47 protein-coding genes and 1 pseudogene are annotated in these 57,088 nt (G+C 74.4%); 26 read left to right on the forward strand and 22 right to left on the reverse strand.

Going from position 1 to position 57,088, the window contains the following annotated elements; all coding sequences use genetic code 11:
* The 3 genes from ACIP64_RS38425 to ACIP64_RS38435 all read right to left on the reverse strand — a co-directional run.
* Window positions 1-850, reverse strand: an 850-nt coding sequence (locus ACIP64_RS38425) for an IclR family transcriptional regulator (RefSeq protein WP_401596660.1), incomplete at its 3' end; no start/stop codon positions are given.
* Between the two features lie 56 nt (window positions 851-906).
* Window positions 907-1,851, reverse strand: a complete 945-nt coding sequence (locus ACIP64_RS38430) for a hydroxymethylglutaryl-CoA lyase (protein ID WP_401596663.1) — start codon at window positions 1,849-1,851, stop codon at window positions 907-909.
* Entirely contained in the window at window positions 1,852-3,081 is a 1,230-nt protein-coding gene (locus ACIP64_RS38435; RefSeq protein WP_401596666.1) for a CaiB/BaiF CoA transferase family protein, read from the reverse strand. It lies immediately after the preceding gene.
* Window positions 3,082-3,371: 290 nt separating this feature from the next.
* On the opposite strand from ACIP64_RS38435, the gene ACIP64_RS38440 reads away from it, so the two are divergent.
* The 9 genes and pseudogenes from ACIP64_RS38440 to ACIP64_RS38480 all read left to right on the forward strand — a co-directional run.
* A complete protein-coding gene (locus ACIP64_RS38440) occupies window positions 3,372-4,907 on the forward strand; it encodes a GntP family permease (protein WP_401596669.1) in 1,536 nt (511 codons plus the stop codon).
* A 177-nt stretch (window positions 4,908-5,084) separates the two neighbouring features.
* Window positions 5,085-7,469 carry an MFS transporter gene (locus ACIP64_RS38445; protein WP_401596671.1) on the forward strand — a complete coding sequence of 795 codons (2,385 nt, stop codon included), beginning with the start codon at window positions 5,085-5,087 and terminating at the stop codon, window positions 7,467-7,469.
* Between the two features lie 190 nt (window positions 7,470-7,659).
* Window positions 7,660-10,179 (forward strand): SpoIIE family protein phosphatase, encoded by a 2,520-nt coding sequence (locus tag ACIP64_RS38450; protein WP_401596674.1) that lies wholly within the window; start codon window positions 7,660-7,662, stop codon window positions 10,177-10,179.
* Between the two features lie 170 nt (window positions 10,180-10,349).
* Entirely contained in the window at window positions 10,350-11,183 is an 834-nt protein-coding gene (locus tag ACIP64_RS38455; RefSeq protein ID WP_401596677.1) for a M55 family metallopeptidase, read from the forward strand.
* Window positions 11,176-12,510, forward strand: a complete 1,335-nt coding sequence (locus ACIP64_RS38460; protein ID WP_401596680.1) for a M20/M25/M40 family metallo-hydrolase — start codon at window positions 11,176-11,178, stop codon at window positions 12,508-12,510. The genes ACIP64_RS38455 and ACIP64_RS38460 overlap by 8 nt, the downstream gene beginning before the upstream one ends.
* Window positions 12,507-14,501 (forward strand): prolyl oligopeptidase family serine peptidase, encoded by a 1,995-nt coding sequence (locus tag ACIP64_RS38465; RefSeq protein WP_401596683.1) that lies wholly within the window; start codon window positions 12,507-12,509, stop codon window positions 14,499-14,501. The genes ACIP64_RS38460 and ACIP64_RS38465 overlap by 4 nt, the downstream gene beginning before the upstream one ends.
* On the forward strand, window positions 14,498-15,454 hold the full coding sequence (locus tag ACIP64_RS38470; RefSeq protein ID WP_401596686.1) for an LD-carboxypeptidase: 957 nt from the start codon (window positions 14,498-14,500) through the stop codon (window positions 15,452-15,454). Before ACIP64_RS38465 ends, ACIP64_RS38470 begins: the two co-directional genes overlap by 4 nt.
* Window positions 15,455-15,583: 129 nt before the next feature.
* The gene (locus tag ACIP64_RS38475) at window positions 15,584-16,618 is read left to right on the forward strand and encodes an NAD-dependent epimerase/dehydratase family protein (RefSeq protein WP_401596689.1); all 1,035 of its coding nucleotides are present in this window, start codon (window positions 15,584-15,586) and stop codon (window positions 16,616-16,618) included.
* A 110-nt stretch (window positions 16,619-16,728) separates the two neighbouring features.
* Window positions 16,729-16,869, forward strand: a pseudogene (locus ACIP64_RS38480) (NAD-dependent dehydratase); the annotation flags it as partial.
* A gap of 31 nt (window positions 16,870-16,900) precedes the next feature.
* Here the strand turns inward: ACIP64_RS38480 and ACIP64_RS38485 are convergent.
* Together ACIP64_RS38485 and ACIP64_RS38490 are read right to left on the reverse strand one after the other, a co-directional pair.
* Complete coding sequence (locus tag ACIP64_RS38485) at window positions 16,901-18,019, reverse strand: sensor histidine kinase (protein WP_401596691.1); 1,119 nt, start codon at window positions 18,017-18,019, stop codon at window positions 16,901-16,903.
* Window positions 18,012-18,770 (reverse strand): response regulator transcription factor, encoded by a 759-nt coding sequence (locus ACIP64_RS38490; RefSeq protein ID WP_401596694.1) that lies wholly within the window; start codon window positions 18,768-18,770, stop codon window positions 18,012-18,014. Before ACIP64_RS38490 ends, ACIP64_RS38485 begins: the two co-directional genes overlap by 8 nt.
* A gap of 124 nt (window positions 18,771-18,894) precedes the next feature.
* Here ACIP64_RS38490 and ACIP64_RS38495 point away from each other — a divergent pair, with 124 nt between their 5' ends.
* The 3 genes from ACIP64_RS38495 to ACIP64_RS38505 are packed head-to-tail and all read left to right on the forward strand — an operon-like array spanning window position 18,895 to window position 21,013.
* On the forward strand, window positions 18,895-19,653 hold the full coding sequence (locus ACIP64_RS38495; RefSeq protein WP_401596697.1) for a glycosyltransferase family 2 protein: 759 nt from the start codon (window positions 18,895-18,897) through the stop codon (window positions 19,651-19,653).
* A complete protein-coding gene (locus tag ACIP64_RS38500; protein WP_401596698.1) occupies window positions 19,650-20,327 on the forward strand; it encodes a DUF2064 domain-containing protein in 678 nt (225 codons plus the stop codon). The genes ACIP64_RS38495 and ACIP64_RS38500 overlap by 4 nt, the downstream gene beginning before the upstream one ends.
* Window positions 20,324-21,013, forward strand: coding sequence for a class I SAM-dependent DNA methyltransferase (locus ACIP64_RS38505; protein ID WP_401596701.1), 690 nt, complete (start codon window positions 20,324-20,326; stop codon window positions 21,011-21,013). Before ACIP64_RS38500 ends, ACIP64_RS38505 begins: the two co-directional genes overlap by 4 nt.
* A gap of 33 nt (window positions 21,014-21,046) precedes the next feature.
* Here ACIP64_RS38505 and ACIP64_RS38510 read toward each other — a convergent pair whose 3' ends face one another.
* The 3 genes from ACIP64_RS38510 to ACIP64_RS38520 all read right to left on the reverse strand — a co-directional run bounded on the left by ACIP64_RS38510 (window position 21,047) and on the right by ACIP64_RS38520 (window position 23,464).
* Complete coding sequence (locus tag ACIP64_RS38510) at window positions 21,047-21,727, reverse strand: DUF4232 domain-containing protein (RefSeq protein WP_401596703.1); 681 nt, start codon at window positions 21,725-21,727, stop codon at window positions 21,047-21,049.
* Between the two features lie 121 nt (window positions 21,728-21,848).
* A complete protein-coding gene (locus ACIP64_RS38515; protein WP_401596705.1) occupies window positions 21,849-22,289 on the reverse strand; it encodes a hypothetical protein in 441 nt (146 codons plus the stop codon).
* The gene (locus tag ACIP64_RS38520) at window positions 22,286-23,464 is read right to left on the reverse strand and encodes a molybdopterin-dependent oxidoreductase (protein ID WP_401596707.1); all 1,179 of its coding nucleotides are present in this window, start codon (window positions 23,462-23,464) and stop codon (window positions 22,286-22,288) included. Before ACIP64_RS38520 ends, ACIP64_RS38515 begins: the two co-directional genes overlap by 4 nt.
* Window positions 23,465-23,578: 114 nt before the next feature.
* Here ACIP64_RS38520 and ACIP64_RS38525 point away from each other — a divergent pair, with 114 nt between their 5' ends.
* The gene (locus ACIP64_RS38525; RefSeq protein ID WP_401596709.1) at window positions 23,579-25,048 is read left to right on the forward strand and encodes a glycosyltransferase 87 family protein; all 1,470 of its coding nucleotides are present in this window, start codon (window positions 23,579-23,581) and stop codon (window positions 25,046-25,048) included.
* A complete protein-coding gene (locus ACIP64_RS38530; protein ID WP_401596711.1) occupies window positions 24,960-26,135 on the forward strand; it encodes an Ig-like domain-containing protein in 1,176 nt (391 codons plus the stop codon). The genes ACIP64_RS38525 and ACIP64_RS38530 overlap by 89 nt, the downstream gene beginning before the upstream one ends.
* A gap of 362 nt (window positions 26,136-26,497) precedes the next feature.
* Here ACIP64_RS38530 and ACIP64_RS38535 read toward each other — a convergent pair whose 3' ends face one another.
* Window positions 26,498-27,025, reverse strand: coding sequence for a GNAT family N-acetyltransferase (locus tag ACIP64_RS38535; RefSeq protein ID WP_401596714.1), 528 nt, complete (start codon window positions 27,023-27,025; stop codon window positions 26,498-26,500).
* A gap of 80 nt (window positions 27,026-27,105) precedes the next feature.
* Window positions 27,106-28,542 carry an enterochelin esterase gene (gene fes, locus ACIP64_RS38540; protein ID WP_401596717.1) on the reverse strand — a complete coding sequence of 479 codons (1,437 nt, stop codon included), beginning with the start codon at window positions 28,540-28,542 and terminating at the stop codon, window positions 27,106-27,108.
* A gap of 131 nt (window positions 28,543-28,673) precedes the next feature.
* On the opposite strand from fes, the gene ACIP64_RS38545 reads away from it, so the two are divergent.
* The 3 genes from ACIP64_RS38545 to ACIP64_RS38555 all read left to right on the forward strand — a co-directional run bounded on the left by ACIP64_RS38545 (window position 28,674) and on the right by ACIP64_RS38555 (window position 32,276).
* Window positions 28,674-30,632, forward strand: coding sequence for a DUF5107 domain-containing protein (locus tag ACIP64_RS38545; RefSeq protein WP_401596719.1), 1,959 nt, complete (start codon window positions 28,674-28,676; stop codon window positions 30,630-30,632).
* A 73-nt stretch (window positions 30,633-30,705) separates the two neighbouring features.
* Window positions 30,706-31,776, forward strand: a complete 1,071-nt coding sequence (locus ACIP64_RS38550; protein WP_401596722.1) for an RNA ligase (ATP) — start codon at window positions 30,706-30,708, stop codon at window positions 31,774-31,776.
* An 83-nt stretch (window positions 31,777-31,859) separates the two neighbouring features.
* Window positions 31,860-32,276 carry an SseB family protein gene (locus tag ACIP64_RS38555; RefSeq protein WP_401596725.1) on the forward strand — a complete coding sequence of 139 codons (417 nt, stop codon included), beginning with the start codon at window positions 31,860-31,862 and terminating at the stop codon, window positions 32,274-32,276.
* An 81-nt stretch (window positions 32,277-32,357) separates the two neighbouring features.
* On the opposite strand, the gene ACIP64_RS38560 is transcribed toward ACIP64_RS38555, so the two are convergent.
* Together ACIP64_RS38560 and ACIP64_RS38565 are read right to left on the reverse strand one after the other, a co-directional pair.
* Entirely contained in the window at window positions 32,358-33,821 is a 1,464-nt protein-coding gene (locus ACIP64_RS38560) for a bifunctional phosphatase PAP2/diacylglycerol kinase family protein (protein ID WP_401596728.1), read from the reverse strand.
* 45 nt (window positions 33,822-33,866) lie between these two features.
* Window positions 33,867-34,247: a DUF2795 domain-containing protein gene (locus ACIP64_RS38565; RefSeq protein WP_401596731.1), complete on the reverse strand. Its 381-nt coding sequence runs from the start codon at window positions 34,245-34,247 to the stop codon at window positions 33,867-33,869.
* Window positions 34,248-34,398: 151 nt separating this feature from the next.
* Between ACIP64_RS38565 and ACIP64_RS38570 the strand changes: the two genes are divergently transcribed.
* Window positions 34,399-34,665, forward strand: coding sequence for a DUF6158 family protein (locus ACIP64_RS38570; RefSeq protein WP_401596734.1), 267 nt, complete (start codon window positions 34,399-34,401; stop codon window positions 34,663-34,665).
* A 71-nt stretch (window positions 34,666-34,736) separates the two neighbouring features.
* On the opposite strand, the gene ACIP64_RS38575 is transcribed toward ACIP64_RS38570, so the two are convergent.
* Entirely contained in the window at window positions 34,737-34,898 is a 162-nt protein-coding gene (locus ACIP64_RS38575; protein ID WP_360916690.1) for a hydrophobic protein, read from the reverse strand.
* A gap of 132 nt (window positions 34,899-35,030) precedes the next feature.
* Here ACIP64_RS38575 and ACIP64_RS38580 point away from each other — a divergent pair, with 132 nt between their 5' ends.
* Window positions 35,031-36,269 (forward strand): aminotransferase class I/II-fold pyridoxal phosphate-dependent enzyme, encoded by a 1,239-nt coding sequence (locus ACIP64_RS38580; protein ID WP_401596737.1) that lies wholly within the window; start codon window positions 35,031-35,033, stop codon window positions 36,267-36,269.
* 394 nt (window positions 36,270-36,663) lie between these two features.
* On the opposite strand, the gene ACIP64_RS38585 is transcribed toward ACIP64_RS38580, so the two are convergent.
* Entirely contained in the window at window positions 36,664-37,317 is a 654-nt protein-coding gene (locus ACIP64_RS38585) for a DedA family protein (protein WP_401596797.1), read from the reverse strand.
* A gap of 5 nt (window positions 37,318-37,322) precedes the next feature.
* Complete coding sequence (locus ACIP64_RS38590; RefSeq protein ID WP_401596739.1) at window positions 37,323-38,105, reverse strand: MBL fold metallo-hydrolase; 783 nt, start codon at window positions 38,103-38,105, stop codon at window positions 37,323-37,325.
* A 157-nt stretch (window positions 38,106-38,262) separates the two neighbouring features.
* Here ACIP64_RS38590 and ACIP64_RS38595 point away from each other — a divergent pair, with 157 nt between their 5' ends.
* Both ACIP64_RS38595 and ACIP64_RS38600 read left to right on the forward strand, forming a co-directional pair.
* Window positions 38,263-40,515, forward strand: coding sequence for a phage holin family protein (locus ACIP64_RS38595; protein WP_401596742.1), 2,253 nt, complete (start codon window positions 38,263-38,265; stop codon window positions 40,513-40,515).
* A gap of 227 nt (window positions 40,516-40,742) precedes the next feature.
* Window positions 40,743-41,180 carry a hypothetical protein gene (locus ACIP64_RS38600; protein WP_401596744.1) on the forward strand — a complete coding sequence of 146 codons (438 nt, stop codon included), beginning with the start codon at window positions 40,743-40,745 and terminating at the stop codon, window positions 41,178-41,180.
* Window positions 41,181-41,195: 15 nt separating this feature from the next.
* Here ACIP64_RS38600 and ACIP64_RS38605 read toward each other — a convergent pair whose 3' ends face one another.
* Both ACIP64_RS38605 and ACIP64_RS38610 read right to left on the reverse strand, forming a co-directional pair.
* Window positions 41,196-42,296, reverse strand: a complete 1,101-nt coding sequence (locus tag ACIP64_RS38605; protein WP_401596747.1) for a calcium:proton antiporter — start codon at window positions 42,294-42,296, stop codon at window positions 41,196-41,198.
* Between the two features lie 67 nt (window positions 42,297-42,363).
* On the reverse strand, window positions 42,364-44,730 hold the full coding sequence (locus ACIP64_RS38610; protein ID WP_401596750.1) for a SpoIIE family protein phosphatase: 2,367 nt from the start codon (window positions 44,728-44,730) through the stop codon (window positions 42,364-42,366).
* 129 nt (window positions 44,731-44,859) lie between these two features.
* On the opposite strand from ACIP64_RS38610, the gene ACIP64_RS38615 reads away from it, so the two are divergent.
* On the forward strand, window positions 44,860-45,834 hold the full coding sequence (locus ACIP64_RS38615; protein ID WP_401596752.1) for a helix-turn-helix transcriptional regulator: 975 nt from the start codon (window positions 44,860-44,862) through the stop codon (window positions 45,832-45,834).
* Window positions 45,835-46,063: 229 nt separating this feature from the next.
* Here ACIP64_RS38615 and ACIP64_RS38620 read toward each other — a convergent pair whose 3' ends face one another.
* Both ACIP64_RS38620 and ACIP64_RS38625 read right to left on the reverse strand, forming a co-directional pair.
* On the reverse strand, window positions 46,064-46,219 hold the full coding sequence (locus ACIP64_RS38620) for a hypothetical protein (RefSeq protein WP_401596755.1): 156 nt from the start codon (window positions 46,217-46,219) through the stop codon (window positions 46,064-46,066).
* A 228-nt stretch (window positions 46,220-46,447) separates the two neighbouring features.
* Entirely contained in the window at window positions 46,448-47,686 is a 1,239-nt protein-coding gene (locus tag ACIP64_RS38625; protein WP_401596758.1) for an MFS transporter, read from the reverse strand.
* Window positions 47,687-47,755: 69 nt separating this feature from the next.
* Here ACIP64_RS38625 and ACIP64_RS38630 point away from each other — a divergent pair, with 69 nt between their 5' ends.
* Window positions 47,756-48,172, forward strand: coding sequence for a hypothetical protein (locus tag ACIP64_RS38630; protein ID WP_401596761.1), 417 nt, complete (start codon window positions 47,756-47,758; stop codon window positions 48,170-48,172).
* Between the two features lie 7 nt (window positions 48,173-48,179).
* Here ACIP64_RS38630 and ACIP64_RS38635 read toward each other — a convergent pair whose 3' ends face one another.
* The 3 genes from ACIP64_RS38635 to rhaI all read right to left on the reverse strand — a co-directional run bounded on the left by ACIP64_RS38635 (window position 48,180) and on the right by rhaI (window position 53,068).
* Complete coding sequence (locus ACIP64_RS38635; RefSeq protein WP_401596764.1) at window positions 48,180-49,685, reverse strand: rhamnulokinase family protein; 1,506 nt, start codon at window positions 49,683-49,685, stop codon at window positions 48,180-48,182.
* A gap of 117 nt (window positions 49,686-49,802) precedes the next feature.
* Window positions 49,803-51,848: a bifunctional aldolase/short-chain dehydrogenase gene (locus ACIP64_RS38640; RefSeq protein WP_401596767.1), complete on the reverse strand. Its 2,046-nt coding sequence runs from the start codon at window positions 51,846-51,848 to the stop codon at window positions 49,803-49,805.
* Window positions 51,849-51,901: 53 nt separating this feature from the next.
* Complete coding sequence (gene rhaI, locus ACIP64_RS38645) at window positions 51,902-53,068, reverse strand: L-rhamnose isomerase (RefSeq protein WP_401596770.1); 1,167 nt, start codon at window positions 53,066-53,068, stop codon at window positions 51,902-51,904.
* Between the two features lie 291 nt (window positions 53,069-53,359).
* Between rhaI and ACIP64_RS38650 the strand changes: the two genes are divergently transcribed.
* Genes ACIP64_RS38650 through ACIP64_RS38660 form a run of 3 tightly spaced genes read left to right on the forward strand, consistent with a single transcriptional unit; the run spans window position 53,360 to window position 56,992 of the window.
* Window positions 53,360-54,880 (forward strand): sugar ABC transporter ATP-binding protein, encoded by a 1,521-nt coding sequence (locus ACIP64_RS38650; RefSeq protein ID WP_360916734.1) that lies wholly within the window; start codon window positions 53,360-53,362, stop codon window positions 54,878-54,880.
* The gene (locus tag ACIP64_RS38655; RefSeq protein WP_401596772.1) at window positions 54,877-55,932 is read left to right on the forward strand and encodes an ABC transporter permease; all 1,056 of its coding nucleotides are present in this window, start codon (window positions 54,877-54,879) and stop codon (window positions 55,930-55,932) included. The genes ACIP64_RS38650 and ACIP64_RS38655 overlap by 4 nt, the downstream gene beginning before the upstream one ends.
* Window positions 55,925-56,992: an ABC transporter permease gene (locus tag ACIP64_RS38660; protein ID WP_401596775.1), complete on the forward strand. Its 1,068-nt coding sequence runs from the start codon at window positions 55,925-55,927 to the stop codon at window positions 56,990-56,992. The genes ACIP64_RS38655 and ACIP64_RS38660 overlap by 8 nt, the downstream gene beginning before the upstream one ends.
* Window positions 56,993-57,088 lie beyond the last annotated feature (96 nt).

The following is a 57,088-nucleotide window of genomic DNA, read 5'->3' on the forward strand; positions in this document are numbered from 1 at the left end:
CAAGGGGCTCAACCGCATCCAGGACGCGGTGCTCGCCCGCCTGGCCGCCGAGACCGAGAAGTAGCCGGCGGGAGCGAACCGCTGTGCCGGGCCGGTAGCCCAGGCAGCGGGAGGCTTCCTCGGCGGCCTCGACGACACCAGGGGCGAGCCGTCCCACATCTGCCGGGGTGAGCCGCTGGGTCGGCGCGCCGATACCGAGGGCGGCCACCACCTCGCCGGTGCTGCCGAAGACCGGCGCGCTGATCGAGGCCGCGCCGATGTCGCGCTCCTCGAAGGTGGCGGAGAAGCCCGTTCTGCGGATCTCCTCCAACTGGTCGTCCAGCAGGTCGATGTCCACCACGGTGCGCGGTGTGTGGCGGGTGAGGCCGTGGCCGACCGCGTCGCGGCGGGCCGTGGGGTCGAAGGCCATGAAGACCTTCCCCGCAGAGCCCGCGTGCAGGGACATCACCATGCCCACCGCGAACATCCGCATCACCACATGGTGCGTCTCGGCGAGCGAGACGACGGTGCGGTGCGCGCCGTCCCGCACATAGAGGCAGGCCGTCTCCCCGCTCCGGTCGCGGAGTTGCTGCAGCGCGGGCCGGGTGAGCCGCACCAGGTCGAGGCCGAAGGTGCCCGGCGCCGCCCACTGCACGAAGTGCAGCCCGATGCGGTAGACGTCCCCGTCGCGGTCGAGGAACCCCTCCCGCAGCAGGTTGTGCACCAGGCGCTGGCAGGTGCTGCCCGGCAGGCCGGTGGCCCGGGTGATCTCCTGCAGATTGAGTTCGGGCCGCTCGATGGTGAAGCACTCCAGGATCTGGCGGATCTTCTGCAGGACCAGCAGTGGCGCGGTCCCCGCCTTCTCGCTCATGGGTATCACCGCGTCTTCCGGGCCGGACGTCCGTCGCGTACGACGGCTACCGTATGTCAGCCGGCCGTCCCCGCCGTCGCGGCGCCCAGGCACAGAGGCACCGGTGCGGAGGACACGGCGGCGAGCGCGGAGTCGAGCCGGTGGCCGAGGAGGATCCGCAGTTGCTCGCGCACCGCGGTGAGGCGGCCGACGTCGATGCCGGTGGCGATGCCCGCGTGATGACAGAGATGGACCAGGTCGTCGGTCCCCAGGTTGCCGGCGGCGCCCGGGGCGAAGGGGCAGCCGCCGATGCCGCCGAGCGCCGCGTCGAAGCGCCGCACGCCCAGCCGGAGCGCCTCCCACACGTTCGCCGGCGCCATGCCGTACGTGTTGTGCAGGTGGAGCCCGAAGGGGAGTTCGGGCAGCGCCTCCCGCACGGCGGTGACGGTGCGGCGGATGTGCAGGGGACCGGCCGCCCCTATGGTGTCGGCGAGATGGAGCACGCGGATGCCGAACCCGGCCAGCCGGCGGGCCGCTGCGACCACCGTGGCCGGGTCCGTCTCACCGTCGTACGGGCAGACGAACGCGGTCGCGATCGTGGCCTCCAGGCGCACACCCGAGTCCGTCAGGATCTCGACGGCCGGAGCCAGCCGGTCCAGGGCCGCGTCCCGGGGCACACCGGCGTTGGCGAGGCTGTGGCCGTCGCTCGCGGAGACCGTGAGCCGGACGTCGCGCGCCCCGGCCTCGACCGCCCGCCGCGCGCCCCGTTCGTTGAACACCAGGGTGTGCAGGGCGACCGACTCGCCGGGCCGCACCCGGGCGAGCAGGAGGCTGGTGTCGGCCATTTGCGGCACCTTGTCGGGGCGGACGAACGATCCGGCCTCCAGTGAGGTCACCCCGGCGTCCAGCAGGCCGTACGCCAGGCGCAGTTTGTCCGCGGTGGGAATCACGACGGGCTCGTTCTGGAGGCCGTCACGGAGCAGGACGTCCGTGATCAGCACATGGTCGGGGGTGCCGGGCATTCACACCACCCCCAGGTCGCGCAGTTCCTGCCGGCGGCCCGCCCCTATGCCGAGTTCGGCCAGGACGGCGTCGGTGTGCTCGCCCAGGTCGGGCCCGAGCCAGCGGGTGCGGCCGGGCGCCTCGGCGAGTTTGGGGACCACGCCGGGGAAGGCCACGTCCTGGTGCCATCCGGGGGCTATGGCGACCCGATGGCGTTCGAGCATGCCGCGTGCCGCGAAGTGCGGGTCCTTGGCGATCTCGGCCGCGGTGAGGATCGGGCCGCAGGGGACGTCTCCGGCGTCCAGCCGCATCAGGACCTGCTCGTGCGGCAGTCCGGCGGTCCAGGCCGCGATGGCCGCGTCGAGCTCGGCGACGTGCCGCACCCGGCCCGCGTTGTCCGCCAGGCGCGGGTCGTCCGCCAGGCCGGGCCGGCCGATGACGGTCATCAGCCGCCGGAAGACGGCGTCACCGTTGCCGCTGATCACCACGTAACGCCCGTCCTGGCACGCGTAGGTGTTGGAGGGCGCGATGCCCGGGAGCGCGCCACCGGTGCGCTCCCGCTCGATCCCGAAGGCGTCGTAGTCGGGCGTCAGGGACTCGGTCAGGGAGTACACGGCCTCGTACAGGGCGACGTCCACGACGTCCCCGCGCCCGGTGGCGGCGCGGCGGTGGAGCGCGGCCAGGGTGCCGACGACGGCGTACAGGCCGGCCACGGAGTCGGCGAGGCTGATGCCGAGCCGGGTGGGGGGCCGGTCGGGATACCCCGTGAGCTGGCGCAGCCCGCCCACCGCCTCCGCGACCCCGCCGAAGCCGGGACGGTCGCGGTACGGCCCGGTCTGCCCGTAGCCGGAGATCCGGGCCAGCACCAGACCGGGGTTGGCGCCGCGCATCCGCTCCTCGCCCAGGCCCCAGCGCTCCAGGGTGCCGGGGCGGAAGTTCTCCAGCACCACGTCGCAGCGGCGGACCAGCGCGAGGGCGATGTCGCGGCCTTCCGGGCGCCCCAGGTCGAGCGTGAGCGACCTCTTGTTGCGGTTCATCGCGCGGAACAGCAGGGAGGTGTCGCCCTCGTGGAGCCGCCACCGGCGCAGTTCGTCGCCGCCGCGCGGCCGTTCGACCTTGACGACGTCGGCCCCGAGATCCGCCATCAAGCGGCCGGCCGAGGGGGCGGCGATGAAGTTGCCCATCTCCAGGACGCGCAGCCCCGCGAGGGGGCCGGGCGCCTCTCCATGACGCGCAGACGATTCGGGCATCTGCGATCACCTCGCAACCCATATCGTGATGTCAACTTCCAGCATGTGGGTCACGAGGCTTCCCGTCAAGAAATCCGTTATATCGCTTCAAATGGGTGCTTACTGAGCTGACAGGACGGGGTATACGGGGTGCCGGCCCATGCATGCGCAATGGATCGCGCAGCGGAGTACCCTCATGATGAGATGCCGTCTCACAGAGAGCCGGTTGTGGACGAGCCCGCCTCCGCACCACGACGGGGCGCCTGGCCGTACTCGCCTTCCCCGGCACCGCGTGTGCAAGGAGCGAGCGGATGTCGCAGATCCCCGTACTGGTCAACACCGGCGTCGCGATCGTCGCCATTGTGGTGCTGATCGTCCGCTTCCGCGTGAACCCCGTGATCTCCCTCGTGGTGGGTTCGCTCTACCTGGGGCTCGCGACCGGGCTCGGGCCCGACAAGACCGTCAGGACCATCACCACCGGCTTCGGCAACATCATGGCCGAGGTGGGCCTGCTGATCGCCTTCGGTGTGCTCATGGGCTCGCTCCTGAAGGAGATGGGTGCCATCGAGCGGCTGGTCGAGCACCTGCTGAGACTCTTCGGCCCCCGGCGGCTGCCGCACTCCATGGCGCTGACCATCGCCACCCTCCTGCAGGCGATCTACCTCGACGTGCTCCTGGTGATCTGCGCGCCGCTGGCCCGCACCGCCTCCCGGCGGATCGGGCCCTGGGGGCCCGCGCGCATGGCCGCCGCCCTGGCGATCGGCCTGGAGAGCGGAATCGTGCTCACGGTGCCGGGTGTCGGGGCGCTCGCCCTGGCCGCCCTGCTGCACGTACCGCTGGGAACGATGCTGCTGTGGGGCCTGGTCCTGGTCGTCCCGACCGTCCTCATTTCCGTGTCGATCATGACGTTCTTCTTCCGGCGGGGCTTCTGGAACAGCGCCACCGACGAGAACACCGCCATGGAGCCCGTTGCGCCCGAACCCCCGAGGACGGCGGAGAGCGAAGCCAAGGAGGACACCAAGGACACCAAGCGGACGGCATGGCCGGTGAGGGTGCGGTCCTTGCCGACGGTCGCCCTCGTGGGCGCCGTCCACGGACCCGGCCGTCCGAGGACGGCGGGGCCGGTCCGGCCCCCGGTGAGCCGGTCAGGCACTTGTCCGGCCGCCGACGCCGAGGGGGCTTCGGTCCCGGTGTTCGCTGACGGTCCGGGCCTGTTCGTCCGCTTCGCCCCGCTCCTGGCCGCCCTGCTGATGATCGCCATCGGCGCGGTCTTCGACGCGCTCGGCGTCAGGAACGCCGTCCTGTCCTTCATTGCCAACCCCGTGGTGGCTCTGCTCACCGGACTCGTCGGTACGGTCCTCGTCGGCAGGGCCGCCGTGGGCAGCGAAGGCGTGGAGCGCGCCGTGGTGCGCGGGTTCAAGGACAGCGGCCAGATCCTCATCCTCACGGCCGTCGGCGGTTCGCTGGCCGCGGTGGTGGCCGCGAGCGGTCTGGGCCACATCCTGCGCGGCTACTTCACCACCGGTGACGTGGCGCCCCTGCTGCTGGTCTGGGCCGTCGCCGCCGTGCTGCACATGGCCATCGGCTCGGTCACCATCTCCGCCATCACGGCCGCCGGCATCCTCGCCCCGATCTCGCCCGCCCTCGGGCTCGACCCGGTTCTGGTCGCGCTCGCCGTGGGCGCCGGCTCGCTCTTCGCCGTGCACGTCACCAGCAACACCTTCTGGCTCCTGCAGTCGCTGATGGGGCAGACCACCCGGGGCACGCTCAAGACGTGCACGGTCGGCGTCTCGGTCGCCTCCGTCGTGGCCGTCCTGCTGCTCCTCCCGCTGAGCCTGCTCCTGTGACGGCGGTCCGCCGACAACCGTGCGCCGACCATCGTCCGCGTCCGGCGACCGCCGCCCCATGGGCACGGGCCTGCGAGTTGGTCACTTGAACGGGTGGTTCTGCACGTCCACGGCGCATTCCCGGGCCTTTTGGTCGTTGTCGAAAGGTCAGGCGCGACGAGGGGAGTGGACACGGCGATGGGCGGCACGATGGCGACGACTCTGACCGATCGGAGCGAACCCCTCGCCGACGAGCCCGGCGCCGGAGCGGGCGCGGGCGCGGACGACGGCGCGTCCTCGGGCCACGGGATTCCCGCCGCCGACCTCACGCCCCGCAGGGTGCGGCTGGTCTTCCTGGGGCTCATGCTGACCCTGCTGCTCGCGGCGCTCGACCAGATGATCGTGGCGACCGCGCTCCCCAAGATCGTCGGGGAACTGCACGGGCTGGACCGGATGTCGTGGGCCGTGACGGCCTATCTGCTCGCCTCGACCATCGGGCTGCCGCTGTACGGCAAGCTGGGCGACCTCTTCGGACGCAAGATCGTTTTCCAGTTCGCCATCGTCGTCTTCGTCATCGGCTCCGCGCTGGCCGGCTGGTCGCGCACCATGAACGAGCTCATCGCCTTCCGCACCGTGCAGGGCATCGGCGGCGGCGGCCTGATGATCGGCGTGCAGGCGATCATCGCGGACATCGTCCCGCCCCGGCAGCGCGGCCGCTACATGGGCCTGATCGGCGCCGCGTTCGGTCTGGCGTCAGTGGCGGGACCGCTGCTCGGCGGCTTCTTCACCGACCACGCCTCGTGGCGCTGGTGCTTCTACATCAACGTGCCCTTCGGACTGCTGACCCTCGCCATGATCGCCGTCGTGCTGCGGCTGCCCCGGCCCGCGGTGCGGCCGAGGCTGGACGTGCTCGGGGCGCTGCTACTGGCCGTGGGCTCCACCTGCGCGGTCCTGCTGACGAGTTGGGGCGGCAGCACCTACGCGTGGGACTCGGACGTCGTGATCGGACTGGGCGCCGGAGCGGCGCTCTGCGCGGTGCTCTTCGTGGTGGTGGAACGGTTCGCTGTGGAACCGGTCATCCCCCTGCGGCTGTTCCGCGACGGGATCTTCACGGTGTCGGCCCTCATCGGCGCCGTCACCGGCGTCGGGCTCTTCGGCGCGGCCAGCTACCTGCCCACCTTCCTGCAGATGGTGAACGGGGTCAGCGCCACCGAGTCCGGGCTGCTGATGCTCCCCATGATGCTGGGCGTCGTCCTGGCCTCGGTCGTCTCCGGACAGCTCATCAGCCGTACCGGCCGCTACAAGGTCTTCCCCCTGCTCGGCGGAGCGCTGTCGGTGCTCGGCATGTGGCTGCTCTCGCGGCTGGACATCGACACCCCGCGTGCCGAGTACAGCGTCTACATGGCGGTCCTGGGACTCGGCATCGGCCTGGTGCTGCCCGTGCTGATCCTGGCCGTGCAGAACTCGGTGCGCCCTGCTGACCTTGGCGCTGCCACCAGCGCCAACAACTACTTCCGGCAGATCGGCGGTTCGGTCGGCGCCGCCGTCTTCGGCACCCTGTTCGCCAACCGCCTCGCGGACCGGCTGGCCGAGGGTCTGCCGCGCGGCTCCGCACTGCCCGACGCGCAGTCGATCACACCGCAGATGGTGCACGCGATGCCGGCCGCGTTGCGCGACGCCTATGTGCAGGCGTACGCCACCGCGATGCCGCGCATCTTCCTCTACCTGGTGCCCGTCCTGGCGACCGGATTCCTGCTCGCCTTCCTCCTGAAAGAGAAACCCCTGGTGACCCAGCACGTCCCCACCGCCCGCAAGGCCGACCTCGCAGGTGTCCCGGTGTGCGGAACGGTCCAGCACGCCGACGGCAGCACCGTGGGGCGGGCCGCGCTCACCCTCATCGATGTGACCGGGCGTCAGGTCGGTCGCGGCGCCACAGGGGACGACGGCCGGTACGCGCTGAGCACACCGGGCGGCGGCAGTTATGTGCTGATCGCGGCGGCCGGGGGACACCAGCCGCAGGCCGTGAGCGTCACCGTCGGCGAGCGTGCGGTGGAACTGGACGTCGTGCTCGGCGGCGCCGGGCGGCTCGCCGGGATCGTGCACACCGCCGACGGCACCCCGGTGCGCGAGGCGACGGTGACCCTCACGGACGCCGGGGGCGACGTCGTGGCCAGCACGCGGACCGGCCGCGACGGCGACTACACCCTCACCGAGCTGATCGCCGGCGAGTACACGCTCGCGGCCAACGCCCCCGCGTACCGGCCCGCGGCGCTCCCGGTCTCCGTCCAGGCCGCCCGGGAGACCCGGCAGGACGTCGAACTCGCGGGTGGCGCGATGCTGCGCGGCACCGTGCGCGCCCCCGGCGGGCGGCCGGTGGAGGACGCACGGGTCACGCTCCTGGACGCGGCGGGCAATGTCCTGGACACCGTCACAACCGGGGCGGACGGCACCTTCCGCTTCGTGGACCTGGCCGCGGGGGAGTACACGGTGATCGCCTCCGGCTACCCGCCGGTGGCCACCGTCCTCCGCCTCGCGGGCGGCGGACGCGCCGAGCGCGACGTGCTCCTCGGCTACGAGGACTGACGCGCGGGTTCCTTCGTCAGTGACGTTCTGTCAATTTCACATTGGAGTACGCAAGTTTGCCGCAATGACGCGCGCGGCACCCGGTGGCGGTCGTACCGTGGTGGCGGAGCCGCAGATCATGCGCGGGGCGCCGACCACGCCCGGCCGCGATCGGTGTCCGGCACCACAGGGGAAGGAGCCGAAGCGCGTCATGGAACGTCGCACCCCGCTCGGGGAGGGCAGCCGTCCGGCGCTGCCGCCGCAGCGTACGGGCCTTTCGGGACGCATTCCGCTCGCCGTGGTCGTCGTGGACCGCGACGGGCTGGTCTCCCACTGGAGCACAGGTGCCCGCAAACTCTTCGGCAGCACACGCGAGCAGGCGATCGGCCGCTCCGCCATCGACCTGCTGCCGGTCTCCGGTGCCCTCGGCGACGGCGCGGGCGGTCCCTACGGCACGGACACCGTCAGCGGCGCCGCCTACGGGCCCGGTTCCCTCGGCCCCTACGAGGGTCCCGACCTCGACGCCTCACTGAGCGGTGAGACCTCCTACCCCACCGCGGGGCGCGCACGTCTCAACCGCAGCCATGACACCGTTGTCGACGACGCCCCGGTGGACGTGCTCTGGTGGTCCTACCCCCTGGTCGGGCCGGGGCCCGAGACGCTCCTCGTACTCGCCGCCGACGCAGCCCAATTGCATGTCGAGGCCGGTCAGGAGGCAGAAGCCGGCGGCGAGTTCGAGCGGATCGCCCCCGGCTTCGCCCTGCACACCGAATTCCCCGGCGCCGAGGGACTCGCCAAGCGGCTGCCGGAGATCCTGCCCAGCATGGGCGTCGCCGAGAGCGGCCGGATCGTCTCCCAGGTCCTGGAACTCGGCTACCCCGTCCTGGAGATCAGCCGGCACGACCGCGTCCCGGTCACCCCCGACTGGGGCGTGCCCCGCAGGGCCGAGCGCCGCGCCGACGGGCTGCGCGCCGCCCGCGAGGCCGCCGCCGACCCGCGGGCCGCCGCGGCCGAGGACGTGGAACCGGACATCGAGTACGCAGCCGTCCGCGAACGCCTGGAGTTCCTCAACGAGGTCAGCGGCCGCATCGGCAGCTCCCTGGACCTGTCCCGCACGATCCAGGAGGTCAGCGCCGCCGTGGTGCCGCGCTTCACGGACGTGGCGGCCACCTATCTGCGCGCACAGGTGCCGGCGGGCGAGGGCTTCCCCGACGGGCCGCCGGACGTCACGACCGTGTGGTACCAGGTCGCCGTGGAGCACACCGACGAACCCGGCCGCTGGGACGACGTCGTGCCGGTCGGCGAGTCGACCACCTTCCCCGAGCACACCCCCTTCTTCCAGTGCATGACGAGCGGCCAGCCGGTCCTCGTGCCCAGGATCACCGAGCCCATGGGCGAGGAGATCGCCGCGCAGTTCGAGAAGCGCGACATCCGGCCGCTCATCACCGGCCGGTCGATGCTGGTGGTGCCGCTCAAGGCGCGTGACGTGGTGCTCGGCTTCGTGATCCTGCTGCGCCACCGCGAGCGGCCGCCGTTCAACGACATGGACCGTGTGACCGGCGCCGAACTGGCCGCCCGGGCCGGTCTCGTGCTCGACAACGCCCGCATGTACACGTATCAGGAGAACATCGCCGACACCCTCCAGGCCGGCATGCTGCCGCAGATCACGGCACGCATGCCCGGCTGCGACGTGGTGACCCGCAGCCGGCCGGGCAACGGGCGGGGACGCGCCGGCGGCGACTGGTTCGACGCCATCAAGCTCCCCGGCTCCCGGGTGGCGCTGGTCGTCGGCGACGTCATGGCGCACGGACTCCACGCGACCGCCATGATGGGGCAGTTGCGCACCGCCGTGCAGACCATGGCCGCGCTGGACCTGCCGCCCGCGCAACTGCTGCGCAGCCTCGACGACCTCGCCCAGCGGCTCGGCGAGAACTACCTGGCCACCTGCTCGTACGTGGTGTACGACCCGGTCCACGGCGAACTGTCGATCGGCAACGCCGGACACACCCCGCCCGTGCTGGTGCGTGCCGGGGACGGCCGCGCCGAGCTGCTGGACGTGCCCACGGGCGCGCCGATCGGCATCGGCGGCGTGGCCTTCGAGACGGTCCGGGTGCCGGTCGCGCCGGGGGACCGGCTGCTGCTGTGCACCGACGGACTGGTGGAGGCGCGCGACCAGGACACGGGCACGGGACTGGCGGCGCTGTGCGAGAGCGCCACACGCGAGGCCTCCTCGATGGACGACGCGTGCGACACGGTCATCCGCGCGCTGGGCCGGCCCGGCGGCCGCACGGACGACACCGCCCTGCTGATGGCCCGCCTCGGCGGCATCGCACGGGAGGACGTCGTCACCTGGCAGCTCGCCCTCGACACGCGCGAGGTGCGACGGGCCCGTGCGCTCACGCGCGACACCCTGGAGCGCTGGGGCGCGCCGGAGGCCGCCGAGACCGCCGCGCTGCTGGTCGGCGAGGTCGTCACCAACGCCGTACGGCACGCGCACACGCGCCACGTCGAACTGCGGCTGGTGCGCGCGGACGCGTTGCTGTGCGAGGTCACCGACGACGACCACGCCCTGCCCGTTCTGCTCGGCTCGGGCCCGGAGGAGGAGCGGGGCCGCGGGCTGCGCATCGTCAGCCGGCTGGCGCGGGAATGGGGCGCGAGCCGCACGGCGCAGGGCAAGACGGTCTGGTTCGAGCAGCAGCTGCCGTGCCGGAGCGCCGCCGCGCGGACGTGACCGACGTGACGGATGTCGGGGCACGACACGCTCGCCAGGCTCGGTTCCTCCCGCGGCCGGGACGGGCCGGCGATGCCGGCCGGGGCCGATCGGGGGTTGCCGCGGGAAGTTTTCCACAGGCCGGGTGGGGGCCTGGTGTGCGCCGATGACCTTGCGTAACGTTCCGTGGCATGAAGATCCTGATCAGCGCGGACATGGAAGGCGCCACCGGGGTGACCTGGCCCGGTGACGTCGTGCCCGGCAGCGGGCAGTGGGAACGCTGCCGGCACCTGTTCACCTCGGACGTGAACGCGGCGGTCGCCGGCTTCTTCGACGGCGGGGCCGACGAGGTCGTGATCAACGAGGCGCACTGGAGCATGCGCAATCTGCTGCTGGAGCAACTGGACGAGCGGGCCCAGTTGCTCACCGGCCGCCACAAGGACCTGTCCATGGTGGAGGGCGTCCAGCACGGTGACGTGGACGGGGTGGCCTTCGTCGGCTACCACACGGGCGCGGGAACGGAAGGCGTGCTCGCCCACACCTACCTCCCCAACTCCATCACCGGTGTGTGGGTCAACGGCGACCGGGCGAGCGAGGGGTGGCTGAACTCCCTGGTCGTCGAGGAGTACGGGGTGCCGGTCGTCCTGGTCACCGGCGACGACCGCACCGCGCTGGACGCCCACCGCTACGCGCCGTCGGCGCGGACGGTGGCCGTCAAGGACTACGTGTCGCGCTACGCGGCGGTGTGCCGGCCGCCGGCCCGTACCGCGGCGGACATCCGGGCGGCGGCCAAGGACGCGGTCGGCGTCGCGGTACGGCACGAACCGGCCCAGGCCGGGCCGTTCGCGATCGAGCTCGAACTGGACGCGGAGCACCTGGCGGGCGCGGCGGCCATCGTGCCCGGCGTCGAGCGCACGGGTGAGCGCCGCGTCGCGTACACCTCACCGACCATGTACGAGGGGATCCGCTGCTTCAAGGCCGTGACCACCCTCGTCTCGTCAGCAGTGGAGGAGCAGTATGGCTGACACCCAGGCACTCGACGAGGCGGTCCGCTTCACCTCGGAACTGATCCGGATCGACACCACCAACCACGGCGGCGGGCAGGGCAACGAGCGTCCGGCGGCGGAGTACGCGGCCGGGCTGCTCGCCGAGGCCGGCGTCGAGGCGGCCGTCCTGGAGTCCGCTCCCGGGCGGGCGAACGTGGTGGCGCGCATCGAGGGCACCGGGGCGGGCGCCGACGGCGCCCTGCTGGTCCACGGGCATCTCGACGTCGTGCCCGCGCAGGCCGAGGACTGGAGCGTGCACCCCTTCTCCGGGGAGGTGCGCGACGGGGTGGTCTGGGGCCGCGGCGCCATCGACATGAAGAGCACCGTCGCCATGGTGCTGGCCACGGTGCGCTCGTGGTCACGCGAGGGCGTGCGCCCCGCACGGGACATCGTGCTGGCGCTGACCGCCGACGAGGAGGACAGCGCGGCCTACGGATCGGGCTTCCTCGCCGACCGGCACCCCGGGCTCTTCCACGACTGCACGGAAGGCATCAGCGAGTCGGGCGGCTTCACCTTCCATGCCGGACCCGGCAAGCGCATCTACCCCGTCGCGGCCGGGGAGCGCGGCACGGCCTGGCTGAAGCTGACCGCGGACGGCAGGGCCGGCCACGGCTCCAAGGTGAACCGGACCAACGCCGTGACGCGTCTCGCCTCGGCCGTCGGCCGCATCGGTGAGCACCACTGGCCGGTGCGGATCACCCCCACCGTCCGGGCCGCCCTGACCGAACTGGCCGCGCTCTACGGCGTCGAGCCCGACTTCGCGGACGTGGACGGCCTGCTCACCAAGCTCGGCACCGCGGCCGCGCTGGTCGAGCCGGTTATCCGCAACAGCGCCAACCCGACGATGCTGGAGGCCGGGTACAAGATCAACGTCATTCCCGGCCATGCGACCGCCCACGTCGACGGACGCGTGCTGCCGGGCGGCGAGGAGGAGTTCGCGGCCACCATGGACGAACTCACCGGCCCGGACGTGCGGTGGGAGTACCACCACCGGGAGATCCCCCTGGAAGCTCCCGTCGACAGCCCGGTCTTCGCGGCGATGCGCGAGGCCCTGGTGCACTTCGACCCCGGGGCACACGTCGTGCCCTTCGTGATGGGCGGCGGGACCGACGCCAAGCAGTTCTCCCGCCTGGGCATCACCGGGTACGGCTTCTCCCCGCTCCGGTTGCCCGAGGGCTTCGACTACGCGGGCATGTACCACGGCGTCGACGAGCGCGTTCCCGTCGACGGCCTGCACTTCGGCGTCCAGGTCCTGGACCGGTTCCTGCTCGGCGCGCACACCCCGGCCACCGGAGGAGAACGATGAACCCGACACCGCGCACCGCACCGTACGGTGCCTGGGAGTCGCCGGTCGACGCCCGCACCGCCGCCGCCCACGACGGCCGCCCGGAGTTCCCCGGCTTCGTCGGCGAGGAGGTGTGGTGGACCGAGCCCCGCCCCGCGGAGGGCGGCCGGCGCGCACTGGTGCGCCGGCTCGCCGACGGCCGCACGGAGTCACCGCTGCCCGCGCCGTGGAACGTCCGCACCCGCGTCATCGAGTACGGGGGCCGGGCCTGGGCGGGCACGACGGTCGCGTCCGGTCCGCTGATCGTCTTCGCCCACTTCGCCGACCAGCGGCTCTACGCCTACGAGCCCGGGTCGGCCGACGCGGTGCCCCGGCCGCTGACCCCCCTCTCCCCGGTGGGCGACGGCCTGCGCTGGGCCGACCCCCAGATCCACCTCGACCGCGGTGAGGTCTGGTGCGTACTGGAGGAGTTCACCGGTGACGGCCCCGTCGACGTGCGGCGAGTGCTCGCGGCCGTGCCGCTGGACGGCTCCGCCGCGGAGTCCCGGGACGCCGTGCGCGAACTGTCCGACGACACACACCGCTTCGTGACCGCGCCCCGGCTCTCCCCGGACGGACGGCAGGCCGTCTGGATCGCCTGGGACCACCCGCGCATGCCCTGGGACGGCACCGAGCTCATGCTCGCGGAGGTCGCGGCCGACGGCACCTTCGGCGCCGCGCGCTCGGTCATCGGCGGACCCGCCGAATCGGTCGCGCAGGCCGAGTGGGCTGCGGACGGGACGCTGCTGGCCGCCACCGACCGCACGGGCTGGTGGAATCTGCACCGGGTCGACCCCGCCACCGGCACGGCCGTCAACCTCTGCCCCCGGGAGGAGGAGTTCGCCGGGCCCGCCTGGCAGATGGGGGCACGCTGGTTCGCGCCGCTGGACAGCGGCACGGTCGCCGTGCTCCACGGGCGCGGGGCGCAGCGGCTCGGGATACTCGAGCCGGCCACCGGTGAACTCGCCGACGTGCCGGGCCCGTGGAGCGAGTGGACCAGTCCCCTCGCGTCGTCCGGGACGCGGGTCATCGGTGTGGCGGCCTCGGCGCGCACTTCCTTCGAGGTCGTCGAACTCGACACGTGCACGGGCCACAGCCGCGTCGTCGGCGCCGCCCACGAGGACGTCGTGGACCCGGCGTTCGTGCCCGAACCCGTCGAGCGGGTCTTCACCGGGCCCGGCGGGCGGGAGATCCACGCCCAGGTGTACCCGCCGCGCAACCCCGGTTTCGCGGCGCCCGAGGGCGAACTGCCGCCCTACGTGGTGTGGGTGCACGGCGGGCCCACCAGCCGCACCCCGCTCGTGCTCGACCTGGAGATCGCCTACTTCACCTCCCGCGGCATCGGCGTCGTCGAGGTCAACCACGGCGGCTCCACCGGCTACGGGCGTGCCTACCGGGAAAGGCTGCGGGGGCAATGGGGCCTTGTCGACGTGGCGGACTGCGCCGCCGTCGCCGAGGCGCTGGCCGCCGAGGGCATCGCGGACCGGGCCCGGCTCGCCATTCGCGGCGGCAGCGCCGGCGGCTGGACCAGTGCGGCGTCGCTGACGACCACCGACGTCTACGCGTGCGGTGTCATCCGGTACCCCCTGCTCGACCTCACCGGCTGGGCCGCGGGCGGTGAGACCCATGACTTCGAGTCGCAGTACCTGGACTCGCTCGTCGGCGCGTGGGCCGAGGTCCCGGACCGCTACCGCGAGCGGTCGCCGATCACCCACGCCGACCGGCTCACGGCGCCCTTCCTCCTCCTGCAGGGCACAGACGACGTGATCTGCCGGCCCGTGCAGTGCGAGCGCTTCCTCGACCGCGTCGCCGGGCGCGGAATCCCGCACGCCTACCTGCTGTTCGAGGGCGAGGGTCACGGCTTCCGGCGCGAGGACACGCTCATCACCTCACTGGAGGCCGAACTCGCCCTCTACGGGCAGGTCCTCGGCTTCACCCCGCCCGGTGTACCCCCTCTGGAGCTCGGCAAGTGACATCTCCCCGTCCCCCGCGTCCCCTCGCCCCCCTGGTCCGTCCGCGCCGGCTCGTACCGGGCGACCGCGTCGCCGTCGTCGCCCCCAGCGGGCCGGTGCCCGCGGAACGGCTGGAGGCGGGCCTGGCCGTCCTCCGTGACTGGGGGCTCGACCCGGTGGTGGCACCGCACGTGCTGGACCGCCGGCCCGGATTCCCCTACCTCGCGGGGGAGGACGCCGCCCGGGCCGAGGACCTCCAGCAGGCGTGGTGCGACCCCGGCGTGGCCGCCGTCCTGTGCGCACGCGGCGGCTACGGGGTCCAGCGGATGACCGACCTGCTGGACTGGGACGCCCTGCGGGCGGCCGGCCCGAAGGTGCTGCTCGGCTTCAGCGACATCACCGCGCTGCACGAGGCCTTCGCCCTCCGGCTGGGCCTGGCCACCCTGCACGGCACGATGGTCGCGGCCCAGGCGTTCATCAAGGACGAGCCGACCCGCGACCACCTCCGGGCGACGCTTTTCGCGCCGGAGACCGTGCGGGTGCTCGGGTCCGCCGACGCGTGCACGCTCGTCCCCGGTACGGCACGCGGGATCACGGTCGGCGGCTGCCTCTCCCTGCTGGCCGCGGGGATCGGCACCCCCGACGGCCGCTCCGAACTGACCGGCGGCATCCTGCTGCTGGAGGACATCGGTGAGGAGCCGTACCGCATCGACCGCATGCTGACGCAGCTGCTCCGCTCCGGCCTCCTGGACGGCCTCGCCGGCATCGCCCTCGGCTCCTGGCAGGACTGCGGCCCCTACGAGCGGGTCCGCGAGGTGCTGCGCGACCGGCTGGGCGGGCTGGGCGTACCGGTCGTGGAGGAACTCGGGTTCGGCCACGGCGACAGGAGCCTCACCGTGCCGCTGGGCGTGCCCGCCGTGCTCGACGCGGACGCCGGCACGCTGACCCTGGAGGTGCCCGCCCTCGACCGGTGACGGCTGCGCCGGGGCCGCGCGGCGGGGGCCGGTGCGGCGCCGCTCCCAGATGCCCCGGAAGCTTACGAACCCCTGACGGCCGCGCGCGTCCGGGCGGGGCCGGGCCTGCCAGGACCTACGGTCGACAGCATGCTGGTACTTGTCACGGGCGGCGCGGGCTTCATCGGCTCCCACATCGTCACCGCCCTCCTCGAAGACGGCCACGGAGTCAGGATCCTGGACCGCGCGGACGGCCCCGCGCCCGAAGGGACCGAGCTGCTGCGCGGCGACGTCCGCGACCCCGCGGCCGTGGCCGAAGCGCTGCGCGGCGTCGACGCCGTGTGCCACCAGGCCGCCATGGTCGGCCTCGGCAAGGACTTCGCCGACGCTCCGGACTACGTGGCCTGCAACGACCTCGGCACCGCGGTGCTGCTGGCGGCCATGGCCGGGGCCGGCGTGCGCGAACTGGTGCTCGCGGGCTCGATGGTGGTCTACGGGGAGGGCCGCTACACCTGTGAGCGGCACGGCCTCGTCCGCCCCGGTCCGCGGCGGCCGGAGGACCTCGCCGCGGGGCGCTTCGAGCCCCCGTGCCCGCAGTGCGGCGAGCCGTTGCGCCCCGGTCTCGTCGAGGAGGACGCCCCCGCGGACCCGCGCAACGTCTACGCGACCACCAAGCTCACCCAGGAGCACCTGGCCGCCTGCTGGGCACGCGCCGTGGGGGGCCGGGCGGTCTCCCTGCGCTACCACAACGTCTACGGCCCGGGCATGCCCCGCGACACCCCCTACGCCGGAGTCGCCGCGCTTTTCCGCTCCGCCCTGGCGCGCGGCGAGGCCCCCCGCGTCTTCGAGGACGGTGGCCAGCGGCGGGACTTCGTGCACGTCCGCGACGTCGCGGCGGCGAACGCGACCGCTCTTGCGACTGTTCGCGCCGCCGGGGACTCCGGTGGCGCCGTCGGTACGCTGCGTGCCTACAACGTGGGCAGTGGCGAGCCCCGCACTGTCGGCGATCTGGCCCGTGCGCTGTCTGCGGCGTGCGGTGGGCCGGAGCCGGTGACCACCGGTGAGTACCGGCTCGGCGACGTTCGGCACATCACGGCTTCGTCGGCCCGGTTGCGCGACGAGCTCGGGTGGACGCCGGGTGTCCGGTTCGCCGAAGGGATGGCGGAGTTCGCCGCGGGGGCGTGAGCCGCATGGTGCCGGCTGCCACGTCCGCGATGCCGCGGCGGCGAGCGCCACCGCTCTCGCGGTGTCCGCGCACTGTCGGCGATCTGGCCCGTGCGCTGTCGGTGGCGTGTGGCGGGCCGGGACCGGTGACCACCGGTGAGTACCGGCTCGGCGACGTCCGGCACATCACCGCTTCGTCGGCCCGGTTGCGTGACGAGTTCGGGTGGACACCGGGTGTCCGGTTCGCCGACGGGATGGCGGAGTTCGCCGCGGGGGCGTGAGCCGCACGGTGCCGCCGGACCTTCACCCCGCCAGCGGGAGCACCACCTCGAAGCGGCAGCCGCCGGGGACGTTGCGCACCGCCGCCCGCCCGTCGTGGGCCTCGACGATGCCGCGCACGATGGCGAGCCCGAGACCGGCTCCCGCGGGCGGTGTGCGCGCGTCGGTGCCGCGCCAGCCGGTGTCGAAGACGCGCGGCAGGTCCTCGGCCGGGATGCCGCCGCAGCCGTCCGTCACCGACAGCACGACAACGTCCTCCGCGCGGTGCGCCGCGACCGCGACGGTCCCGTCGGCCGGGGTGCGGTGGATGGCGTTGACCAGCAGATTCGCCAGGACGCGGGTCATCTCCCGGCCGTCGACCTCCACCGGCACCGGGTCGCGGACGCCGTCATGGCCCCCGACGAGCAGCACCCCGTGCTCGCGGGCGAGGGCGTCCGCTCCGGCGAGGGCGTCGTCCACGAGGTCGTGGACGGACATGCGGGTCGGCGCGAGGGCGAGCACGCCCGCCTGGATGCGGGAGAGTTCGAAGAGGTCGCCGACCATGCCGGAGAGCCGTTCGACCTCGCCGCGGATCCGGCGGTGGTAGCGGGCCGGGTCGTCCACGACCCCGTCCTCGAGGGCCTCGGCCATGGCCCGCAGACCGGCGAGCGGGGTGCGCAGGTCGTGCGAGATCCAGGCGACGAGCTCGCGCCGGGAGGACTCCAGGGCGCGTTCGCGCTCGCGGGAGGCGGTGAGTTTGGCGCTTGTGGCGGCCAGTTCGCGCCCGAGGGCCGCGAGTTCGGCGGTGGGTGCCGCGGCGGGCGCCGAGAAGCCGCCGCCGTCCCCGAGGACGCGGGTGGCCTCGGTCAGGGCACGGCTGCCCGCGACGACCCACCGCCCCAGGAGCAGCGCGACGGTCAGGGAGACGGCCGCCGCGATGGCGCAGACGGTCGTGACCACGCCCAGGTCGTGCGAGGACAGGAACATCGCCCAGGCGACCGACAGCGTCCCGGCGAGCATCGCGCCCACCGCCACGGAGGCCACCACCGCGAGGGACAGGGCCAGCGAACGGCGCCGCAGCAGACGCAGGGCGAAGGCACCGAGCAGTCCGGCGGCGGCCGCGCCGAGGGCGGCGTATGCGGCGATGAGCAGCAGGTCATGCATCGGCGGGCTCCGTGGCGGACGCGGTGGGCGGGTCGAAGCGGTAGCCGACGCCCCAGACGGTACTGATCAGCCGGGGCCGGGCCGGGTCGTCCTCGATCTTCTCGCGCAGCCGGCGCACATGGACGGTGACGGTCGACAGGTCGCCGAACTCCCACCCCCACACGCGGTGCATGAGCTCCTCGCGGCCCACGACCCGGCCGGGGTGCTGGAGGAAGAACGCCATCAGTTCGAACTCCCTCATGGTGAGGGCGAGTTCGACGCCGTCGCGGGTCGCGCGGCGGGCGGCCGGGTCGAGGGTGAGCCGCCCGGACCGCAGCAGCGCGCCGGCGCCGGGGCCGCCCCCCGCACCGGCCGCGGCCTCGCGGCGGGTGCCCGCGCGGCGCAGCACCGATTCGACGCGCAGCACCAGTTCGCGCGGGCTGAACGGCTTGGTGACGTAGTCGTCCGCGCCGACCTCCAGACCGAGGATGCGGTCGTCCTCGTCGCCGCGCGCCGTGAGCATGACGACCGGCACCTCGCCGTGGTCGGCGCGGATGCGGCGGCACACCTCCAGCCCGTCCAGGCCGGGCAGCATCAGGTCGAGGACGACGAGGTCGGGCCGGGCGGCCGCGGCGCCGGCGAGCGCCGCGTGGCCGTCCGCGGCGCGGTCGACGACGAAGCCCGCGCGGACGAGGTAGCCGGTCACGACCTCGGCCACGGTGGGGTCGTCGTCCACCACGAGGACACGGGCGGGGGATGCGTCGCTGGTCACGCCCCGAGTGTCGCACCGGGCAGGTGCCGGACGGGTGGGCCGGTGGCCCCCACAGGGGGGACGTCCGTGTTTCGTAAGGACTGCATGTCCGAAATGCCCGGTCCGTGTTCGTAGGGTGAGGGAGGTGACCGACACCTTCCCCTCGCACCCCTCGCAGGTCGATGTGATCCTGCCCTGCCTCGACGAGGCCGCCGCGCTCCCGTGGGTGCTGGAGCGTGTTCCGGCCGGCTGGCGGGCCGTCGTCGTCGACAACGGCTCCACCGACGGATCGGCCGCCCTCGCCGAGCGCCTCGGTGCCACCGTCGTGCACGAGCCGCGCCGCGGTTTCGGCGCCGCCTGCCATGCGGGGCTGCTCGCCGCGACCGCCGACGTCGTCTGCTTCTGCGACTGCGACGGCTCCCTCGACCCCGCCCTGCTGCCTTCCGTCGCCGGCCCCGTCCGCGACGGCGAAGCGGACCTCGTGCTGGCCCGCCGCCGCCCCACCCGGGCGGGCGCCTGGCCGCTGCACGCCCGGCTCGCCAACCTGGAGCTCGCCCGGCTGATCCGCCGCCGCACAGGCCTGCGTCTGCACGACCTGGGGCCCATGCGCGCCGCCCGCCGGGAGGCACTGCTCGGGCTCGGCCTCACCGACCGGCGTTCCGGCTACCCGCTCCAGATGCTGGTCCGGGCGGCGGACGCGGGCTGGCGGGTGCGGGAGACCGAGGTGCCGTACCTGCCGCGCACGGGACGCTCCAAGGTCACCGGCACGTGGCGCGGCACCTGGCATGCGGTGCGCGACATGCGCGCCGTGCTGGCGGAACCGCCGGGTCCGCCGTCGCCCCCGTCCGTGCCCGGGCACCCGGAGGCACCCCTCGCCGGCTCCCCGGCGGGGGAGCGGCGATGACGGCGCGTCCGCACGGGGACGGGCCTCCATCCCCACCGGCCCACGTCCGCCCTGCCACCGGACCCACCACCCTGCTCGTCATCGCCAAGGAACCGCTGCCCGGCCGGGTCAAGACCCGGCTCACCCCGCCCTTCACGCCGGAGCGGGCCGCCGCCCTGGCCGCCGCCGCGCTCGCCGACACCCTGCACGCCGTGCTCCGGGCCCCCGCGCGACGCCGCGTGCTGGTCCTGGAGGGCGGCCCCGGACCGTGGCTGCCGCCGGGGATCGAGGTGGTCCCGCAAGTGCCGGGCGGTCTGGACGAACGCCTCGCGGCGGCGTTCGCCGGCTGCGACGGGCCCGCGCTGCTGGTCGGCATGGACACCCCGCAGATCTGCCCGGAGCTCCTCGCGCCCGCGCTGGCCGCCGACGCCTGGGCGGACTGCGACGCCTTCCTCGGCCCGGCGGCCGACGGCGGCTTCTGGGCGCTCGGCCTGGCAGTGCCCGACCCCCGCCTGCTGCGAGGGGTGCCGATGTCCACGCCGCGCACGGGCGCGTTCCAGCGGCAGCGGCTGCTGGACGCGGGCCTGAGGGTGCGTCACCTGCCGGTCCTGCGGGACGTGGACACCGCCGCCGACGCGCTCGCGGTGGCGGCCGCCGCGCCCGGCACCCGGTTCGCGGCGGAGCTGGGCCGGTGACGGCGCCGTCGATCGCGCCCGTACCGCGCGCCGGTTGTTCCGCCGGCACGGGCGCGACGGCCTGGGTCGACGACCCGTACGCCCAGGCCCTGCGCACCGGGCGCGGCCCGCTCTTTCTGCGGCGTTCCGACGGCTGGCTGCTGCCGCTGGAGGTCGAACGGTGGTGCGCCGAGCCGGACGCGGCCGACTCCGCCCTGCTCGGCCGCTGTCGCGGGCCTGTCCTCGACATCGGCTGCGGCCCGGGCCGTCTCGTCGCGGCACTCGGCGGGCGCGGCCTGCCCGCCCTCGGCGTCGACGTCTCCCCGGCGGCGGTCGCCCGGACCCGTGGCGCGGGCGGAACGGTACTGCGCCGTTCCGTCTTCGACCGCCTGCCCGCCGAGGGCCGCTGGCGCACGGCCCTGCTGGCGGACGGCAACATCGGCATCGGCGGCGACCCCGCCGCCCTGCTCGCCCGGGTCCGCGAACTCCTCGCCCCGGGCGGCTCCCTGCTGGCCGAGGCGGCCCCGTACGACGTCGACGAGCGCCTCACCGTCCGGGTGGAGGACGCCGGCGGCCGCCACGGCGGCGACTTCCCCTGGGCCCGGCTCGGCACGGCGGCGCTGCGCCGGACGGCGGAGGCCGCCGGCTGGACCACGGCGGGGGAGTGGGCGGTGGGCGGGCGATTCTTCATGGAGCTGACGCGCTGAGCCCCGGGGCCCGCGCGCGGGCGGGACGTCGCGTCAGGAGGGCTGCGCCGCCGACAGCGCGGTGACCGTGACGACACCGTCGCACTCGGCGAACACGCCGTCGTCCAGGGCGACCTGGTGGCGGCCCGCAGCGCCCGGGAGGCCCAGCACCATCGTCGGGTACTGCACGGGAGCCTCGCCCGACGCGCAGTAGCCGTCCCCCTCGCCCTGGACCTGGTGGAAGGTCAGTTTCACCCACACCCGGCCGCCGGGCGCGACCGTGACCGGCGCGGAGGTGCCGCTGTTCTCGACCGTCAGCGGCACGTTGAGCTCCGGTGAGCCGTTGGCCGCTCCGGCGACCGTGGGGAATCCCTGGACCGTGCAGGCGGATCCGGAGGTGTTCGTGAAGCCCACGATCGCCGCCCCCGTGCCCGTTCCCTGCGGGCGCTGAGCCGCCTGGCGTGCCGGGCCCGCCTCCAAGGCCGTGTCCCCGCACGGGGATTCCGCCGGCGCGGCGGAGGTCGGGGAGGCCGGGGAGGCCGCGGATGCCGACGGGGTCGGGGATGCCGAGGGCACGGGTGAGGCCGAGGACACCGGCGACGCCGCCGATGCCGAGCTCGTCGGAGCGGGCGGAGCCACCGTGCCGTCGTCCCCCCGGCAACCGGTCAGCAGTACCGCCGCCGCGCAGGCCAGCACCGCGGCCACCGCCGTGCCGCGCGTCTTCGTGTGCTCCATGACGTCCCCCTGTGGTTCGGCCGCCCGGCTCGCCGCCCGGCGTTCGGCTCGGAACACGCGGCCGGCGGCGGGGGCGGTTTCGGGCCGTACGCGGCTGATACGTGATGGTGACGTACCGCGGTCATGTCGTCACATTCCGGGATCTGCGGCCGGCCCGCTCACGGCGGCGGCGCAGCCGCCCCAGCAGCAACCGGCCCGCCGTCACGACCGCCACCCCGCCCATCGCCAGGCCCCAGTTGCGCACGTAGTCCAGCGGCAGCACCGACGGGTTCGCCCCCTGCCCCTGCCTCAGCATCACCGGGAGCGCCACCGCCGTGAGGCAGCCGGCGGTGATCAGCGCGGCCCGCAACGGCCTGCGCGCACGCGGCGGGAGGAGCGCGCCGACGGCGAGGACGAAGGGGACGAGCACACCGTCGTGCAGGAGGACCGCGGCCGCCAGCCAGCTCAGCACGCCCGCCGGGGAACCGACCTGGCGATCCGTCAGCAGCAGTACGGCGCCGAGCGCCATCGCCGCCACGCCGGCGGCGCCCAGCGCACCGCGCAGCAGTCGTGACGGGGTCACGGCAGCAACACCTCCAGCCGGGCGACCCACTTGGTCTGCAGCACGCCGGGCCGGTTCGGGGCGATGATCCGAGCCGGATGGCCGTGGTCGGGGGACAGGGGGGCGCCGTTGAGGGCGACCGCCAGCAGCGTCAGGGGGTCGCGGGCGTAGGAGGCGCCCATCTCGGTCACCGCGTAGGCGCCGTCGCGCTCCAGGGAGACGACGCGCAGGCGCGCGTCCGGCGGGGCGCCGGCGCGGTCCAGCAGGTCGCGTACCCGGGCGCCGGTCCAGTGCGCGTTCCGGCTCCAGCCCTCGACGCATGCGATCGGGAGAACGGCCGAGTGCCGTGCCAGCGCCCGCAGTTCGGCGAGGCTCAGCTCGTACGGCCGCGGGCCCGCCACCTGGAGCCGCCAGCCGGCCGTCAGCTCCCGGGTGATGCCGGCCGCCGCCGCGGTGCGGTTCACCGGCAGTCCCTGCGGGCCGTGTCCGGGGCTGCGCGGGGCGAAGAGGGCGGCGCGGCCGAGCGGGGTCAGGGACTGGCCGACGGTCGTCAGGGTCACCGCGCCCGTGGCGACCGCCACGGCCGTGACGAAGGACCGCCGGTCGGGGCCGTCGTCCGCGGGCAGTTCCCGCGTGCCGGACGACCGCCGCGTCCAGTGCGCGGCGACGACCGGTGCCTTCACCGCCAGGTGCAGCAGCAGCGCGCCGACGGCGACCCAGGCCAGGGCCCAGTGCGCGGGGCGGAAGTTCCACGGCCAGGGGTACCACTGCACGGTGTTGAGCAGCCCCGTCACCAGTTGCAGCAGCACGCTGCCGACCAGCACGCCGACCGACAGCCGTTCCAGCGCGTGCGCGAACGAGCGCACCGCGGGCCGGGCGAACAGCCGCGGGTAGACCGTCCACAGCTTGGCGAGGAGCAGCGGAAGGGCGGCGATCCCGCTCGCCACGTGCAGTCCCTGGGTCAGCCGGTAGCCCCACACGGGACGGCTGGGCAGGGCGTCGGCCGCCCACGACGGCGGTTGCTGGAGCCAGTGGCTCACCAGCCCGGTGACGAAGCAGACGGTGATCGCCGCCCCCAGGGCGCGGCCGACCACCGTCGCCGTCCGCGGGTCGTGCAGCCGCCCCGTGAACACCGGGGACGGCGGGGTCTTGGGCAGGGGGAGCCCCGGGGGAAGGCGAAGGCGAAGGCGTCTCATGCGTCCCATCACACCGCCCGGGACCCCCGCGGAAGGGCCTTCGACTCCTTACGGAATACGGACGGACGGCCGCGCGTGATCGCCCGCACCGCCGTGACCTGCGACGGTGGGTCCGTGGGTACCCGCGCTGCCACCGCTGTCACTGCCGCCACCGCCGTCCTGCTCGCCGCCCTCACGGCGGCCGTCGCCACGGCCGTCCAGCACGACACGCCCGGCCGCACGCTGCTGCGCCAGGCCGTCGCCTGGGCGCTGTTCGCCGCGGCGGCCGTGGCCGTGCGCAAGGTGCCGGTGCGCCGCGCCGTGGTGCTGGTCGCCGCGGGCGGCGCGGCGCTCGCGCTGGCGGGGCTCGCCGGGCCGCCGGGCACCAGCGACGACATGTACCGCTACGTCTGGGACGGCCGTGTGCAGGCGGCGGGCATCTCCCCGTACGCGTACGCCCCTTCGGCGCCCGAACTCGGCGCGCTGCGCGACCCGTGGCTCTTCCCCGAGGACGGCGCCTGCCGTGCCTGGGACGAGCACCCGCTCCCGGGCGGTGGCTGCACGCTGATCAACCGCCCCGCCGTGCACACTATCTACCCGCCGGTCGCCGAGGGCTGGTTCCTCGCCGTGCACGCCCTCTCCCCGGACGGCGCGCGCCACAAGGCCGTGCAGACCGGCGGCGCGCTCCTGGCCACGGGCACCACCCTCGCCCTGCTCCTCGTGCTGCGCAGACGAGGCGGCGACCCGCGGCATGCCGCGCTGTGGGCCTGGTGCCCGCTCGTGCCGGTCGAGGCCGTCAACAACGCCCATGTGGACACCCTCGGCGTGCTGCTGCTCGTCCTCGCCCTCGGTGCCGGCGGAGCCAGGCGCGGCGCACTCCTGGGCGCCGCCGTCGCCGTCAAACTGCTGCCCGTCCTCGCCCTGCCGGGTGCGCTGTCGGGGGTGCTCTCCCGGGGCCGCGGGCCGCGCGAGGCGGCCCGGCTGCTGCTGCCCGCCGTGCTCGTCGTCGCCCTCGCCTACCTCCCGTACGTCCTGGCCTCCGGTGCCGGCGTCCTCGGCTACCTGCCCGGCTACCTCCAGGAGGAGGGCTACGACTCGGCGCACGTACGGCGTTTCGCGCTGCTGCGCCTCGTCCTGCCCGACACCGCCGCGGGGCTCGCCGCCGCGGCCGTGGTCGGGCTCGCGGCCCTGTACGTGCTGCGCCGCGGCGACCCCCGGCGCCCCTGGAGCGGAGCGCTGCTGGTGACGGGCACCGCGCTGCTCGTCACCTCGCCCTCCTACTCCTGGTACGCGCTGCTGGTGGTCGCCCTGGTGGCCCTCGACGGCCGGTGGGAATGGCTGTCGGTCGCCGCCGCGGGTGCCGTGCTCTATCTCGCCGGGGGCCCCGCGCAGCAGGCGGTCTGCTACGGGACCGCGGCCCTGGCCGTCGTCGCGGGTGCGTTCGTACGACGGGCGATGGAACGGCGCCCTCCCGGGCAGAAGGAGGAATACGACTCGACCGGGGAGGATCCGACCCATGCATTCCGACCGGATACCGCGCGCGTCCGCCGCGGTCCTCGCACTGTCCGTCGCCGTGTCGCTCTCCGCGTGCAGCGGCTCCGGTGACGCCGGGGGCAGCAAGGGCGCGGCCGCCCGTCCGGCGATCACCGTCACGCCCGCTTCCGGCGGGCAACCCGTTCCCGTCGACCGCAAGGTGACCGTCCGCGTCACCTCGGGCCGGCTGGACTCCGTCCGCGTCACCGCCCCCGGCCCCGGGGCGCTGTCCGGCGCCCTCGCCTCCGGCAAGGACGGCTGGACGTCCACGGGGCACCTCGCGCCGGGCGTCACCTATGACGTCGTCGCCCGCGCCACCGGTGACGACGGCAAGGCGCTCACCCAGCACGTGCGCTTCACCACCGCCGAGGCCGACCGCACTTTCGTGGGGGAGTACCACCCCGACAAGGGCACCACCGTGGGCGTCGGCATGCCCGTCTCCATCGTCTTCAACCGGCCCATCCGCGACCGCGCGGCCGTCGAGCGGAAGCTCGCCGTCACCGCGTCGCCCGCCGTCGACGGCTCGTGGAGCTGGATGAAGGACTGGAGCGGACGCGACCGCGTCGACTGGCGGCCCCGCGCCTTCTGGAAGGCCGGCACCGAGGTGACCCTGCGGATGAACCTCGACGGCGTCGACGCGGGCGGCGGGGTCTACGGCACCCAGAACCGCGTGGTGCACTTCCGGATCGGGCACGCCGTCACCACCACCGTCGACACCTCCCGCAAGACCCTCACCCTCAGCCGCGACGGCAAGGTCGTGCGGACGCTGCCGGTCTCGGCCGGCAAGCCCGGTTACGAGACCTGGAACGGCACGATGGTCGTCCTGGAGAAGACCCCCGGCATCACCATGAACTCCCGTACCGTCCGCATCTTCGGCCCCGAGGCCTACAACCTCAAGGACGTCAAGTGGGACGTCCGCCTGACCACCTCGGGCACCTTCACGCACGCCGCCCCCTGGAACGACGGCAAGTTCGGGAAGGTCAACGGCAGCCACGGCTGCGTCGGCATGAGCACCGCCGACGCCAAGTGGTTCTACGAGCAGGTCGGTATCGGGGACCCGGTCACCGTCGTGCACTCCACGGACACCGTGCAGCTGAACAACGGCTACGGCGCCTGGAACGCCGACTGGGACGACTGGCGAGCCGGCAGCGCCCTGTGACGGAAGGGCGGCGGACCGGCGGACTGCCGGGGCCCGGACCCGCCCGGACACGGCGGAGCCCGCGCGGCGTGCGCGGGCTTCGTCGACGACCTACGAGGTGGGACTCCCTTCGCCGGCATGGTCCGGATCAGGTGCTAGGGGTCGCTCTCCGGTCCTTGCCTCTTCCCTGACCTTCAAGCCTCTCAGCCCGGCCGTTGAACCCGGTCGCGGGGGAAGTGGGACCTTCCCTGTCCGCCGCCGGTGCTACCGAACTCCCTCGCTCGCCCCGTAGGCCTTCTCCAGGTTAGTACCGTTCGCCGTGGAGCACTAGCGGCAAATGCCCCGATTTCATGATTTTCAGGCGTCAATACGTACGTACCTGCTCAGACGCGGTCGAACGGCTCCGCGTAGCGGAACGCCCCGCTGACCGACGGTGTGTACGCGGCCAGCGGCCGCACCTGGAAGTAGGGGCCCCAGGCCGGAACCGGCGGCAGGATCCGGTAGTCCGTGCTGGCCCGGAAGCCGAAGCGGCCGTAGTACGCGGGGCTGCCCAGCAGGGCCACCAGCGGCTCCCCGAGCGCGTCCGCCGCGCCCAGCACGCTGTGGACCAGGGCGAGCCCGACCCCGCGCCGCTGGTGCCCCGGCGCCACGCTCAGCGGGCCGAGCGCCGCCACGGGAACCTCGTCCACATGACCGCGCGTGCACAGGACATGCCCGACGACGCCGCCCTCGTCGTCCGTCGCCACCAGCGACAACGGGGGCAGCCACGCCCCCGACTCCCGCAACTCGGCCACCAGCGTGGCCTCCACCGGCACCTCCGTGCCCGGTTCCGCCCCCTGTTTCGCGAAGGCGGCCGCCGTGACGGCGTGCACGGCGGCCAGGTCGTCTGAGGTCTCCCGTCGGATCAGCACCCGGGCAGTCTCCGGTCCGCGCGCCCGCCGGGCAACCCGTTTTCCCCGCCGGACGCGGCGCGCGGACGGTGTGCGAGCCCTCAGCCGCCGCCGACGACCAGCCCGCGCGGCCCGCCGCCGGGGACCGCGCCGGGGAAGGGGCCGCGCAGCAGGCCGACGAGCCCCTGGGCGAGGTCGTCGCGCCAGCAGAGGTAGTCGTGGCCGCCGTTGTACTCGTGGTGGGCGACCTCGTAGCCCTTGGCGCTCAGGGCGTCGCGCAGCCGGTGCCCGGCGGCCGGGACGCCCCACTCCTGGAGGCCGGCCGACAGGTGGAAGCGGACGGGCCTGCGGGCCAGCGCCCGGACGCGCCCGGTGAGCCATTCCTCCGGGCACGCCCCCTCGCGGCGGGCCGCCGGCCACCAGAACGCGCCCGACTGGGCCAGGACGTTGCCGAAGCGCTCCGGCCGCCGCAGCGCGGCATAGGCCGCGGCCAGACCGCCGAGCCCCTGGCCCGCGACGACGGTCCTGGACGGGTCGCCGGAGACGGGCCAGCGACGGGCCGCCCAGGGCAGCAGTTCATGCGTCAGGAAGGCCACGAAGCGCTCGTCGCAGGCGAGTTCGCGGCGCCGGGTGTCGCTGTCGAGCGCGTCCGGCAGGAGGGCGATCAGCGGCGGCAGCCGGCCCGCGTGGACGAGTCCGTCGAGCAGCTGGGAGATGCCCAGTTGCTGCCACACGTCGCCGTCGAGCAGGACCACGACCGGCAGCCCGGTCAGGTCCTCGTGGCCGGCGGGCGCGTACGCCCACACCCGCCGCCAGTTGTGCAGGTGCCCGCTGCGCAGCGTGTGCACGGACAGCTCGCCCGCCCTGGCAGCGGGGTGGGCCCGGTCGCCGCCGAGCGGGACGGGGGCCGCGGGGAGCGCCACGACGGAGAGCGGTTCGGCGCCCCAACGGCTCGGGAAGACCGTGCGGTTGAGGGGATCGCGCCGGGGATGCCGGCGCAGCCTGCGCAGGTACGCCTGTCTCGCCCCGGGCGCGGAGCAGCCCTCCGGGCCGTCCCCGGTGCCCTCGTCGCCCTCAGCGCTCCCGCCGCTGCCGTCGGAGTCGGCGTCGTCAACGCACAGCGCGTACGTGGCCCGCCAGTCGGCCCGCATCCGTATCGTCCAGTGCCACACGTCCGTTCCCGGGACGCGGGACATGAGGTTGCCCGCCAGGTCCTCCGGGTCCGCCACCTGGTTGGGCAGCACGAGCACCGTGCGTGTCGCGGCGGTGCCCCGCCACAGGAAGGTGACGGCGGCATGCCCCGGGTCACCGGCGACGGCCTCCACCAGCGGCGTTCCCTCCGCCTCCACGGCCCGCCAGAAGTCCCGCTCCCGCTCCGGACGTTCGGCCAGTGCCGCGATCCGCGCGCTGCGGGCGCGCTCCACCGGTGCGGGCCGGGGGAAGCGCGGCGCGCGCAGCGACGCGCCGGACGGCGGGCTCCACAACGCGGACAGCATGACCGGCAAACCCTCCTGGACGTCTCCGACGGCAAAGGTCATTTAAAGTCACGCTCCCCTCAACCTGAAGTCGCCGTGAGGCCTGTCGCACCGGGACCAAACCCCTGTCGGCGCGGCCCGATCCGGGGTTCCATGTCCTCACCTGCCCCTTGGCGCCGAAGAGAGGGAGCCTCTTGGCCACCACCGTGCGACGCAGCACCCTCACCCTCCCCGCAGCCCCGCTCGGCCCGGAGAACCCGCTGCCCGCCCTGCTCGCCCCGCGCGAACTGCACGCGCCGGAAGCGTTCGACGAGGCCGAGAGCACCGCGCTCCCGCCCGCGATGGCCCGCCGTCTCGCCTACGGGCACCTGCGCACGCTGCTGCCCGTACCGCGGCTGGACGGCTACACCCGCGAGCGCACACCCACCGCCCTGGACACCCTCGTCATCGAGAACGACCGCCTGCGCGCCACCGTCCTGCCCGGGTTCGGCGGCCGCCTGTACTCGCTGCACCACAAGCCGACCGGCAGGGAACTGCTGCACGCCAACCCCGTCCTGCAGTTCGCCGACTTCGGGCTCGCCGGGGCCTGGTTCTCCGGCGGCGTCGAATGGAACCCGGGTGCCACCGGCCACACCACGATGACCTGCGCCCCGATGCACGCCGCCCGCGTGACCGCGCCCGACGGCGGCGAGATGCTGCGCCTTTGGGAGTGGGAACGGCTGCGCGACCTGCCGTACCAGGTCGACCTGTGGCTTCCCGACGGCTCCGACTTCCTCTATGCCGGCGTCCGTGTCCGCAATCCTCACCACCGGACCGTTCCCCTCTACTGGTGGTCCAACACCGCCGTGCCCGAGACACCCGGCACGCGTGTCCTCGCCCCCGCCGGCCACGCCTGGCACTTCGGTTCCAACCGGACACTGCACCGGGTACCCGTTCCCGACGAGCCCATCGCCTCCGAGCACCCGGCCGACTGGTTCTACGACCTGGCCGACGGCGCCCGGCCCTGGATCGCCGCGCTCGGCGCCGACGGACGCGGCCTGATCCAGACCTCCACCGACACCTTGTGCGGCCGCAAGCTCTTCGTCTGGGGCCGCGGCCGCGGCGGGCGCCGCTGGCAGCGCTGGCTCGCCGGGGACACCGGGGAAGCCAGGGCCGACGGCTACCTGGAGATCCAGGCGGGCCTCGCCCCCACCCAACTGGAGCACCTGCCGCTCATCGCGGGCGGCGCCGTCTCCTGGCTGGAGGCCTACGGACCCCTCGACACCGCGCCCGACGCCGGAACGGACACCGTCGAGGCCCATCTGGAGGCGGTCCTCCCGCGCGAGCGGGTGCACGCCGCGTACGAGGCGTGGCTCCCGGCCGCCGACGCCGCCCCCGATCCCGGAGCCCCGGAGGACATCCTCGCCACCGGCTCCGGCTGGGGCGCCCTGGAGGTCCTGCGCGGCCGGTACGACCTGCCCGGCACGCCCTTCGACCCGGGCACCATGGGCGAGCAGCAGAAGCCGTGGCTGGAACTGCTCCTCGCGGGCGTCTTCCCCAAGGCCCCCGGCGACGACGCGCTCCCGGGCCCCGCGCTCGTCTCGCCGGAATGGCGCGAACTCCTGGAGACCGCGGGCACGTACGACGGCAACGAGTGGTACCTGGACCACCATCTCGGCCTGGCCCAGTGGGACGCCGGCGATCGCGCCCAGGCCGTCCGCAGCTGGGAGCGCTCCGCCGCCCGCACCGGCTCGTGGCTGCCGCTGCACTGCCTCGCCGCCGCCGACCGGGCCGACGGCAACCAGGCGCGCGCCGCGGAGCGTTACCTCGCCGCCGTCCGCGCCCAGGCCGCGGGCACCTGCCCGGAGGGTGTCCGCGCCGCCCTCGCCCGCGAGGCGGTCCCCGCGCTCCTCGAGGCCGGACGTCCCGGCGACGCGGCCGCCGTCCTCGGCGCCCTCCCCGACGACGTCCTCGCCCGCGGCCGGTTCCGCCTCCTGCACGCCCAAGTCCTGGCCGCCCAGGGTGACATCGCGGGCGCCCGCGCCGTCTTCGACGCCGGCTTCACCGTGGACGACCTGCGGGAGGGCGAGGACTCCCTGCACCTGACCTGGCAGTCCCTCACCGGCGGCGCCGAACCGCTGCCCGAGAGTTACGACTTCCGCATGGCCCCCTGAAAACCGTTGGCCTGCGGCGCACGGCACGTCCCACAGTGGTGACTCCCGATCACCACCACGGAGGGGGAAGAACGTGTCGACACTGCGGGTCACCGCCGAACGGCTCACGGTCCACGACCACCCGAACGCGGACGCCCTGGAGCTCGCCCAGGTCGGCCTCTACCGGGCGGTCGTGGCCAAGGGCGTGTACCGGACAGGGGACTTCGCGCTCTACATCCCCGAGCAGTCCGTGCTGCCGGACGCCCTGATCGCCGAACTCGGCCTGACGGGAAGGCTCGCCGGCGCCGCCGCCAACCGTGTCAAGGCGGTCCGGCTGCGTGGCGAACTCTCCCAGGGCATCGTGTGCCGCCCGGCCGCGCTCGACGGCACGGACCTGGCCCGCGCCGCCTCGGACGACGCCGACTTCGCCAGGGTGCTCGGCATCACCAAATGGGTCCCGCCGATCCCGGTGTCGATGAGTGGCGACGTGGAGTCGGCACCGGACCTGCTGCCGTGGGTCGACATCGAGAACCTCAAGCGCTACCCCGGCGTCTTCGCCCCCGGCGAGCCGGTCGTGATCACGGAGAAGCTGCACGGCACCGCCTGCGCCCTGACGTTCCTGGCGGCGACCGGGCAGGTGCTGGTCACCTCCAAAGGTCTCGGCGCCCAGCGGCTGGCCCTCAAGGAGTCCCCGCACAACCTGTACTGGCGCGCCGCGCACGGCCACGGCCTGCCCGCCGCCGCAGCGGCGCTGGCCGCCCGGCTGGGGGCCACGCGGGTCGGGCTCTTCGGCGAGGTCTACGGCTCCGGCGTCCAGGATCTCGGCTACGGCGCCGACGGGCGGCGCGCCGTCCCCGGCTACGCCGCCTTCGACGTCGCCGCCGAGATCGACGGCACCGTGCGCTGGCTGGACCCGGCCGACCTGCTGCCCGACGGCACGCTGCCCCTGGTGCCCCGGCTCCATGCGGGCCCCTTCGAGCTCGGCCTCGCGCTGGAGCTGGCGCGGGGCACGGAGACCGTGTCCGGACGCGGCCTCCACCTGCGGGAAGGCGTCGTCGTGCGTGCGGCCCCTGACCGTCACAGCCCCGTGCTCGGCGGCCGTGCCATCGCCAAGGTCGTGAGCGACGCCTACCTCACCCGCAAGGGCGGCACCGAATTCGAGTGAGCGGCACGCATGTCCGCCCCGTCGCTGGGCAGGCGCAGCCCCCGAGTCACTTCACACAGCGCACGCATGAGAAGGGAACGGCCATGACCGACTTCAGCGCCCCCAACGGCGCCCAGCCGCCGGCACAGCGCGCCCTGCACGAGATCGCCACGGGCGGTGACAACGCCTCCGCGCTCAGCACCCTCGCGGCCAGTGACGTGCTGCTCCCGGTCCCCGGGCCGCCGGAGGAGGCCGCGGGCGGCGGCGACGCGGAGCAGCAGACGATCAGCCTGCCCGTGTTCGAGCAGGAGGACGGTACGAAGCTCGTGCCGGTCTTCACCTCGGAGGTGCGTCTCGCCCACGCCCTGCCCGACGCCAGGGGCTACCGGATACTGCCTTTGTCCGCGCTGAGCAGCGGCTGGCCCTCGGACGAACTCACGCTCTCCATCGACGCGGGCTCTCCGGACACCCTCACCATCAAGGGCGAAGGCGTCAGGGCCCTGGCGGGTCTGTCGGGTTGAGGCGTTCGGCGCGGCCCCGAGGCATGGCGTCGCCCCCGTCCGGCCGTGGCCGGGCGGGGGCGACACCGCGTCGAGGCTCCGTCACATCGGGCGGTAGACCGTCAACGCCTCATTGACCTTGTCGACGACCAGTCCGCCCGGGGCGGGGGCCACTTCGCCGTCCGCGGCGAACCGGGTCCCCGGGCCGATGCCGCCCAGGCGCACCCGCCGCAGCAGGGCCGTGGTCGAGCCGGTGACGGCGGCGGCGAGCAGCCGGGTCCTGGCGTAGGGGCTGCCGGGCACGATGCGGACGTCGAGCTGCCCGTCGGCCAGGTTGCGGCGGCGGACGGGGGCCGGCCCGAGACTGCGGTACGCGCCGTTGCCGGCGAAGAGCATCCACACCGAGTGGCGGCGGCCGTTGATGTCGACGTCGAGCGGGCTGGAGGTGCGCAGCACGTGGATCGCGGCGAGTATGCCGGCCGGCCAGCTCCCGACACGGCGGGACCAGCGCTCGCGGTAGCGGACGAGGTCGGGGTAGACCCCGATGCTGAACGTGTTGAGGAACAGCGACGGCCGGTCGGCGCCGCCGCCGCTGTCGCCGTCCAGCGGCGTGATGCGGGCGACGTCGGCGGAGATGGCGGTGCCCGCCTCGACCGCGCGGGCCGCGTCGTCGATCGACTCGATGGCCAGGTCCATCGCGAAGTGGTTGTACGTGCCGCCGGGGGAGACCATCAGCGGCACCCTGTGCCGCAGGGCGATCTCCGCCGCGAGGCGGACGCTGCCGTCGCCGCCGTGCACGCCGAGCGCGCCGCCGGCCTCGGCGGCCTGGCGGGCGGCCTTCTCCAGCATCTCCGCGAGGTCGTCGTCCTCGGAGCACTCCTCGACCACGGCCTCCGGCAGCGCGGCCCGCAGCCGGTCCGCGGGCATCCCGAGCAGCGGCGGCGGTCCGGAGACCTCGTTGACCACCGCGTACAGTCCGCGCCCGCCCGGGAGGGCGGGCGCATCGGCCTGCGGCGTGGGCGGTACGGCGAGGTCCCGGCCGGTCGGCACCAGACCGCGCACGGCCAGCGCCGCGCCGGCGCCGAGCGTCATACCGGCGAGCACGTCGCTGGGGTAGTGGACGCCCGTGTAGACCCGGGAGAACGCCACCGACCAGGCGAGCGGTGCCACGACCGCCCCCCAGCGGGGCGACTCGACGGCCACCCCCGCCGCGAAGGCGACCGCGGACGCCGCGTGACCGGAGGGGAAGGACGTGCTGCCCGGCTGCCGGGACAGGCGCCGGATCACCGGGACGGAGTCCAGCACCGGGCGGGCGCGGCGCACCGCGCCCTTGCCGACGGTGTTGACCACCGCCGAGGCGAGGGCGAGCGACCCCACGCCGCGCAGCGCGGCCCGCCGTCCCGGGCGGCCGCCCACCGCCGCGATGCCGGCGGCCACGCCGAACCACAGCGCGCCGTGGTTGGCGGCGCGGCTCAGCCGGGGCAGCACGCGCTCGGCGGCCGGCCACTCCCGTGTCGCGACGCGCAGGAACAGCTCCCTGTCCCATGCGCTCAGCTTCGGGCGCACATCGACTCCCTCCTGATCGGTTCCACTGCCGGGGTGTGTCCGGGGTCAGGCCTGCGGGCCCATCCCCAGCGTCCTTACGACGTCCTGGACGTTGGAGTACCGCCGGTTGTCGCCCGGCAGGCCGTCCACCAGGTCGGTGAGCGGGTCGGGCGCGTGGTGGTCGCGCAGCGTCCGCAGCAGGTCGCCGCGGCGTGCCGGGAAGGTCTTGCGGGTCAGGTGGCGGGCCAGTTCGAACCGCAGCGACGGGCCGTCGGTGGCGCCGGACAGGACCGGGCCGTTGACCACCGCGAGGTCGTCGTCGGCGGCGGGCTCGGGGTCGTGCCACTCCTCGGCGCGGGTCGGGTGCCCGGAGCGCAGCAGTCCGCGCAGTTCGTGCTTCATCTCGTCGTCCCGGTGGACGCTCAGGCGGTCGCTTCCTCGTTGCACGATGGCTCCTTTCCTCGGGGGCCGGGTACTTCCTCGTCTACCCGTTCGCGGCGTTGAATGCCCGCTGAATACGGTACGAAGCGGATGAATCGGGTCTTCCTGGGTACCAAACGTGCGAGGCCACCGGCAGCGAAAGGAAGGTGCGCGGCCCATGAGCCCTTACCGCGGCGGGGTCGACCCCGCAGAGCTGGACGAACGGCAGTTGGTGCACGAGCTGGAGTCGGTCCACCGCACCCGGCACGAGACGCTGCTGTACGGATCCTCGTCGGCCCTGGACGCCCACAACTCGCGCATGGTGGCGCTCGAAGGGGAGTTCCTGCGCCGCCACCCGCAGCGGATGGTCGCCCCCGGCCGCACCCGTGCCGGGGCACGGGCCCGGATCCTGCAGATGCCGGCCCAGCCCACGTCCGCGCAGTAGCCGTCGCCGGGGCACCGGGAGCCGGGGCGTGCGGCGGCCGAACAGCCGCCGCACGCCCCGCGTTCGTTCCCTCACCACCGGTACCAGCGCGAGCCGCCGGAACCGCCGCGGGCCACGAACCCGAGCAGCCACAGCACCAGCACGACCAGGGCGACCCACCAGAGCACCTTGACGGCGAAACCCGCCCCGAAGAGCACCAGGGCGAGGAGCAGGACGAGCAGAAGCGGGACCATCGGAACACCTCCTGGAATCCGGTTGCCCCGGGCGGCCGGGGATACGCCCTGCGATTCGCGCGCCGGGGGCGCGCGAGGCCGGCACCGCGTGCGAGGCTGGCGGAAGGCCCGACCCCACCACCGGAGGTACGGATGCAGCGGACGTCCCCGCCCGCCCCGGCCGGCCGCGCCGTGCCGTACGCCGTCGCACGCCCCGACCCGGGGCTGCCGGTCCCGGCGTACTGGGCCGAGCGCATCGCCGCGGGGCTGCCGGGCCGCGCCGCCGCCGGGCCGCCGGGCGGCGGTGCCGAGGTACGCGCCGCCGCGGCGGGCCACTGGGACCGCCGGGGACTGCCGACCGACGCCGCGCAGACCGCCGCCGGGCCGGGCGCGGAGCCGCTGCTGCTGGCCCTGCTGGCGGCGATCGGCGGGGACGTCGTGGTCGCCCGGCCGTCCGCCGCCTGGCACGCGCCGCCGGTCCGGCTGCTCGGCCGCACCCCGGTGGCTGTGCCGACCCCGTCGGTCGGCGGCGGCGCCCCCGACCCCTTCGCGCTCCTGGAGGCCGTGCGCCGGGCCCGCGAGGACGGCGCGGACCCGCGCGTCGTGGTCCTGGCGGCCGCCGACGACCCCAGCGGCACGGTGACCCCGCCCGAACTGCTGCACGAGGTGTGCGAAGCGGCGGAGGAGGCCGGCCTGCTGCTCGTCTCCGACGAGACGTACGGCGACACCGTGCACCGGCCGCACGGGACGACGCTGCTCTCCCCGGCCGAGATGCTGCCCGCGCGGACGGTCGTCCTCAGCGACCTCGGCGCCGCCCTCGCCCCGCCGGGCTGGCCCGCGGCCGTTCTCCGCTTCCCCGCCACGGAGCGGGGCATGAGCCTGCGCACCGCGGTCCTGCGGCACTGCGCCGAACTGGGCGCCCTGCTGCCGGGACCGGTCGCGGAAGCGGCCTCCCACGCCCTGTCCGAGCCCGCCGCCGTCCGCGCGCACCTGGCCGCGGCCAACCGTCTGCACGCCGCCGTGGCGCGGGCCGCCTACGACGTGGTGGCCGGGGCCGGGGCCCTGTCCCGCCCCCCGGAGGCGGGCTTCCACCTGTACGCCGACTTCGGCCCGCTGCGTTCCGGACTCGCCGCGGCCGGCGTCACCGACGCGGCCGGCCTCGAAGCCGTCCTCACCGAACGCCTCGGCCACCCCGCCCCCGGCGGCCACCGCTTCGGCGACGACCCCGCGGCGCTGCGCGTCCGCATCGACACCGGCCCCCTCCATGGCGGTGACGACGCGCAGCGCCGTGCCGCCCTGGATTCCCCCTCACCGGTGGCGCTCCCGCACGTCGCCGCCCGTCTCGCCGCTCTCGCGTCGGTCCTCACCGCGCTGGGCGGGACGGCCCGCTGATCCGGGGGCGCGACAGCCCCGCGGCGCCGTGCGTCCGTATCGCCGACGGCGGCCACCCGGCGGAGCGGGCCGAGGGAGCCGAACAGGCGGGCAAGGCCCGGCCGGCCGTTCGCCGGACGGCCCCACCTTCACCCTCTGACCGGTCGCGAATTCTCTGGCGTGCGATCCGGCCACAAAAAGTAATGCGAGGGTCGAGAAATTCGTCCGGCTGCTCCGGGCGCCGCCGTGGTGCGCGGCATGGCCCGCTCACGCGGGGGCGCAGTCGGCGCCGGACCTGGGGCGCCGTGAGCACCGCTTCGGCGACGACCTCGCGGCCCTGCGGCCGCGTAACGACACCGGCTGCTCCGCGGTGGCGACGACGCGCAGCGCCGCAGCGCACCGCGCACGGGCGCCGTCAGTGCGCCGACGCGTCGTGGGGGTCGGCGGTGTCGGGGTGGGGGCGCAGGCGGCGCCAGATCTGGGGGGCGGAGGCCACGGCGAAGGTGAGGGCGACGGCGACGACGACGCCCTGCCAGGGTTCGGGGAAGAGCGAGCCGCCCAGGATGCCGATGAGCTGGTACGCGGCCGCCCAGGCCAGGCACGCGGGGATGTCGCCGCGGGCGAAGCGGCGCGGGGGCATCTCCGCGAGGAGGCAGGCCAGCATGACGGGGATGCGCCCCGCCGGGATCAGCCGGGACAGGACGAGGACGGCGACCCCGTGCTCGTCCAGCCGGCGCTGCGCGTCGGCCAGGCGTGCGGGGTCGGCGCGCTCCTGGAGCCGCCGCAGCCAGCGGGAGCCGCCCCGGGAGTGCACGCCGCGGTGGCCGAGCCAGTACAGGGCGATGTCGCCGAGGAAGGCGGCGCCGGAGGCGACGACGAAGACCAGCGCCAGGGAGAACGGCGCCGTCTGGTGGAAGGCCACGACGGCGGCGCCGCTGACCAGGGCTCCGGTCGGCACGACGGGCACGAGGGAGCCCAGGACGACGAGCAGGAAGAGCGAGGGGTAGCCCACGGCCTGCCGGGCCGACTCCGTGGAGGTCTGCTGGGCCAGCGTCACGAGGCCGTTCAGGCCGCTCACCGGGCCGCCTCCAGCCGCAGGCTCTGCCCGTGGTCCAGCCGGTGCACGGCCACTCCCGGCGCGAGGTCCCCCGCGAGGCGGGCGAACTCGTCGCCGGGGGAGTGGAATTCGTGGGGGCGTACGGCGTCCATGCCGATCGGCCAGTACGTGCCGTAGTGGATGGGCACCGCCGCGCGCGGTGCCAGCCGGGCGAGGGCCTGGGCGGCGCGCGCCGGGTTCAGGTGGCCGTCGCCGAGGAACGGTCCCCAGCCGCCGACCGGCAGCAGGGCGGCGTCGCAGGGCCCGACCTCCTCGGCCATGGCGTCGAAGAGCCCGGTGTCCCCGGCGAAGTAGGTGCGCTCCTCGCCCTCCAGCACATAGCCGAGCGCGGGCGAGCGCTCCGGCCCGTAGGGCAGCCGCCGGCCGTCGTGCGCCGCGGGCACGGCGCGCACGGTGAGCTCGCCCACCCGTACCTTGTCGCCGGGGGCGACCTCGGTCACGTCCAGCCGCAGGTCGACTGCGAGCCTGCGCAGGCGGGGCACGGCCGCGGAGGCGCCGCGCGGCACCAGGACCCGGGTGCCGCGGGAGAGCCGGGCCAGGGACCCGGTGTGCAGATGGTCGGCGTGCAGGTGCGAGACGAGCGCCACGTCCGCGAGCGCCGCCCCGGGCGGCGGCACGGCCCCGCGCCGTCTGCGCAGGTGCGCGAGGCGTGGGACGAGGAGCGGATCGGTGAGCACCCGCACCCCGGAGTCCCGTACGGTCACCGTCGCATGACCCCACCAGGTGATCTCGACCGCCACGCCCGCCTCCTCGCCTCGCCCCGAGCCTATGCTCCGGCGCGCCCGCGATGCGCCGGAGGGGTTGTGTCAGGCTTGGGGGTGTCGCAGGCCGTTCGGACGTGAGGTGAGGTGGGCCGTGCTGCATCGGTGGCGGGCCGCCGGATACACGGTTGCGCGCGTGCTGCTGGTCTGGGCGGTGTCGACGGCGACGATGGCCGCGCTCGCCGGGGTCCTGCCGGATTTCCGCATCCAGTCGCCGGGCGGTGACAGCCCGACCCGGATCGCGATCACCGCGGCTGTCGCGGCGGGGGCGTTCGGTCTGCTGGGCGCCCTGGTCTGGCCGGTGCTGGTGCGTGCGGTGCTGCTGGTGCCGGCCTTCGTGCTCGGGCTGCTGGTGTTCTTCCTCAACGGCTCCTTGCTGCTGATCGCCTTCCGCTTCACGCCGGACTGGCAGGGTGACATCAGTCCTGCCACGGCCGTTGTGATCGCCGCCGTGATGTCGGCGGCTTCCTCGGGCACCAGTACGGCCCTCGCGATGCGCGACGACGCGGCGTACGGGCGCCGGCTCGCCCGGCTGGCCGGGCGCCGCAGGCGGCCGCGGGGCGGGGGCGACGGGGCGCCGCGGGCGGAGCAGGAACCGGGCTTCGTCTTCGTGCAGCTGGACGGTGTCGGGCACGACGTGCTGCGCGAGGCGGTGCGGCCGACGTCCACCAGGGGCGGCCGGTTGCGGCCGCCCGCGATGGAGACCGTGGCGCGGTGGCTGGACAGCACTCATCGCCTCGTGCCGTGGATCACGGACTGGAGCAGCCAGACCGGGGCGAGCCAGCTGGCGATCCTGCACGGTTCCGACACGGATGTGCCGGCGTTTCGCTGGTACGAGAAGGAGACGGGGCAGGTGATGGTCTGCAACCGGCCGTCGTGTGCCGCCGAGCTGGAGCGGCGCGCGGTCGCCCGCACCGGCAGGCCCGGTCTGCTCGCCCCGGACGGCGCCAGCCGCGGCAACCTTTTCAGCGGGGGAGCCGAGCAGCTCGCCCTCGTGATGTCGGTCTCGACCCGGCGGCGGCGCTTCTCCGCGGACCGGCGGGCGATGGCCCGTGCCCTCGCGGCCTCGGCGGCCGCCCGGGTCTCCCGCGGCTTGGGGCGGGACGCGGCCGCCGTCGCGGCGCGGGCCGCCCGGGTGGGGGAGACCGGCTCGCGCACCGGCTACTTCGCGTACTTCTCCGACCCGGCCAACGCGGTGCGCACGGCCGCGTCCTTCGTGGCCGAGGTGGTGCGGGAGATCGGGGAGTCCGTTGCCGCCCGGCTGCGCGGCGACCGTCCGCGGGTGCGGCGCGGCGGGTTGTACCCGTTCCTGCGGGCCTTCGCGACGGTTGTCGAACGCGATGTCGCCGCGGCGGCGGTGGTCGGCGACATGCTCGCGGGGCGCACTGCCGTCTATGCGGATCTGGTCGCCTATGACGAGGTCGCCCACCATTCGGGCCCGCGGAGCCGGGACGCCATACGCGTGCTGCGGCGGCTGGACCGGGTCGTGCGGATGATCGCGGACGCCTCGCGGTACGCCCCCCGCCCCTACCGGCTGGTGCTGCTGTCCGACCATGGGCAGAGCCATGGGGAGACTTTCGAGAGCGCCTACGGCCTGACTCTGAAGGACCTGGTCCGGGCCGGGTGCGGGCTGCCGGTGCGGCGCCGGGCCCGGCGCACGGTGAGCGGGGCCGAGGCGCGTGCCGCGGCGCGCGCGGCGCTGAACCGCCCGGAGGGGGGCCGGCACACCGAGGAGGAGCACGCGACCGCGGGGCCGTCGACGGACCCGATCGTGCTGGCTTCCGGCAACCTCGGGCTGATCTCCTTCCCGGATCTGCCCGGCCGTGCGGACCGGGCCCGGATCGAGGCCCGCCATCCGGCGCTGCTGAGGACCCTCGCCGAGCATCCGGGCATCGGCTTCCTGCTGGTCCAGGACGCCGCACGCGGGCCGCTGGTGCTGGGTCCGGGAGGCGGGGAGCACGAGCTGGACAGCGGCCGTGTCACCGGTCCCGACCCGCTGGCGCCGTTCGGGCCGCACGCGGTCGCGGCCGTACGGCGCACGGCCGGGTTCCCGCACGCGGCGGACGTCATGGTCAACTCCGCCTACGACCCGGTGACGCGCGCGGTGCACGCGTTCGAGGAGCAGGTGGGCTCGCACGGCGGGCTGGGCGGCGACCAGAGCCGCGCGTTCCTGCTGCATCCCTACGAGCTGGAGGGGCCGGGCCCCGACGAGCGGCTGGTGGGCGCGCGGGCGGTGCACGGGCTGTTCGGCGACTGGCTGCGCCGCAAGGGCACCCTGCCCGCCCCGCGCGAGGAGGCCCCGGACGCGGCCGGGCCCACGGTGCACGCCGCCGCCGGAACTCCGGGCGCGGAGGCGGGCGCGCCGGACGCGCGCAGGATCACCGGCTGAGCCGCGGAGGGCCGGGACATCCGTCCGCCCGTGATCTCTTTCGGGTCCTCCTCGCGACCCCTTGCGAGCGCCTTGCCCGGCCCGTTCCCGCTGCCGATGCGCCCCTTGAGGTCCGACGGGCGGGACGCGCCGGGCGGACGGGTGATTGACCGGGCGGTCCGCGTGCTGGACGCTTTCCCGCGGTTGCACCGGTACCGCGCGCGGCGCGGAGCCCGCGGAGGGGCGGCATGACGTACTACGAGGACCTGAGTCCGTACGGCTATTTCACCGAGACGATTCCGTCCGAGGTCTCCGCGCGTGCCGTCGGGTGGCTCGACCCGGCCCACCCCTTCCCCCGCGCCGAGCCCGACGAGGTCTTCGCGGACCGGCTGTTCGCGCTCTGCCGCGACCACCGCTTCGCCATCACGCACGGCTGGTACGGCTGCGGGCTGTGCCGTCGGCGCTTCCTGGGGGGCGCGCGGCGGGCCCACCCCGTCACCGTGGCCCGGGGACGGGAGCGGATCCTGGTGGGCCATGGCGAGGTCCGTGTCCGGTCCGGCGACGCGGACACCTGGCTCATCGCGCCGGACATGGTCGCCCACTACGTCCTGGTCCATCACTACGCGCCGCCCGAGTCCTTTGTGGAGGCGGTGCTGGCGGGCCGCGTCGTGGCGCACTCGCTGTGAGGGCGCGGCCGGGCGTCAGGGGCTGATCGCCAGGACGACGTAGGCCGCCAGCAGGGCGAGGTGCAGGCCGCCCTGAAGGGGGGTGGCCCGGCCGGGGACCACCGTCAGTGTCCCGACGGCGACGGTGATCGCCAGCAGCACCATGTGTGTGGCGCCGAGCCCCAGCACCAGGGGGCCGGGCATCCAGAACGAGGCGACGGCCACTGCCGGGATGGTGAGCCCGATGCTCGCCATCGCGGAGCCGAGGGCGAGGTTGAGGCTGGTCTGCACCCGGTCCCGGGCGGCGGCGCGCACCGCGGCGATGGTCTCCGGCAGCAGTACCAGCAGCGCGATGACCACGCCCACGAAGGAGGAGGGCAGTCCGGCGACGGCCACACCGTGCTCGATCGTGGGGGCTTCCACCTTGGCCAGGCCCACCACCGCGATCAGCGCGACGGCCAGCAGCGCGAGGCTGAACAGTGCCGCCCGGGTGGTGGGCGGCACGGAGTGCTCGTCGTCGGTGACGACGTGGCCGGCGGAGGTCACCGGCAGGAAGTAGTCGCGGTGGCGGAAGGTCTGGGTGGCCACGAACAGCCCGTACAGCACCAGGGAGGCGAGCGCGGCGAAGGCGAGCTGGGTCGTGGAGAACCGCGGTCCCGGCGCGCTGGTGGTGAAGGTCGGCAGGACCAGGCTGAGGGTCGCCAGGGTCGCCACGGAGCCCAGGGCCGCCCCGGTCCCCTCGGGGTGGAAGACCGCGACGCGGCGGCGCAGCGCGCCGACCAGCAGGCACAGCCCCATGATGCCGTTGCAGGTGATCATGACTGCCGCGAAGACGGTGTCCCGGGCGAGCCCCGCGCTCTTCGGGCCGCCGTCCGCCGTCAGTGTGAGGATCAGCGCCACCTCGATGACCGTCACCGAGACCGCCAGCACCAGCGAGCCGAACGGCTCGCCCACCCGGTGCGCCACCACCTCCGCGTGGTGCACGGCCGCGAGCACCGCGGTCGCGAGGAACAGGGCGACCACCACGACCACCGCCACGGGCAGTGAGCGCTTCCAGGTGAGGGCCAGCACCACGACCGAGAGCACCGGCACGACGACCGTCCAGTGCAGGACGGCCGGACGGTAACGGGCGATCATGGGCTGAGTCTGACACCTCGTCAGGCAGGGCGCGACGCGGGCGCGGCCGGGCCCGGCGGGCCACCGGTCACAGGGCCTGCTCGGCCCAGATCGTCTTGCCGGTCGCGGCCTGCCGCGTCCCCCACGCCTGCGTCAGCTGCGCCACGAGCAGCAGACCGCGCCCGCCCTCGTCGTCCGAGCGGGCCCGGCGCAGGTGCGGGGCGGTGTTGCTGCCGTCGGAGACCTCGCAGATCAGGGAGCGGTCGCGGATCACCCGCAGCTGGACCGGCGGCGACCCGTGCCGGATGGCGTTGGTGACCAGCTCGCTCACCACTAGCTCGGTGACGTGCACCGCGTCCTCCATGCCCCAGGAGCGCAGCAGTTCGGCCGTGGCCTGCCGGGTCTCGGCGACGTGCGCGGGGTCGAAGGGTACGTCCCAGACGGCGACCTGGGCGGTGTTCAGCGCCCGGGTGCGGGCCAGCAGCAGCGCCACGTCGTCGACCGGCCGGTCGGGCGGGAGCGACTTCAGGATCGTGTCGCAGGCCGACTCGATGGACGGCGCCGGAGCGGCGAGCGCGGTGAGCAGCCGGGCCAGGCCGGCGTCCAGGTCGAAGTCCCGGCTGTCGATCAGACCGTCCGTGTAGAGGGCGAGGATGCTGCCCTCCGGCAGCTCCCGTTCCGTCGCCTCGAAGGGCAGCCCGCCGACGCCCAGCGGAGGGCCCGCCGACACCGGGACGACCTCCACGGTCCCGTCGGGCAGCCGCAGCACGGGCGACGGGTGCCCGGCGCTGGCCATCGAGCACCGGCGCGAGATGGGGTCGTACACCGCGTACAGGCAGGTCGCGCCGACCTCGGTGCTGGTCGACCGGCCGTGGTCCTCGCGGGTCTCGTCCCCCGAGTTCAGGTGGACGACGAGATCGTCGAGGTGGGTGAGCAGCTCGTCGGGCGGCAGGTCCACGTCCGCCAGGGTCCGCACCGCCGTCCGCAGCCGCCCCATGGTGGCCGAGGCGTGGATGCCGTGGCCGACCACGTCGCCGACGACCAGCGCGACCCGGGTGCCGGACAGCGGGACGACGTCGAACCAGTCGCCCCCCACGCCCGCCTGCGAACCGGCCGGCAGATAGCGGGACGCGACCTCCACCGCGGGCTGGTCGCCCAGCCGCTGCGGCAGCAGGCTGCGCTGCAGTGCCAGGGCGGTGCCGTGTTCGCGGGTGAAGCGGCGCGCGTTGTCGACGCAGACCGCGGCACGCCCGGCCAGCTCCTCGGCGAGCGTCATGTCGTCGTCGATGAAGCCCTCCGGCCGGGTGCCGCGGGCGAAGATCGCCACGCCCAAGGTGACCCCGCGGGCCATCAGGGGCACCGCCATCACCGTGTGGATGCCGTGCTCGCGCACCTTGGCGTCGCGCCGCGTGTTCTGCGCCAGCCACAGCGAGAAGTCGACGTGCCCGGCCTGGCTGAGCACGGACCGGCCCTCGGCCAGGCAGCGCGCCGGCGGGGAGAACTCGGGGTAGGTGTCCACCTCGCCCAGCTCCACCGCGGCGACCGGCGTCTCGTCCGTCCGCGAGCGGTGCGCGACGCGGCGCAGCACCACCGCGCTGTCCACGGGACCCGGCGAGGGCTCGTCGCCCTGCAGCACGGAGTCCAGCAGGTCCACGCTCACGAAGTCGGCCAGCCGCGGCACGGCCAGCTCGGCCAGTTCGTCGGCGGTGCGGACCACGTCCAAGGTGGTGCCGATGGCGGCGCCCGCCTCGTTGAGCAGGACGAGACGCTGCCGCGCCCAGAACTGGGCGGTGCTGTCGAACGCCGCCACCGCCACGCCCCGGACCCGCCCGCGGGGGTCCCGGATCGGCCACATGTCGGTGTTCCAGGCGTAGTCGCGCATCGAGACCGGATCGCGGGTGGAGCACTCGTAGTGTGTGGCCCGACCCGTCTCCGCGACCTGGCGCAGGTGGTCGCCGTATCCGTGCCCGGTCTCCTCCTCCGGGACGATCGCCTGGTACGGGGTGCCGCGCAGCGTCCCCTGGGGCACGTCCCCCATGGCCTCCCGCGCCGTCCCGTTGAGCCGCCGGTGGCGCAGGTCGCTGTCGTGCACGGACATGGACGCCGGGGACTGGTCGAACGCCCACAGCACCAGGGCCTCGTCGGACGCCTCCGGAACCGCGGTGACCACACAGCCGCTCGGCTCCCCGTCGCCGTCGAGGGCGGGGCTGACCCGGACCTCCAGGTCCAGCAGCCGGCCGTCCCGGTGGCGTACGGCGGCGGCGCTGCGCCACTCCCGGTCGAGCACCAGGACCGCCGGGGCGAAGATCTCCGCCACCGGGCGGCCCACGGCCTCGGCGGACGCGTACCCGAGCAGCAGGCGTGCCCCTTCGCTCCACGCGGTGACCGTCCCTTGCGCACCGACGACCACCACGGCCGTGCCGGCCGGGTCCCCGGGGCCGCCACTCGCGTTCATCGTCGCCGATCACACACCCGTCGAAGTCTCCTTACCCCAGAGTGCGCGCTCGGCGGGAGGCCATCAAATCGGTGGGACTCCCGAGACCGGGGCCGGTCCGCTGTCGGTGGCGGCACCGATACTGCTGCCATGCGCGCCAGCCGGCTGGTCTCCCTCCTCCTGCTCCTCCAGGCACGCGGCCGGCTCACCGCCCAGCAGCTGGCCGACGAGCTCGAGGTGTCCGTCCGCACGATCTACCGCGACGTGCAGTCGCTGCACGAGGCCGGCATACCGCTGTACGGCGACGCCGGCCCCGAGGGCGGCTACCGGCTCGTCGACGGCTACCGCACCCGGCTGACCGGACTGACCGCCGAGGAGACCCGGGCCTGGTTCCTCGCGGCGCTGCCCGACCCCGCCGCGCAGCTCGGGCTGGGCGAGGCCGCGGCGGCGGCCCGGCTGAAGTTCAGCGCCGCCCTGCCGCCCGCGCTGCGGGAGTCCGCCGAGCGGATACGCGAGCGCTTCCACCTCGACGCGCCCGGCTGGTACAGCCCCGGCGAGGAGACCCCCCACCTGCCCGCCGTCGCCGACGCGGTGTGGAACCGGCAGGCGGTACGGGTGCGCTACCGCCGCTGGCGCGAGCCCGCCGAGACCGAGCGCCGCCTGGAGCCGTACGGCCTGGTCCTCAAGGCCGGCCGCTGGTACGTCGTCGCGCGCGGGGCGGGCGGCCTGCGCACGTACCGCGTCGACCAGATCCTCGCCGTCGACGTCCTCGGCGAGGCCTTCGAGCCCGAACCCGGCTTCGACCTGACGGCCTACTGGCGGGCCTACCTCGCCGACTTCCACGCCCGGCTCCACCAGGGCGAAGCCCTGATCCGGGTCTCCCCGCGCGGCGCGGAGCGCCTGCCCTCGCTGCTCTCGCACGCCGTCGCGCGAGCGGTCGCCGAACGCGGCGAACCCGACGCCGACGGCTGGGTCCGCGCCCTGGTGCCGATCGAGTCCGTCGGCCACGCCCACGGCGAATTCCTCCGCCTCGGCCCCGACCTCGAAGTCCTCGAACCCGTCGCACTGCGCGCCCTGCTCATCGGCTCGGCACGCGGCCTGGCCGCTTTGTACGGGGCCGGCTGAGGGCGCTGTACCGGCGGGGGTCCCGGCGGGGGCGGTTCTGCGGGGTTGTGCGGTGCGGGGTCGTGGAGGCGGGGGAGCCGACGGCGACGGTGGCGGTTCGTCCGGCATCGCTGGCCACGTCGCCGTTCAGGCCGGGTGCGGGTCGGCAGAGTTCGCCGCGGGGTGGTGGTGAGGCTTGGGGGAATGCTCCGTCCTGCGGGCTGTACCGCCAGAAGGCGCGCTTCGCGGCTCAGGCCGGATGCCGGTCCGCGGGGGTGGCGGTGCGGTTCCGGGCCGGATGCCCGGTTGTGCGGGCCGTGCGGTGCGGGGTCGTGGAGGTGGGGGAGCCGACGGTGAAGCCTGCGGCGGTTCCGGCGCGGGCAGCGGCCGTGGCGGTGCCGAGCATGACGGCGACGGTGGCCGCGGCCCCGAGTCCTTGGCGGCATCGAAGGCGCGCCGCTGGGCCGGGTACGGGCCGGCAGAGTTCGCCGCGGGGTGGTGGTGAGGCCTGGGGAGTGCTCCGTTCTGCGGGCTGTGCCGCAAATTCTCGGCCGGTGGCGACACTGGGTGCGCGATCCTGCGGGCCGTGCCGCAGTCCTCAGGCCCTGGCGATTCCGAAGGCGCACTTCGCGGCTCAGGCCGGATGCCGGTCCGCGAGGTCCGTCGCGGGGGTGGCGGTGAGGGCGGGGGCGGGATGCGCGGTGCTGCGGGCCGTGCGGTGCCAGGTCGCGGAGGCGACCGAGGCGAGGGCGCTGACGGCGGCGACGGCGGCGAAGCCCGCGGCGGTTCCGGCGCGGGCGGTGACCGTGGCGGTGCCGAGCATGACGGCGACGGTGGCGGCCAGGCCCCAGCCGTTGGCCACGCCGAAGGCGCGCCCCACGCGGTGCTCGTCCACCGAGGCCATGAGCAGCGTGCGGGACGCGATGCGGGCCTGTCCGAAGAGGAACGCGCCGAGCGGTACGAGCAGGAGCAGTCCGGGCACGCCGAATCGCGGTTGGACCGCGAACAGGATGTTGCAGAGCAGGAAGCCGGCCAGCGCGAGCCGCAGGTCGCCGAGGCGGGCGCCGGTGATCCGGTAGGCGGCGGCCGCGACCAGGAAGCCGGCGCCGCCGAGTGCGTCGACCACGCCCACCACCGCCGGCCCCCGGTGCAGATCGGCGATGACGAGGACCGGCATGAGCGCGTTGAAGACGGTGACGACGACGCTGCCCTGCGCGTAGAGCATGATCACCGGGCCGAGCGGTGGGCGGACGGGCGCGTCCGGGGACGGGGCACCGGCCGCCGCGGCCTTCGGGGTGAGCGCCGGCCGTCCGGCGCGCCCGGTCGCCAGTACGAGCACCGCGGAGACCGCGAAGGTGGCCCCGTTGAACACGCACAGCGGGGTGGGCCCGAAGAACTGGAGGGCGATGCCGCCGACCGTCGCCGACAGCAGCATCCCGCTCTGCAGGGCCATCTCGTAGTGCGCGTTGAACCGCCGCAACTCCCGCGCCGGCACCCTTTCCTTGACGAGTGCGGCGCTGACCGGCACGAACAGTGCCGCGATCACCGCGAGCACGAAGTTGCTGCCGTAGACGACCGCGTTCCGCGGGCCGCCCAGCGCCAGCCCCAGCGGCATCGCGAGCGCGGCCAGTGCGCTGAGGGCGTCGCAGGTCACCCAGAGCGTCCGCCGGTCGAAGCGGTCGGCCAGCCGTCCGAACAGGGGGGAGAGCACCGCCTGCGGCACGGCGACGGCGATGAAGAGCCATCCCACGTCCAGTACCGACCCCTGGGCCCGCACGATGAGCAGGGCGGCGGCGATCAGTTGGATGTTGTTGCCGAGCGAGGTGACGAAGACGGCGGGCAGCAGCAGGGCGTGCGTTCGGTGGGTGCTCACACGTACCCATGGTGCGGAGGGTCCCTGACATCCTCTGTCAGTGAGGGGCGCGCCGCGTATCCTCGGTGCGTGCCTCGCCGTTCGAACAAGCCGCGCCGCCTGGTCGCCGACGGACGCGTGTACCAGTGGTCGATGAGCCACCGCCACCGAAGTGACGACGACGGCCGCGCCGTGGACTGCTGTCAGACGCTCACGCTGTTCCCGCAGCCGGCCGGTTCCGGCGGTCCGCTGCGCATCGTCTTCGCCTCGGGCCCCGACCGGTACGTGCCGGGCGGGGCACCGCTTGGCTCCGGGGACGTGGGTTTCATCCGGGGTGCGGGTCTGAACCTGCACGAACCCGGCGCCGTCCGGGCGTTGCTCGACGTGGCACTGGCCCGCGGGTGGCAACCGGACGAGCGGGGGCCGATCGACGTCGACGGCTGGTCCCTGCTGGAAGCGGCAGCAGCCGTGCGCGCGCGGGACGCGGGTGGCCCCGGGGGCCCGTGACGGGGGTTCAGGCCTCGTCGAGGCGGGGCACCCGGCCTGTTCGTGCCGCGGCGAATTCCTTCACCCTCGCCTCGGCGGCGTCCCACGCCGCCCGGTCCCCGTCCGGTTCGTGGCGGCGCAGCGGCTGGGTGGCGGCGACGAGGGCGCGCAGGGCCGGGAGGCCGTCGCCGACGAGGCCGTGGGCGCGGGCCTGGACGAGGATGTTGCCCAGGGCGGTCGCCTCGGCGGGTCCCGCGACGACGGGCAGGCCGGTGGCGTCGGCGGTGAGCCGGCACAGCAGTTCGTTGCGTGAGCCGCCGCCGACCATGTGGACATGGGTGATCTCGCGGTCGGCGAGCGCGGCGGCCTGCCGCAGTGTGCGCCGGTGGGCGAGGGCGAGGCTCTCCAGGATGCAGCGGACGACGGCGCCGGGGCTCTCGGGCGGCCGCTGACCGGTGCGCAGGCAGAAGTCGCGGATGCGGGCGGGCATGTCGCCGGGCGGCAGGAAGGCGGGGTCGTCGGGGTCGACGAGGGCGGCGAACGGCCGTGCCGCGGCGGCCTGGTCGAGCAGCGCCGCCAGGGACGGCGCGCCGGCCGGCTGCGCGGCCCAGGTGCGCCGGCACTCCTCCAGCAGCCACATGCCCATGATGTTGCGCAGGTAGCGGATGGTGCCGTCGACCCCGCGCTCGTTGGTGAAGTTGGCGGCGCGGGAGGCCTCGGAGAGCACGGGCGCGTCCAGTTCGAGGCCGGCCAGCGACCAGGTGCCGCACGAGATGTAGGCGAAGCCGGGCTCCGTGGCCGGGACGGCGGCGACCGCGGAGGCGGTGTCGTGCGAGGCGACGGTGACCACCGCGGTCGTCTCCGGCAGCCCGGTGGCGGCGGCGACGTGGGGGAGCAGGGTGCCCGCGGGGTCGCCGGGCGCCCGCAGCGGCGGCAGCAGCCCGGGCGCGAGACCGACCTGTTCGGCGAGCTCAGCCGACCAGGTGCCGGTACGGGCGTCGAACAGGCCGGTGGTGGAGGCGTTGGTCTCCTCGGCGCCGATCGTGCCGGTCAGCCAGTGGGTCAGCAGGTCGGGCACGAGCAACAGGGTGCGTGCGGCCGCCAGTTGTGCGGTGCCGGACGCGGCGGCGAGCTGGTAGACGGTGTTGAAGGGCAGGTGCTGCAACCCGGTGACCTGGTACAGCCGCTCCGCGCCGATCTCCTCCCGTACGCGTTCCGCGACGGTGTCGGTGCGGGCGTCGCGGTAGTGGAACGGGTTGCCCAGCAGGGCGCCGTCGGCGTCGAGCAGGCCGTAGTCGACGGCCCAGGTGTCGATGCCGACCGAGGTGACGTCGTCCGGCTGCCCGCCCGCCCGGCGCAGTCCGTCCAGCACGCCCTGGAAGAGGGCGAGCGCGTCCCAGTGCAGTCCGCCGGGCAGGCGCACCGGCGTGTTGGCGAAGCGGTGCACCTCGGTGAGGGAGAGGTCGTCCCGCGCGACCCGGCCGAGGATGACGCGGCCGCTGGTGGCGCCGAGGTCGATGGCGGCGAATGGCACGTGGGGGTCCTCGGGGTGGTCGTGGGGTGGGGGGACAGCAGGACAACAGGGCGGCGGGGCACGGGAGCCGGGTCCCGCGGGTGCGTCCGCGGTACCCGGCTCGCCGCCGCCCCCGGGTCAGCGCAGGAAGGCCGCCGCCACTCCGGCGTCGACCGGGACGTGCAGACCCGTGGTGTGGGTGAGGTCGCCGCCGGTGAGGGCGAAGACCGCGTTCGCGACGTGCTCCGGGAGCACTTCGCGCTTCAGGATGGTGCGCTGGGCGTAGAACTCGCCGAGCTTCTCCTCCGGGACGCCGTACGTCGCCGCGCGCTGGGCGCCCCAGCCCGAGGAGAAGATGCCGGAGCCGCGGACCACGCCGTCGGGGTTGACGCCGTTGACGCGGATGCCGTGCTCGCCGAGTTCGGCCGCCAGCAGCCGCACCTGGTGGGCCTGGTCGGCCTTGGTGGCGGAGTAGGCGATGTTGTTGGGCCCGGCGAACACCGCGTTCTTGGAGGCGATGTAGACGATGTCGCCGCCGAGCTTCTGCCGCGCCATGACGCGGGCCGCCTCGCGCGAGACGAGGAAGGAGCCGCGGGCCATGATGTCGTGCTGGAGGTCCCAGTCGCGGGCGGTGGTCTCCAGCAGGGGCTTGGAGATGGAGATGCCCGCGTTGTTGACGACCAGGTCGACGCCGCCGAAGGCGAGCAGCGCATGGTCGAACGCCGCGGTGATCTGCTCCTCCTGCGTGACGTCGACGGTGACGGCCACCGCCTTGTCGGGGCCGCCGAGTTCCGCGGCGACGTCCCGGGCGCCGTCCGCGTTCAGGTCCGCGACGACGACGCAGGCGCCCTCGGCGGCGAGGCGGTGGGCGATGGCCTTGCCGATGCCCGAACCGGCGCCGGTGACCAGGGCGATGCGGCCGGCCAGCGGCTTGGGCCTCGGCATACGCCGCAGCTTGGCCTCCTCCAGCGCCCAGTACTCGATGCGGAACTTCTCCGACTCGGGGATCGGCGCGTACGTGGAGACCGCCTCGGCGCCGCGCATCACATTGATCGCGTTGACGTAGAACTCGCCCGCGACGCGCGCGGTCTGTTTGTCCTTGCCGTAGCTGAACATGCCGACGCCCGGGACGAGCACGATCGCCGGGTCGGCGCCGCGGATCGCCGGGGAGTCGGGGCCCGCGTGCCGGTCGTAGTAGGCCTGGTACTCGGCCCGGTAGGCGGCGTGCAGTTCCTCCAGGCGCGCCACGGCCTGATCCAGCGGGGCCGTCGGGGGCAGGTCGAGCACCAGGGGCCGCACCTTGGTGCGCAGGAAGTGGTCGGGGCAGGAGGTGCCGAGCGCGGCCAGGCGGGGGTGCTCGGCGTGCGCGAGGAAGTCCAGTACGGGCGCGGAGTCGGTGAAGTGGCCGACCTGGGGCCGGTCCTGGGAGGCGACGGCGCGCAGCACCGGGGCGAGGGCGGCGGCGCGGGCGCGCCGTTCGGCCTCCGGCAGCGGTTCCCAGCCCGGCAGCGGGGCGCCGAAGGGCTCCTCCTTGCCGTGGCCGGCCAGGTACTCCTCCGCGGTGCGGATGATCCACAGGGCGTTGGCCTCGCACTCCTCGGACGTGGCGCCCCAGGCCGTGATGCCGTGGCCGCCGAGGACGACGCCGACCGCCTCCGGACTGGCCTCCTTGATCGCGGCGATGTCCAGGCCGAGCTGGAAGCCGGGACGGCGCCACGGGACCCAGGCGACCTTCTCCCCGAAGCACTCCCGGGTCAGCTTCTCGCCGTCGGCGGCGCAGGCGAGCGCGATGCCGGAGTCGGGGTGCAGGTGGTCCACGTGGGCGGCGTCGACGAGGCCGTGCATCGCGGTGTCGATGGACGGCGCCGCACCGCCCTTGCCGTGCAGGCAGTAGTCGAACGCGGCGACCATCTCGTCCTCGCGCTCCGGCCCGGGGTACACGGCGGTCAGGGCGCGCAGCCGGTCCAGGCGCAGGACGGCGAGGCCGGACTCGGTGAGCGTGCCCAGGTCGCCGCCGGAGCCCTTGACCCACATCAGCTCGACGGGGCCGCCGGTGACGGGGTCGGTCTCGGTGGCCTTGGCGGAGGCGTTGCCGCCCGCGTAGTTGGTGTTGCGGGGGTCGGCGCCCAGGCGGTGGGCGCGCTCCAGGAGAGCGGCGACTTCCGGGTGGGTGGCGGGTGCCATGCGGGTGTCCTTCGGGGAGGTGGGGGTCGGGAACGTACGCCGGACGACAGGCCCTACGCGCCCCATCCGGCCTGGGTGCCGCCGACGCGCTCGGCGACGATGCGCTGCTGCCACCCCGAGGCGTGGTAGGCCGCGACCGGGTCGGGGGCCAGGCCGCGCTCCTCGCGCACCTCGCGCAGCAGCGGGCGCACATCGGTGTTGTAGGCGTCCATGAGCACGGCGTTGGCGGCCAGCACGTCGCCGGACCGCTGGGCGGTGAGCAGGGCGTCGCGGTCGACCAGCAGCGCCTTGGCGGTGGCCTCCTGGACGTTCATCACCGAGCGGATGACCGCGGGGATCTTGGCCTCGATGTTGTGGCACTGGTCGAGCATGAAGGCGACGCCCGTCTCCGGTGCGAAGCCGCCGTTCTGGGCGACCTCGTGCAGGATCCGGAAGAGCTGGAAGGGGTCGGCGGCGCCCACCATCAGGTCGTCGTCGGCGTAGAAGCGGGAGTTGAAGTCGAAGCCGCCGAGCTTCCCCTGGCTCAGCAGGAGGGCGACGATGAACTCGATGTTGGTGCCGGGCGCGTGGTGGCCGGTGTCGACGACGACCTGCGCCTTGGGGCCGAGCCTGAGGCAGTGGGCGTACGCGGTGCCCCAGTCGGGGACGTCGGTGGTGTAGAAGGCGGGCTCGAAGAGCTTGTACTCCAGCAGCATCCGCTGGTCGTCGCCGAGCCGCCCGTACACCTCGGCCAGGGCTTCGGCCAGGCGCTCCTGCCGGCCCACGATGTCGTCCTGGCCGGGGTAGTTGGTGCCGTCGGCGAACCACAGCTTGAGGTCGCGGGAGCCGGTGGCGTCCATGATGTCGACGCACTCCAGCAGGTGGTCGACGGCCTTGCGCCGGATCGCGGCGTCCGGGTGGCAGATGCTGCCGAGCTTGTAGTCGTCGTCCTGGAAGGTGTTGGAGTTGATCGCGCCGATCTCCAGTCCGCGGTCGGCGGCGTGGCGGCCGAGGGCGGCGTAGTCGTCCACCTTGTCCCAGGGGATGTGCAGGGCGACGACGGGGGCGACACCGGTGAACTCCTGGACCTTTCCGGCGTCGTCGAGCTTCTCGTAGGGGTCGCGGGGGACGCCGGCCTGGGCGAAGACCTTGAACCGGGTGCCGGAATTGCCGTAGCCCCACGAGGGCGTCTCGATCCGCTGGGCAGCGAGTGCGGCCTTGACGGCAGGGAAGTCAGGCATGGTCACCTCTTGAGGTCCAGGGAATCGCTCATCAGTGAATCGATTCATTCCGCTGCGAAGCTATCCATGCCCTCACCGTGGCGTCAAGGGGTGTGCGGTGCCCGCGGGCCCGTTATTGAATCGTGTCATCACGGAGGTTGTCGCTGATGGCGCGGCGCGGCCCGCCCCTTTACCGGGGTGCTTGGAGAGGCCGCAGGTCAGCTGGGGACTGCGGCGACTCTTGACGCACGCGACGGGCAGAGCTAGCTTCCCGGCAACTCCGTTGAAACATTTCATGTCTTGGAGGGCGCAATGACGCACCCCGAACCGGAGACGACTCCGGTGCTCGCGCTCGAGGGGGTGAGCAAGTCCTTCGGTGCCGTCCGTGCTCTGCGCGGCGTCTCGCTCCGGCTGTACGCCGGCGAGGCCCACGCCCTCGCGGGCGAGAACGGCGCCGGAAAGTCGACACTGATCAAAGCACTCGCGGGAGTGCACCGGCCGGACACGGGCACGGTGCTGCTCGACGGCGAGCCGGTCGAGTTCCACGGCCCGGGGGACGCCCGCGACGCCGGGGTCGCCGTCATCTACCAGGAACCGACCCTCTTCCCCGACCTGTCGGTGGCGGAGAACATCTACGTCGGCCGTCAGCCGCGCCGCTCCTTCGGCCGCGTCGACCACCGGGCGGTGCGCCGCTCGGCCGCCGCGCTCTTCGAGCGCCTGGGCGTCGACCTCGACCCCGACCAGCCCGCGCGCGGACTGTCCATCGCCGACCAGCAGTTGGTGGAGATCGCCAAGGCGCTCTCCTTCGACGCCCGCGTCCTGATCATGGACGAGCCGACCGCCGCGCTCACCGGCAGCGAGGTCGCCCGGCTCTTCGGAGTCGTCACGTCGCTGCGCGAGCAGGGCGCCGCCGTGCTCTTCATCTCCCACCGCCTGGAGGAGATCTTCGCGCTGTGCCAGCGGGTCACGACCCTGCGGGACGGCGCCTGGATCGCCAGCGAGCCCGTCGACGGGCTGACCGAGGACGACCTCGTGCGCCGCATGGTCGGCCGCGACCTCGACGAGCTCTACCCCAAGCAGGCCACCGAGATCGGCGAAGTGGCCCTGAGCGTGCGGCGGCTGACCCGCGAGGGCGTCTTCACCGACGTCTCCTTCGAGGTCCGCCGCGGTGAGATCGTCGGGCTGGCCGGACTGGTCGGCGCCGGACGCAGCGAGGTCGCCCGCGCCGTCTTCGGCGTGGACGGCCGGGACGCCGGCGAGGTCGTTGTCAACGGCCGTACGCTGCGCGCCGGCGCGCCGAGCCTGGCCATGGCCGCCGGCGTCGCGCTGGTCCCCGAGGACCGCCGCGCCCAGGGCCTGGTGATGGACATGTCCATCGAGCGCAACATCGGCCTCACCGGCTTCGGCGCCACGTCGAAGGCCGGTCTGATGAGCCGCAGCGCCGAGCGCAGCCGCGCGGTGGACTGGGCGGTACGGCTCCAGGTGAAGTACGCGCGCCTGGCCGACGTCGTCGGCACCCTGTCGGGCGGCAACCAGCAGAAGGTCGTGCTGGCCAAGTGGCTCGCCACCGCGCCGCAGGTGCTCATCGTGGACGAGCCCACCCGCGGCATCGACGTCGGCACCAAGGCGGAGGTGCACCGGCTGCTGTCCCGGCTCGCCGGCGAGGGCGTCGCCGTCCTGATGATCTCCTCCGACCTGCCGGAGATCCTCGGCATGGCCGACCGCGTCCTGGTGATGCACGAGGGCCGGCTGACGGCCGAGATCCCCCGGTCCGAGGCGACCGAGGAGACCGTGATGGCGGCGGCCACCGGCCGCGCGAGGAGGGCGGCGTGACCGTGACCGCAGACACCGTGCAGCCGGTCGCCGAGGACGCCCCGGCCGCGCCCCGGCGCTTCCTGGACCGGGTGCTCAGGCTCCGCGCGCTCGCCGTGCTCGGCGTGCTCGTCGTGATGCTGGCGGCGACCCAGATCTACAACTCCGCGTTCCTGTCCCAGCAGGGCGTCAAGGACCTCCTGCTCAACGCCACCATCCTGGTGCTCGTCGCCGTCGGCCAGGCCATGGTCGTGATCACCCGCAATGTCGACCTGTCGGTCGGCTCCGTCCTCGGTATCTCCGCCTTCGCCGCGGGCAGTTACCTGCACGGCGGCGGCAACCCGCTGGTCGCCGTGCTGCTGGCGGTCGCGCTCGGTGTGCTCTTCGGGGCCCTGAACGGCCTCCTGGTGAGCCTCGGCCAGGTCCCCGCCCTGGTGGTCACCCTGGGCACCCTCTACATCGTCCGCGGCATCGACTCCATCTGGGTCGGCTCCCGCCAGATCACCGCGGGCGACCTGCCCGGCGGCTTCACCGACTTCGGGCACGACGGCGTGTGGGTGGTCCCGTACCTGGCGCTGCTGACCGTCGCCGTCCTCGTCGTGGTCGGCTACTACCTGCGCAGCTACCGCGGCGGGCGCGACATGTACGCGCTCGGCTCCAGCCCGGAGGCCGCCCGGCTCGCCGGTGTCCCGGTCCGCAAGCGCATCCTGATCGCGTACGTGGTCTGCGGGGCGCTCGCCGGACTGGCCGGCGCGCTGTACCTCGCCCGCTTCGGCAACGTCGACTCGGGCACGGGCAGCGGCTACGAACTCACCGTCGTCAGTGCCGTCGTGGTCGGCGGTGTCGCCTTCACCGGCGGCTCCGGCACCGTCTACGGCGCCGCGCTCGGCGCCCTGCTGCTGACCTCGATCAACAGCGTCCTGCCGTCCATCGGCGTCAGCTCGGTGTGGGTGCTGGCCATCGACGGCGTCCTGCTGCTGCTCGCCATCGCCGTCGACCGGATCCTGGCGCTGCGGGTGGCCGGCGTCCTCCGCAAGCGGGCCGCACAGATGAGGAGTGCCCACCATGCCTGAGACCACCAAGGCCGCCGCCCCGGCCCCGGTTCCGGCCGCCGCGCCCGGCACGGGCCATGGCTCCCGCTTCGGCGGCGCGGTCCGCTGGGACACCGCGGTGGGTGCCCTGCTGATCGTGCTGCTGATCTGCTCCTTCTCCTTCGTCGGCAACTTCGGCAACGCGCTGAACGTGTCGTTCCTGATCGGCAACACCCTGCCGATCGCGCTCATCGCCTTGCCGATGACGATGCTCGTGGTCTCCGGCGAGATCGACCTGTCCGTCGGCTCGACGGCGGGCCTGGCCGGCGCGGCCATGGGCGCGATGTGGAACGGCGGCATGGCCATCGAGACGATCATCCCGCTGTGCCTGCTGCTCGGCGCGGTGTGCGGCCTGGTCAACGGCCTGCTGGTGACCCGGCTCGGGCTGCCCTCACTGGCCGTCACCATCGGCACGCTGGCCGCCTACCGCGGCATCGCGCAGATCGTCCTCGGCGCCGACTCCGTGACCGACTTCCCGCAGAGCTACCTCGACTTCGGCTCCGGCCGGATCGACGGGACCTTCGTCCCGTACGCGGCGATCCCCTTCGCCGTGCTGCTGCTGATCGCCGTCGTCGTCCTGCACGCCACCCCCTTCGGCCGCTCGCTGTTCGCGGTGGGCGCATCCGAGGAGGCCGCCCGGTTCGCGGGCGTACGGGTCAAGCGGGCCAAGCTGGCCATGTTCGTGACGACCGGGGTGGTCTCCTCGCTCACCGGCGTCTTCTGGGCCCTGCACTACGCCAGCGCCCGGTACGACAACGCCACCGGCCTGGAGCTGTCCGTCATCGCGGGCGTGCTGCTCGGCGGCATCGACTTCGACGGCGGCAAGGGCACCCTCGGCGGCGCGATCGCCGGTGTGTTCCTGCTCGGTGCGGGCCAGAACGTGATGAGCCTGCTCAACGTCTCCGCCCAGTCCCAGATCGTCGTCACCGGCGTGCTCCTGGTGATCTCCGTCCTCGCCCCGAGGATCGGCCGCCAGATCGCGCAGTCCCGGGCCCGCAGGAGGGCCGCCGACCGGGCACCGGCCGTGCTCGCCCCGTCCTGACGTCACGTCACTTCGATTCCGGGGCACCCCACTTCACCGCCCCGGCGTTCCTCGGCATGTCCTCCCCCCGCACGTCATCACCATCCCCCGTGTTCC

Source organism: Streptomyces sp. NPDC088733 (genome assembly GCF_044751185.1).
GTDB lineage: Bacteria > Actinomycetota > Actinomycetes > Streptomycetales > Streptomycetaceae > Actinacidiphila.

Coding starts and splice junctions, on each gene's coding strand:
- ACIP64_RS38430 (WP_401596663.1), bottom strand. CDS start 1,851: ATGCCCGGCACCCCCGACCATGTGCTGATCACGGACGTCCTGCTCCGT.
- ACIP64_RS38435 (WP_401596666.1), bottom strand. CDS start 3,081: ATGCCCGAATCGTCTGCGCGTCATGGAGAGGCGCCCGGCCCCCTCGCG.
- ACIP64_RS38440 (WP_401596669.1), top strand. CDS start 3,372: ATGTCGCAGATCCCCGTACTGGTCAACACCGGCGTCGCGATCGTCGCC.
- ACIP64_RS38445 (WP_401596671.1), top strand. CDS start 5,085: ATGGGCGGCACGATGGCGACGACTCTGACCGATCGGAGCGAACCCCTC.
- ACIP64_RS38450 (WP_401596674.1), top strand. CDS start 7,660: ATGGAACGTCGCACCCCGCTCGGGGAGGGCAGCCGTCCGGCGCTGCCG.
- ACIP64_RS38455 (WP_401596677.1), top strand. CDS start 10,350: ATGAAGATCCTGATCAGCGCGGACATGGAAGGCGCCACCGGGGTGACC.
- ACIP64_RS38460 (WP_401596680.1), top strand. CDS start 11,176: ATGGCTGACACCCAGGCACTCGACGAGGCGGTCCGCTTCACCTCGGAA.
- ACIP64_RS38465 (WP_401596683.1), top strand. CDS start 12,507: ATGAACCCGACACCGCGCACCGCACCGTACGGTGCCTGGGAGTCGCCG.
- ACIP64_RS38475 (WP_401596689.1), top strand. CDS start 15,584: ATGCTGGTACTTGTCACGGGCGGCGCGGGCTTCATCGGCTCCCACATC.
- ACIP64_RS38485 (WP_401596691.1), bottom strand. CDS start 18,019: ATGCATGACCTGCTGCTCATCGCCGCATACGCCGCCCTCGGCGCGGCC.
- ACIP64_RS38500 (WP_401596698.1), top strand. CDS start 19,650: ATGACGGCGCGTCCGCACGGGGACGGGCCTCCATCCCCACCGGCCCAC.
- ACIP64_RS38510 (WP_401596703.1), bottom strand. CDS start 21,727: ATGGAGCACACGAAGACGCGCGGCACGGCGGTGGCCGCGGTGCTGGCC.
- ACIP64_RS38520 (WP_401596707.1), bottom strand. CDS start 23,464: ATGAGACGCCTTCGCCTTCGCCTTCCCCCGGGGCTCCCCCTGCCCAAG.
- ACIP64_RS38530 (WP_401596711.1), top strand. CDS start 24,960: ATGCATTCCGACCGGATACCGCGCGCGTCCGCCGCGGTCCTCGCACTG.
- fes (WP_401596717.1), bottom strand. CDS start 28,542: ATGACCTTTGCCGTCGGAGACGTCCAGGAGGGTTTGCCGGTCATGCTG.
- ACIP64_RS38555 (WP_401596725.1), top strand. CDS start 31,860: ATGACCGACTTCAGCGCCCCCAACGGCGCCCAGCCGCCGGCACAGCGC.
- ACIP64_RS38570 (WP_401596734.1), top strand. CDS start 34,399: ATGAGCCCTTACCGCGGCGGGGTCGACCCCGCAGAGCTGGACGAACGG.
- ACIP64_RS38575 (WP_360916690.1), bottom strand. CDS start 34,898: ATGGTCCCGCTTCTGCTCGTCCTGCTCCTCGCCCTGGTGCTCTTCGGG.
- ACIP64_RS38580 (WP_401596737.1), top strand. CDS start 35,031: ATGCAGCGGACGTCCCCGCCCGCCCCGGCCGGCCGCGCCGTGCCGTAC.
- ACIP64_RS38600 (WP_401596744.1), top strand. CDS start 40,743: ATGACGTACTACGAGGACCTGAGTCCGTACGGCTATTTCACCGAGACG.
- ACIP64_RS38605 (WP_401596747.1), bottom strand. CDS start 42,296: ATGATCGCCCGTTACCGTCCGGCCGTCCTGCACTGGACGGTCGTCGTG.
- ACIP64_RS38610 (WP_401596750.1), bottom strand. CDS start 44,730: ATGAACGCGAGTGGCGGCCCCGGGGACCCGGCCGGCACGGCCGTGGTG.
- ACIP64_RS38615 (WP_401596752.1), top strand. CDS start 44,860: ATGCGCGCCAGCCGGCTGGTCTCCCTCCTCCTGCTCCTCCAGGCACGC.
- ACIP64_RS38620 (WP_401596755.1), bottom strand. CDS start 46,219: ATGCTCGGCACCGCCACGGCCGCTGCCCGCGCCGGAACCGCCGCAGGC.
- ACIP64_RS38640 (WP_401596767.1), bottom strand. CDS start 51,848: ATGGCACCCGCCACCCACCCGGAAGTCGCCGCTCTCCTGGAGCGCGCC.
- rhaI (WP_401596770.1), bottom strand. CDS start 53,068: ATGCCTGACTTCCCTGCCGTCAAGGCCGCACTCGCTGCCCAGCGGATC.
- ACIP64_RS38650 (WP_360916734.1), top strand. CDS start 53,360: ATGACGCACCCCGAACCGGAGACGACTCCGGTGCTCGCGCTCGAGGGG.
- ACIP64_RS38660 (WP_401596775.1), top strand. CDS start 55,925: ATGCCTGAGACCACCAAGGCCGCCGCCCCGGCCCCGGTTCCGGCCGCC.